This window comes from Tenacibaculum lutimaris (genome assembly GCF_003610735.1).
GTDB lineage: Bacteria > Bacteroidota > Bacteroidia > Flavobacteriales > Flavobacteriaceae > Polaribacter > Polaribacter lutimaris.
This window is the reverse complement of record NZ_RAQM01000009.1, coordinates 57,672-115,342: the sequence shown is the minus strand read 5'-3', so window position 1 is coordinate 115,342 and position 57,671 is coordinate 57,672. Positions and strand designations below refer to the sequence as shown.

60 protein-coding genes (2 of these 60 cut by a window edge) are annotated in these 57,671 nt (G+C 31.3%); 33 read left to right on the top strand and 27 right to left on the bottom strand.

What is annotated here, in order from left to right; all coding sequences use genetic code 11:
• From rlmD to C8N26_RS08945, 3 genes are all read right to left on the bottom strand, one after another.
• Positions 1-1,251, bottom strand: the 5' portion of a protein-coding gene (gene rlmD / locus C8N26_RS08955) for a 23S rRNA (uracil(1939)-C(5))-methyltransferase RlmD (RefSeq protein WP_120186992.1). It extends 201 nt beyond the left edge of the window; the window shows 1,251 of its 1,452 coding nt (coding positions 1-1,251); the start codon lies at positions 1,249-1,251; the stop codon falls past the left edge of the window.
• 107 nt (positions 1,252-1,358) lie between these two features.
• Positions 1,359-2,054, bottom strand: coding sequence for an OmpA family protein (locus C8N26_RS08950; RefSeq protein ID WP_099216081.1), 696 nt, complete (start codon positions 2,052-2,054; stop codon positions 1,359-1,361).
• A 14-nt stretch (positions 2,055-2,068) separates the two neighbouring features.
• Positions 2,069-2,545, bottom strand: coding sequence for a lipocalin family protein (locus tag C8N26_RS08945; RefSeq protein ID WP_099216129.1), 477 nt, complete (start codon positions 2,543-2,545; stop codon positions 2,069-2,071).
• Positions 2,546-2,794: 249 nt separating this feature from the next.
• Here C8N26_RS08945 and rocD point away from each other — a divergent pair, with 249 nt between their 5' ends.
• Positions 2,795-4,039, top strand: a complete 1,245-nt coding sequence (rocD, locus tag C8N26_RS08940; protein ID WP_120186991.1) for an ornithine--oxo-acid transaminase — start codon at positions 2,795-2,797, stop codon at positions 4,037-4,039.
• Between the two features lie 191 nt (positions 4,040-4,230).
• On the opposite strand, the gene C8N26_RS08935 is transcribed toward rocD, so the two are convergent.
• Together C8N26_RS08935 and C8N26_RS08930 are read right to left on the bottom strand one after the other, a co-directional pair.
• Complete coding sequence (locus C8N26_RS08935) at positions 4,231-7,206, bottom strand: DEAD/DEAH box helicase (protein WP_120186990.1); 2,976 nt, start codon at positions 7,204-7,206, stop codon at positions 4,231-4,233.
• Positions 7,207-7,369: 163 nt separating this feature from the next.
• A complete protein-coding gene (locus C8N26_RS08930; RefSeq protein WP_120186989.1) occupies positions 7,370-8,086 on the bottom strand; it encodes an RDD family protein in 717 nt (238 codons plus the stop codon).
• Between the two features lie 118 nt (positions 8,087-8,204).
• Here C8N26_RS08930 and C8N26_RS08925 point away from each other — a divergent pair, with 118 nt between their 5' ends.
• From C8N26_RS08925 to C8N26_RS08900, 6 genes are read left to right on the top strand one after another with little or no spacing between them, the layout of a single operon-like run.
• Positions 8,205-9,170, top strand: a complete 966-nt coding sequence (locus C8N26_RS08925) for a stage II sporulation protein M (RefSeq protein WP_028892553.1) — start codon at positions 8,205-8,207, stop codon at positions 9,168-9,170.
• On the top strand, positions 9,163-10,014 hold the full coding sequence (locus C8N26_RS08920) for a hypothetical protein (protein WP_120186988.1): 852 nt from the start codon (positions 9,163-9,165) through the stop codon (positions 10,012-10,014). The genes C8N26_RS08925 and C8N26_RS08920 overlap by 8 nt, the downstream gene beginning before the upstream one ends.
• Positions 10,015-10,018: 4 nt before the next feature.
• Positions 10,019-10,753, top strand: coding sequence for a DUF4129 domain-containing protein (locus C8N26_RS08915; protein ID WP_120186987.1), 735 nt, complete (start codon positions 10,019-10,021; stop codon positions 10,751-10,753).
• Between the two features lies 1 nt (position 10,754).
• On the top strand, positions 10,755-11,996 hold the full coding sequence (locus tag C8N26_RS08910; RefSeq protein WP_120186986.1) for a DUF4350 domain-containing protein: 1,242 nt from the start codon (positions 10,755-10,757) through the stop codon (positions 11,994-11,996).
• Between the two features lies 1 nt (position 11,997).
• Positions 11,998-13,002 carry an AAA family ATPase gene (locus C8N26_RS08905; RefSeq protein WP_120187205.1) on the top strand — a complete coding sequence of 335 codons (1,005 nt, stop codon included), beginning with the start codon at positions 11,998-12,000 and terminating at the stop codon, positions 13,000-13,002.
• Between the two features lie 2 nt (positions 13,003-13,004).
• On the top strand, positions 13,005-14,336 hold the full coding sequence (locus tag C8N26_RS08900) for a DUF58 domain-containing protein (RefSeq protein WP_120187204.1): 1,332 nt from the start codon (positions 13,005-13,007) through the stop codon (positions 14,334-14,336).
• Positions 14,337-14,383: 47 nt separating this feature from the next.
• Here C8N26_RS08900 and C8N26_RS08895 read toward each other — a convergent pair whose 3' ends face one another.
• The 3 genes from C8N26_RS08895 to C8N26_RS08885 are packed head-to-tail and all read right to left on the bottom strand — an operon-like array spanning position 14,384 to position 15,348.
• Positions 14,384-14,710, bottom strand: coding sequence for a CCC motif membrane protein (locus C8N26_RS08895; protein WP_028892547.1), 327 nt, complete (start codon positions 14,708-14,710; stop codon positions 14,384-14,386).
• 14 nt (positions 14,711-14,724) lie between these two features.
• On the bottom strand, positions 14,725-15,018 hold the full coding sequence (locus tag C8N26_RS08890; protein WP_245962547.1) for a DUF2752 domain-containing protein: 294 nt from the start codon (positions 15,016-15,018) through the stop codon (positions 14,725-14,727).
• 6 nt (positions 15,019-15,024) lie between these two features.
• A complete protein-coding gene (locus C8N26_RS08885; protein ID WP_120186985.1) occupies positions 15,025-15,348 on the bottom strand; it encodes a YbaB/EbfC family nucleoid-associated protein in 324 nt (107 codons plus the stop codon).
• A 138-nt stretch (positions 15,349-15,486) separates the two neighbouring features.
• Between C8N26_RS08885 and C8N26_RS08880 the strand changes: the two genes are divergently transcribed.
• Both C8N26_RS08880 and C8N26_RS08875 read left to right on the top strand, forming a co-directional pair.
• Positions 15,487-17,583 carry a S9 family peptidase gene (locus tag C8N26_RS08880; RefSeq protein ID WP_120187202.1) on the top strand — a complete coding sequence of 699 codons (2,097 nt, stop codon included), beginning with the start codon at positions 15,487-15,489 and terminating at the stop codon, positions 17,581-17,583.
• 114 nt (positions 17,584-17,697) lie between these two features.
• Positions 17,698-18,693, top strand: coding sequence for a PLP-dependent cysteine synthase family protein (locus tag C8N26_RS08875; RefSeq protein WP_120186984.1), 996 nt, complete (start codon positions 17,698-17,700; stop codon positions 18,691-18,693).
• Positions 18,694-18,829: 136 nt separating this feature from the next.
• Here C8N26_RS08875 and C8N26_RS08870 read toward each other — a convergent pair whose 3' ends face one another.
• Positions 18,830-19,765, bottom strand: a complete 936-nt coding sequence (locus C8N26_RS08870; protein ID WP_120187201.1) for a DsbA family protein — start codon at positions 19,763-19,765, stop codon at positions 18,830-18,832.
• A gap of 226 nt (positions 19,766-19,991) precedes the next feature.
• On the opposite strand from C8N26_RS08870, the gene C8N26_RS08865 reads away from it, so the two are divergent.
• Positions 19,992-20,369: a winged helix-turn-helix transcriptional regulator gene (locus C8N26_RS08865; protein WP_245962546.1), complete on the top strand. Its 378-nt coding sequence runs from the start codon at positions 19,992-19,994 to the stop codon at positions 20,367-20,369.
• 163 nt (positions 20,370-20,532) lie between these two features.
• Here the strand turns inward: C8N26_RS08865 and C8N26_RS08860 are convergent, their stop codons facing one another.
• A complete protein-coding gene (locus C8N26_RS08860; RefSeq protein WP_120186982.1) occupies positions 20,533-20,838 on the bottom strand; it encodes a DUF2834 domain-containing protein in 306 nt (101 codons plus the stop codon).
• 25 nt (positions 20,839-20,863) lie between these two features.
• Positions 20,864-22,120, bottom strand: a complete 1,257-nt coding sequence (locus tag C8N26_RS08855) for an exo-beta-N-acetylmuramidase NamZ family protein (RefSeq protein WP_120186981.1) — start codon at positions 22,118-22,120, stop codon at positions 20,864-20,866.
• Between the two features lie 136 nt (positions 22,121-22,256).
• Between C8N26_RS08855 and C8N26_RS08850 the strand changes: the two genes are divergently transcribed.
• Positions 22,257-23,492, top strand: a complete 1,236-nt coding sequence (locus C8N26_RS08850; protein WP_120186980.1) for an ABC transporter permease — start codon at positions 22,257-22,259, stop codon at positions 23,490-23,492.
• Positions 23,493-23,514: 22 nt separating this feature from the next.
• On the top strand, positions 23,515-24,873 hold the full coding sequence (locus tag C8N26_RS08845) for a pyridoxal-phosphate dependent enzyme (RefSeq protein WP_120186979.1): 1,359 nt from the start codon (positions 23,515-23,517) through the stop codon (positions 24,871-24,873).
• Positions 24,874-25,106: 233 nt separating this feature from the next.
• Here the strand turns inward: C8N26_RS08845 and lipA are convergent, their stop codons facing one another.
• Genes lipA through C8N26_RS08820 form a run of 6 tightly spaced genes read right to left on the bottom strand, consistent with a single transcriptional unit; the run spans position 25,107 to position 29,311 of the window.
• Positions 25,107-25,976 (bottom strand): lipoyl synthase, encoded by an 870-nt coding sequence (gene lipA, locus C8N26_RS08840; RefSeq protein ID WP_120186978.1) that lies wholly within the window; start codon positions 25,974-25,976, stop codon positions 25,107-25,109.
• 39 nt (positions 25,977-26,015) lie between these two features.
• A complete protein-coding gene (locus C8N26_RS08835; RefSeq protein ID WP_120186977.1) occupies positions 26,016-27,236 on the bottom strand; it encodes an Nramp family divalent metal transporter in 1,221 nt (406 codons plus the stop codon).
• A gap of 23 nt (positions 27,237-27,259) precedes the next feature.
• Positions 27,260-27,391, bottom strand: coding sequence for a hypothetical protein (locus C8N26_RS13670; RefSeq protein ID WP_262607216.1), 132 nt, complete (start codon positions 27,389-27,391; stop codon positions 27,260-27,262).
• A gap of 28 nt (positions 27,392-27,419) precedes the next feature.
• On the bottom strand, positions 27,420-27,983 hold the full coding sequence (locus C8N26_RS08830) for an RNA polymerase sigma factor (RefSeq protein ID WP_028892534.1): 564 nt from the start codon (positions 27,981-27,983) through the stop codon (positions 27,420-27,422).
• Positions 27,974-29,077: a glycosyltransferase gene (locus tag C8N26_RS08825; RefSeq protein ID WP_120186976.1), complete on the bottom strand. Its 1,104-nt coding sequence runs from the start codon at positions 29,075-29,077 to the stop codon at positions 27,974-27,976. Before C8N26_RS08825 ends, C8N26_RS08830 begins: the two co-directional genes overlap by 10 nt.
• A 30-nt stretch (positions 29,078-29,107) precedes the next feature.
• On the bottom strand, positions 29,108-29,311 hold the full coding sequence (locus C8N26_RS08820) for a hypothetical protein (RefSeq protein ID WP_028892532.1): 204 nt from the start codon (positions 29,309-29,311) through the stop codon (positions 29,108-29,110).
• 134 nt (positions 29,312-29,445) lie between these two features.
• Between C8N26_RS08820 and aqpZ the strand changes: the two genes are divergently transcribed.
• Positions 29,446-30,132: an aquaporin Z gene (aqpZ, locus tag C8N26_RS08815; RefSeq protein WP_120187200.1), complete on the top strand. Its 687-nt coding sequence runs from the start codon at positions 29,446-29,448 to the stop codon at positions 30,130-30,132.
• A gap of 49 nt (positions 30,133-30,181) precedes the next feature.
• Here aqpZ and murB read toward each other — a convergent pair whose 3' ends face one another.
• Both murB and C8N26_RS08805 read right to left on the bottom strand, forming a co-directional pair.
• On the bottom strand, positions 30,182-31,192 hold the full coding sequence (gene murB / locus C8N26_RS08810; RefSeq protein WP_120186975.1) for a UDP-N-acetylmuramate dehydrogenase: 1,011 nt from the start codon (positions 31,190-31,192) through the stop codon (positions 30,182-30,184).
• Positions 31,193-32,383 carry a pyridoxal phosphate-dependent aminotransferase gene (locus C8N26_RS08805; protein WP_028892529.1) on the bottom strand — a complete coding sequence of 397 codons (1,191 nt, stop codon included), beginning with the start codon at positions 32,381-32,383 and terminating at the stop codon, positions 31,193-31,195.
• 158 nt (positions 32,384-32,541) lie between these two features.
• Between C8N26_RS08805 and C8N26_RS08800 the strand changes: the two genes are divergently transcribed.
• Positions 32,542-33,876 (top strand): aspartyl protease family protein, encoded by a 1,335-nt coding sequence (locus C8N26_RS08800; protein WP_120186974.1) that lies wholly within the window; start codon positions 32,542-32,544, stop codon positions 33,874-33,876.
• A 57-nt stretch (positions 33,877-33,933) separates the two neighbouring features.
• Here the strand turns inward: C8N26_RS08800 and C8N26_RS08795 are convergent, their stop codons facing one another.
• Positions 33,934-34,338, bottom strand: coding sequence for a DUF1573 domain-containing protein (locus tag C8N26_RS08795; RefSeq protein ID WP_120186973.1), 405 nt, complete (start codon positions 34,336-34,338; stop codon positions 33,934-33,936).
• Between the two features lie 186 nt (positions 34,339-34,524).
• Between C8N26_RS08795 and C8N26_RS08790 the strand changes: the two genes are divergently transcribed.
• Positions 34,525-37,164: a valine--tRNA ligase gene (locus C8N26_RS08790; protein WP_120186972.1), complete on the top strand. Its 2,640-nt coding sequence runs from the start codon at positions 34,525-34,527 to the stop codon at positions 37,162-37,164.
• Between the two features lie 74 nt (positions 37,165-37,238).
• On the opposite strand, the gene C8N26_RS08785 is transcribed toward C8N26_RS08790, so the two are convergent.
• From C8N26_RS08785 to C8N26_RS08770, 4 genes are read right to left on the bottom strand one after another with little or no spacing between them, the layout of a single operon-like run.
• Positions 37,239-37,967 (bottom strand): head GIN domain-containing protein, encoded by a 729-nt coding sequence (locus tag C8N26_RS08785; RefSeq protein WP_170141642.1) that lies wholly within the window; start codon positions 37,965-37,967, stop codon positions 37,239-37,241.
• 22 nt (positions 37,968-37,989) lie between these two features.
• A complete protein-coding gene (locus tag C8N26_RS08780; protein ID WP_120186970.1) occupies positions 37,990-39,066 on the bottom strand; it encodes a hypothetical protein in 1,077 nt (358 codons plus the stop codon).
• The gene (locus tag C8N26_RS08775) at positions 39,053-39,583 is read right to left on the bottom strand and encodes a hypothetical protein (RefSeq protein ID WP_028892522.1); all 531 of its coding nucleotides are present in this window, start codon (positions 39,581-39,583) and stop codon (positions 39,053-39,055) included. The genes C8N26_RS08780 and C8N26_RS08775 overlap by 14 nt, the downstream gene beginning before the upstream one ends.
• Positions 39,573-40,148: an RNA polymerase sigma factor gene (locus tag C8N26_RS08770; RefSeq protein WP_120186969.1), complete on the bottom strand. Its 576-nt coding sequence runs from the start codon at positions 40,146-40,148 to the stop codon at positions 39,573-39,575. The genes C8N26_RS08775 and C8N26_RS08770 overlap by 11 nt, the downstream gene beginning before the upstream one ends.
• Before the next feature lie 201 nt (positions 40,149-40,349).
• Here C8N26_RS08770 and C8N26_RS08765 point away from each other — a divergent pair, with 201 nt between their 5' ends.
• The 9 genes from C8N26_RS08765 (at position 40,350) to C8N26_RS08725 (ending at position 49,211) form a co-directional block, all read left to right on the top strand.
• Positions 40,350-41,207 carry a hydroxymethylglutaryl-CoA lyase gene (locus C8N26_RS08765; protein ID WP_120186968.1) on the top strand — a complete coding sequence of 286 codons (858 nt, stop codon included), beginning with the start codon at positions 40,350-40,352 and terminating at the stop codon, positions 41,205-41,207.
• A gap of 6 nt (positions 41,208-41,213) precedes the next feature.
• On the top strand, positions 41,214-42,020 hold the full coding sequence (locus tag C8N26_RS08760) for a hypothetical protein (RefSeq protein ID WP_120186967.1): 807 nt from the start codon (positions 41,214-41,216) through the stop codon (positions 42,018-42,020).
• 38 nt (positions 42,021-42,058) lie between these two features.
• A complete protein-coding gene (locus C8N26_RS08755; RefSeq protein WP_120186966.1) occupies positions 42,059-43,609 on the top strand; it encodes a bifunctional metallophosphatase/5'-nucleotidase in 1,551 nt (516 codons plus the stop codon).
• Positions 43,610-43,753: 144 nt separating this feature from the next.
• Positions 43,754-44,956 (top strand): porin, encoded by a 1,203-nt coding sequence (locus C8N26_RS08750; RefSeq protein WP_028892517.1) that lies wholly within the window; start codon positions 43,754-43,756, stop codon positions 44,954-44,956.
• Between the two features lie 99 nt (positions 44,957-45,055).
• The gene (locus C8N26_RS08745) at positions 45,056-45,592 is read left to right on the top strand and encodes an FMN-binding protein (protein ID WP_120186965.1); all 537 of its coding nucleotides are present in this window, start codon (positions 45,056-45,058) and stop codon (positions 45,590-45,592) included.
• Complete coding sequence (locus C8N26_RS08740) at positions 45,593-46,084, top strand: hypothetical protein (protein WP_120186964.1); 492 nt, start codon at positions 45,593-45,595, stop codon at positions 46,082-46,084.
• Positions 46,085-46,227: 143 nt separating this feature from the next.
• The gene (locus tag C8N26_RS08735; protein ID WP_120186963.1) at positions 46,228-46,755 is read left to right on the top strand and encodes a hypothetical protein; all 528 of its coding nucleotides are present in this window, start codon (positions 46,228-46,230) and stop codon (positions 46,753-46,755) included.
• Positions 46,756-46,757: 2 nt separating this feature from the next.
• Complete coding sequence (locus C8N26_RS08730) at positions 46,758-48,464, top strand: tetratricopeptide repeat-containing sensor histidine kinase (protein WP_147418493.1); 1,707 nt, start codon at positions 46,758-46,760, stop codon at positions 48,462-48,464.
• Between the two features lie 3 nt (positions 48,465-48,467).
• Positions 48,468-49,211: a LytR/AlgR family response regulator transcription factor gene (locus tag C8N26_RS08725; RefSeq protein WP_120186961.1), complete on the top strand. Its 744-nt coding sequence runs from the start codon at positions 48,468-48,470 to the stop codon at positions 49,209-49,211.
• Here C8N26_RS08725 and C8N26_RS08720 read toward each other — a convergent pair whose 3' ends face one another.
• Positions 49,212-49,481: a hypothetical protein gene (locus C8N26_RS08720; RefSeq protein ID WP_028892511.1), complete on the bottom strand. Its 270-nt coding sequence runs from the start codon at positions 49,479-49,481 to the stop codon at positions 49,212-49,214.
• Positions 49,482-49,744: 263 nt separating this feature from the next.
• Positions 49,745-50,155 (bottom strand): DUF1842 domain-containing protein, encoded by a 411-nt coding sequence (locus C8N26_RS08715; protein WP_120186960.1) that lies wholly within the window; start codon positions 50,153-50,155, stop codon positions 49,745-49,747.
• A 281-nt stretch (positions 50,156-50,436) separates the two neighbouring features.
• Between C8N26_RS08715 and guaB the strand changes: the two genes are divergently transcribed.
• Positions 50,437-51,912, top strand: coding sequence for an IMP dehydrogenase (gene guaB / locus C8N26_RS08710; protein WP_120187199.1), 1,476 nt, complete (start codon positions 50,437-50,439; stop codon positions 51,910-51,912).
• An 82-nt stretch (positions 51,913-51,994) separates the two neighbouring features.
• Here the strand turns inward: guaB and C8N26_RS08705 are convergent, their stop codons facing one another.
• Complete coding sequence (locus C8N26_RS08705) at positions 51,995-52,762, bottom strand: hypothetical protein (RefSeq protein ID WP_120186959.1); 768 nt, start codon at positions 52,760-52,762, stop codon at positions 51,995-51,997.
• 371 nt (positions 52,763-53,133) lie between these two features.
• On the opposite strand from C8N26_RS08705, the gene C8N26_RS13505 reads away from it, so the two are divergent.
• The 8 genes from C8N26_RS13505 to C8N26_RS08675 form a co-directional block, all read left to right on the top strand.
• A complete protein-coding gene (locus C8N26_RS13505; protein ID WP_156025602.1) occupies positions 53,134-53,310 on the top strand; it encodes a hypothetical protein in 177 nt (58 codons plus the stop codon).
• Between the two features lie 36 nt (positions 53,311-53,346).
• A complete protein-coding gene (locus C8N26_RS08700) occupies positions 53,347-55,089 on the top strand; it encodes a sensor histidine kinase (RefSeq protein WP_120186958.1) in 1,743 nt (580 codons plus the stop codon).
• A 2-nt stretch (positions 55,090-55,091) separates the two neighbouring features.
• A complete protein-coding gene (locus C8N26_RS08695) occupies positions 55,092-55,757 on the top strand; it encodes a response regulator transcription factor (protein ID WP_028892506.1) in 666 nt (221 codons plus the stop codon).
• Between the two features lie 90 nt (positions 55,758-55,847).
• Positions 55,848-55,997: a hypothetical protein gene (locus C8N26_RS13500; protein WP_170141641.1), complete on the top strand. Its 150-nt coding sequence runs from the start codon at positions 55,848-55,850 to the stop codon at positions 55,995-55,997.
• A 24-nt stretch (positions 55,998-56,021) separates the two neighbouring features.
• Positions 56,022-56,246, top strand: a complete 225-nt coding sequence (locus tag C8N26_RS08690; RefSeq protein WP_120186957.1) for a hypothetical protein — start codon at positions 56,022-56,024, stop codon at positions 56,244-56,246.
• Between the two features lie 9 nt (positions 56,247-56,255).
• A complete protein-coding gene (gene yidD / locus C8N26_RS08685) occupies positions 56,256-56,537 on the top strand; it encodes a membrane protein insertion efficiency factor YidD (protein WP_028892504.1) in 282 nt (93 codons plus the stop codon).
• A gap of 81 nt (positions 56,538-56,618) precedes the next feature.
• A complete protein-coding gene (locus tag C8N26_RS08680; protein WP_038005976.1) occupies positions 56,619-57,167 on the top strand; it encodes an SH3 domain-containing protein in 549 nt (182 codons plus the stop codon).
• A 96-nt stretch (positions 57,168-57,263) separates the two neighbouring features.
• On the top strand, positions 57,264-57,671 hold the beginning of the coding sequence (locus C8N26_RS08675; RefSeq protein ID WP_120187198.1) for a type I restriction endonuclease. It continues 669 nt past the right edge of the window; only the first 408 of its 1,077 coding nucleotides appear in the window; its start codon is at positions 57,264-57,266; its stop codon lies off the right edge, out of view.

Sequence of the window (57,671 nt, the reverse complement as noted above, 5' to 3'; positions counted from 1 at the left end):
ACGAGCTGGGTCTAAAATAATGGTTCTTATTTTGTTTTTATATTGTGGGTGTTCATTTAAGAACTTTCCTACATCAGCTGCATAAAATTGTAAACCTTCAATATTGTTTCGTTCTGCATTCTTCTTAGCATCTTCAATAGCAGAGGCTACAATATCTACACCAACAATTTTAGTGTTATTCGACTTTGAAGCAATAATTTGCCCAATGGTTCCAGTACCACAGAATAAATCCATCACTACGGTATTGTCAATTGCATCTTTGTTTTCTAACGCATAATCAACTACTTTGGTATATAGTTTTTCGGCAGATTTTGGATTGGTTTGGAAGAAGCTTTTCATGCTAATTTCAAAATTCAACCCTAATAACTCTTCTACAATTTTATCTTTTCCGTATACCAATTTAACGCTTCCTGAAGTAGCAATAGTTCTATCACCAGTTTCGTCGTTAATAGTGTGTAATAAACCAGCCACTCTATCACCAAATAACTCTACTAGATAGTTGGCGAATTTATCTAAATCAAATTTTGATAAATCGTGAGAAGTGGTTACTAAATTGAATAAAAGTTCGCTGGTTTTATATGATTTTCTTACCACAAAATACCTAAAGAAACCTTCTTTTTTAGGTCCGTGCCAAGGCGCTAAACCAGTTTTCTCACAATACTCTCTAATGTGTTTGATGTTATCTTCAACATGTTTGTCAAATAAACCAGAATCTTTTTCAAGATTATCACCCATCCACCAAACACCACGACGTTTAAAACCTAATGTAAACTCATCTATATCGGTTTTATTTTCACGGTCGTAACCAATGGCAGAAAAGCCATATTCCATTTTATTGCGGTAGTGAAATACATTTGGAGAAGCAATAAACTCATCAAATAGATCTTCAATATTTTCAACTTTACCAATGCGTTTAAATAAAGATAAAGTACTTTCTTGCTTGTATTTGTGTTGTAAATCTATAGGTAATTGAATATAAGGTGCTCCAGGAATATCTTGATATGGAACAGATACTTCATCATCAGAATGTTTTAAAACATCAATTAACTTACACTCTGCATACTTCTTTTTTGATTTATCTACACGTGCTTTTACTAATTGTCCTGGTAAAGTGTTAGGAACAAAAACTACAAAAACACCTTCTTCTGAACGTATTCTTCCAATTCCTTTTCCACCGAAGGCATAGTCTTCAATTAAAATTTCAATGACTTGTCCTCTTTTTACAAACTTATTTCGCTCTCTTCTTGGCATTCTATACTATGATTTATGGTGTGCAAAATTAGGAAAAGATATGGTTTGAAGATAAAAAAAAGACTACTCATTTAGAGTAGTCTTTAATCTTTGTTGTGAAGGCTTTTTTATTGACCTGCTTCTTTTTTAGCTTCTTTTATCATTTGTTCGTTTGCAACAATAGCAAACTCAACACGTCTGTTTTTACTTCTTCCTTCAGCAGTATCGTTAGTAGCAATAGGATCTTTAACACCTAGTCCTTTAGTTTCAAAACGACTGTTGTTTAATCCTTTACCAGCTAAGTAGTTTCTTACTGAATTAGCTCTTTTTTCTGAAAGTTTTTGGTTATAATCAACAGCACCAGTACTATCTGTATAACCGTAAATTACAATATTTGTGTTTTCATAATCTTTAAATACAGGTACTAATTTATCTAAATTGGCCTGCGCTGTAGCTGTTAAGGTAGCTTTATTAGTAGCAAAACGAACAGCATTTTCTCCTAAAGTAAGTTTAATACCTTCACCAACTCTTTCTACTTCTGCACCTGGTAAAGCTTCTTCAATTTCACGAGCTTGCTTATCCATTTGGTTACCAATTACACCACCAGCAACACCACCTACAACACCACCTAAAATGGCACCTAGTTCAGAGTTGTTTTTGCTTCCTACATTGTTACCTATTACAGCACCTATTACAGCACCAGCAGCTGTACCAATAGCAGCACCCTTTTGAGTGTTGTTAGCGTTTTGTATAGACTTACAAGAGGTAAAAATTGTGCCAGCTAAAAATAAAATTGATAAACTATAAATGATTGATTTTTTCATAATATTCTTATTAATTATTGTCTTTGAAATGAATATGTAATGTCTTTTACTTGTCCTGCAACGTTAACTTGATCTATTAAATCAAAACTAGTTTCGGTAACGTTACGTAACCTTAAAATATATCCGGCATTAACGTCTTTAGCTTTGTGATTATTAATAATCTTTAATACAAAGTTTCCATCTTTATTAACATACCATGTAATAGGAGAGCTAAAGTCTTTACAATCTGTACTTGGATTATTTAAGCTCATTTCTCCTTTGTTGTTGTTTGAAACAAAACTCCAGTTACTACCAATAAAGCAGTTAGAGTCTTCTAAATTAAATGAGTTTACTTTTAGGTAGTTTGAACCTGGAAAGTTTACAGCAGTAATAGTCCAGTTACCTTTTAGCATTCGTTCAGTTTTATTGTCAAGTTTAGTGTTAGTTACAGATGTAGATTTACACCCAATTACAGCTATTGAAAGCAGTAATAAAAATAAGATTTTTTTCATAAAATGATATTTAGTTAATTCCTTTAAAGATAAAAAAAACTGATTAACTATGGTTTTATTGTAAACCATAAAAAAAGTTATGTTGTTTGTATTTTTAGACCCTTCAAAGTCTATGAAAGTCACTTAAATTTAATAATTTTGTAGCTAGGGATGATTTCTTTCCCACGCTGAATTTTCGAAACTTCTTTTTCGAAAGGATAAAGGTAGATAAGGAATAGTTATTTTATAAATTTTAAAAAATTAAGAAAAATGGCTGTTTTAGACCAATTAACTTCGCAACAAGCGATTGACTTAGAAAACAAATACGGAGCACATAACTACCATCCATTACCAGTAGTATTGAGTAAAGGAGAAGGAGTATATGTATGGGATGTTGAAGGAAAAAAATATTATGATTTTTTATCAGCTTACTCTGCAGTAAACCAAGGACATTGTCACCCGAAAATTGTTGGGGCAATGGTAAACCAAGCACAAACATTAACATTAACTTCCCGTGCTTTTTATAACGATATGTTAGGAAAGTATGAAAAGTTTGCAACTGAATACTTTGGTTTTGATAAATTATTACCAATGAATACGGGTGCTGAAGCTGTTGAAACTGCTTTGAAAATCTGTAGAAAATGGGCATACGAAGTAAAAGGAATTGAAGAAAATGAAGCGCAAATAGTTGTGTGTAAAAATAACTTCCACGGAAGAACAACTACCATTATTTCATTTTCAAACGATCCAGTAGCTCGTAAGAATTTTGGGCCTTTTACAGAAGGATTTATCAAAGTAGAATACGATAACTTACAAGCTTTAGAAGAAGCTTTAGAGAATAATGATAACATAGCTGGTTTCATGGCTGAACCAATTCAAGGAGAAGCTGGAGTATATGTGCCTTCTGAAGGGTATTTAGCAGCGGCTAAAGCCTTATGTGAAAAGCATAATGTATTATTTATTGCAGATGAAGTACAGACAGGTATTGCACGTACAGGTCAGTTATTAGCAGTAAACCACGAAGATGTTCAACCAGATATTTTAATTTTAGGTAAAGCTTTAAGTGGAGGAGCATATCCAGTATCTGCAGTATTAGCAAACGATGACATTATGAATGTTATTAAACCTGGTAACCACGGTTCTACTTTCGGAGGAAACCCTGTTGCTGCAGCGGTAGCTATTGCAGCTTTAGAGGTGGTTAAAGATGAAAAGTTAGCTGAAAATGCTGAGCGTTTAGGTAAAATATTTAGAGAAGAGTTAGCTGAGTTTGCTAAAGAAAACGAATTAGTAACGTTAGTACGTGGTAAAGGATTGTTAAATGCTGTTGTAATTAACGATACCGAAGAAAGTGAAACAGCTTGGAATATCTGTTTAAAATTACGTGACAACGGATTGTTAGCAAAACCAACACACGGAAACATTATCCGTTTTGCACCACCATTAGTAATGAACGAAGAACAATTAAGAGACTGTATTAATATTATTAAGAAGACTATTACTGAGTTTAAAAAATAAGTTTACAGCATTGTATATAAAAAAAAAGGAACGATTTAAGCGTTCCTTTTTTTGTTGTTATTTTTTAGTTTTAATTACTAAAACATGAAACTAACATTTTTCTAAATGTTATTAAAAATGTTTAATAGCAAGTTAGGTGCTTTCCTGTACACTTTTTAAATTGGTAATTTTTTTGGTGTACAAAAACATAATTAGTTTACCATTTCATAAATATTTAGGTGTCTTTTTAAGATTCCAGAAGGCGTATTTTTGGTTTCATCAAAAATTCGGGTATCACCAAAAAGAATAAAACTTTCTTTAGCTCTAGAAACCGCTACATTTAACATATTAGGCTTGTTGTCTTTTTCAAAAAACAAGGTTCCTTCATCATCATTAGAATATACAGAACTGAACAAAATAATATTTCGTTCTGCACCCTGTAACGCATGTACTGTACCTAGTTTTATATCGCTTACTTTATAACCTGCATCGGTTAAAGCTTTAGATAATTCTCCTTTTTGACTTGCGAAAGGGGTAATGATTCCTAAAACAGGTTCAATGGCTTCTACATTGTAGGCTTCTTGAATGGTTTCTTTGTTTTGCTGTAACCAAGAAATTATGGCTTTTACTTCACTAATGTTTTGACGACTGTTGTATTTGCGTTCACTAACTCCTTCTATATGATATGCCATCATTGATGGAAATGCTTGGTTTTCTTTCGCCCTCCCTTTCATAGGTTTTAAAATTCCATCGTACGCCAATTCGTTACAAAAACTAATAATTTCATCATTACATCGTCTGTGCTCTAACAAAACCAATCCTTGTTCTTTTTTTGCGGGTAGGGGAGTTTCAAATTCGCAGGCATTTTGAGCCATTTTCATAATGCTTCCGCTAGAAGCTAAAAAACCTAACTCATCTAAATGTGCGTCATTCTGATTTTCAATAATATCAAGACTTGTTAAGTTTCCTTGGTCGATTTTTTTAGGAATAGACCAAATAGGTTCTATTTGTTTTAAATCACCTATTACAAAGGCTTTTTGAGTTAATGAAAATACAGGGATACTTACTTCTGGAGTAACCTGACCTGCTTCATCAATAATTAACAAATCTAAAAAGTTGTATAGCGGTAAGTATTCAAAAATAGGTTTTCCGTTTTCGTTTTCTCCTTGAAATTGACTGTATAAAAAGTGACTTGGAGCTGTATAAAAGGTAGCGACAAAGCACGGAGTAAGCATAGCTCTTCGTTTCCATTTTGCTTTGATAGCATATTCACCTGTACCTTTTTCGGTATTTTCCTCCAACATTTCTCTGGTTTCTAGTAACCAACGAGCTTCCCAGTAATGGGTTGCTAATAAAAATGCTTTATGACGTAAATCAATATCTAACTCATCATAAAAGAAACGTTGTGTTGCATCGTTAGAGTTTATTTTTTCATATTCGTATGCCCACATTTGTTCTTCTGAAACAAAAGGAAATCCTTTAATGTTATTTTCATACTTCCAATTTTTTAGGCTTAAATGCGATTGTAATAACAGGTTTACATTATTTGTACATTCTTTTATGTATGCAGCTGCTTTTTTAGCATCTACTAATGTTTCTGCTGTAGTCTTAAAAATATGTTCAGCATTTTTTGTTTCAAAATTAGCTTCATCAATAAAATAGTGTTTTACTTTATCAATAAAATCAGTGTCTTTTGTAGCTGTTTTTAAATCGTTTAAAACAGTTCTCCATTCTTGTAGTTTGGAGATTTTAAACGTACTTTTTTCGATGAAATCTTCTTCGTGTACGAGTATGCTGTTAATATAGTTTACCGCATTAATATAGTTTCTAGAGTAGTCAACACCATCTGCTAAAATATTTTGAATCCCAATAATTTCTTCTTGTAGATGATTGCAAACATCGTCAAGTGAATTTGTTTGGGTATTAAAGTAATTACAGTAATTGGTTAAGAAATAGTACTCAGCTTCTGAAATGTATTTTTCGTTTTCTAGATTACATAAGGTTCCTTCATGACCAAATAGGTTTCCTTTTAAATAATTGATATTGGCCAGTTTTTTCTCACTTTTTGAACTGGAAGGAAGATAGGTAGCATATCCGTTAAAATCAGGAACCCAACGGTTGGCTAATTCTTCCATAGTGCTTTCAGAATTGATAAAACTATCAATAATATTGGTTACTGCTTGGTTGTTGTTTGAACAAGCTAAGATAATCGGTGCTTCTTCTCCGTTAATAGCAGCTTTTACAAATTCGGTAGCAACTAAACTTTGTAATAGGGTAGTTTTCCCAGTTCCTGGAGGTCCGTTTACAGCGGTAACTGCATTTTCTTCGGCTACTAAATAGGATAGTAATGTTTTACGTTGACTAACAGAAAGTGGAAATTTATTTGACATTTGCCCTAAATGCAAATGGTTATACACTAAAAATCCGTTATCGGTAATGGCTTCTTGTCGTTTTCTAGTATATGGGTTGATGATTTTAGAAAGTACGGGTAACTCATCCGTATTTTTAAGTAGGTTTTCGTACAGAAATAAAATACTTTTTGCTGTAGAAATTTTAGAACTTAAAGCAAAGTAAGTAAGCTCATATTGCGTGGTATAGCGTTCTACTTGATAACGGTATAGGTTACTAAAAGTTATCGCAGAAAATACTTCATTAATATAGTTCCAGTATTCATCCCAAGGTACAAGGTCTTCGCTATTTTCAAAATCAGGAGAAGCTAATTCTTTAGCATCTAAAACGGTATCGATAGAAGAGAAGATAAAATCGTTCTTAATATCTGCCATAGGAGTTAGATAGTTACGAACAATTAAAGGAAATCCATCTTTTGGAGCTGATAATTGTCCTGAACGATTTACAATAGCACTAATCCAAAATGGATGAATAGTGCGTTGTTTGAATTTAGTGTTGTCGGTTTGATATACTAAATGAAAGGGTGCAATTAATATTTTAGTTTCTTCTACTTTATGCCACTTAGGATTGTCTTTTTTAGTAATTCCTTTTAATCGATTAATTCTACGTTCTTCAACATCTAATAATTGATTTGCTTGTTTAGAATTGATGAGCGCATTGCTTAAATCGGATGATTTTTGATGAAAAAGGTTTTTTATTTTACTAATGTCGATAGCTAAGTTTTCACTATCAGATAAGCTGTTTTTATAATATTGTAACCAGTTTTTTTCGTTGTTCATAGTTGTTCTCGTGCCCTTGAAATGTGATTTTTTTCCTGTAAGAAAGGGTGCGAAAATACTATATTCAGCGTCTGTAAAAAGGGTTTTTAAAACCTTTTTATTAACGATGAAAAAGACTGAATAGATAGTGATTTAATTATCAGTAAAATAAAATGTGAAAAAATTACTGCCTTGCATAATAATGATAATCTTTAATCACAGTATCTATAAATTGAGCAGGTTTTTGCTCGGTGGTAATTCCTGTTAACTCAATAACTTTTGTATGTAGTTTTAAAATTACTTTGTGATTTCTTTTTCTCAAGGCGTCCCTATATACATTTGAGATAGTGTGAATATCGCTATCAGTCAACAAAGTTACTTGCGAATAGGTAGGAGTGTAATTGTCTACTACATCATTAGCAATGGTATCTTTTAAAGTAATTCTTTTCTTTTCAGATATTACAGTAGTTCCCGCAGCAATATCTCCTAAGCGTTGCCCTTTTCCGTTTAATAAAATCGTAAGAACAGCAACAGAACCACTAGCTAAGGTAAAATCTACAACTCGTAATAACCAACGAATTAAATAGCTTCCAAAAGTAGGTTTAGATCCGTCTAACTTTACCACTCTAGTTTGGTTAAAGTATTTTCCAGGAGTTTGTCCGTTCATTAAAACTTCAAAAATCAAGCTGTAAAAAAATATTGGCAATCCAAGCAGCATGTACAAGCTCAGGTATTCCATACTAAAAGGAATATCTAACATTCCTATTATAATGGCAATAATGATATAATATCCGAAGATAAATAAAGCATCAATTAAGTATGATCCTATGCGAGTAGTAACATGTGCGACATTTTGGCTAATAGCGATGTTCTGAGCTGTTTCTATTTGAAATTTATCCATGTATTAGTTTTTCAATTTTTTTATTGATATTTCTACAACTTTTTTTAGTTTAGCGAAGATAAAAATATTCTATGATTAAGGAAACTTCTCAACAAATACACTTTAATTTTTTGAGTAAATGAGAGAAGCTGCTTTTGTAAATAAAAATAAAGAAAAGTGGCAGCTTTTTGAAGATGCTTTGTATCAAAAAACAATTATCTCTCCAGATAAATTATCAGATTTATATGTAGAGTTAACTGATGATTTGAGTTATGCTAAAACCTTTTACCCTAATGGGAATACGGTTGTGTACCTTAACTCTATAGCTTCTGCTGCGCATCAAAAAATTTATAAAACCAAAAAAGAAAGTAAGAATAGATTTACCAGTTTTTTTAAAACAGAGTTTCCTTTACTTTTTTACAGTTATCAAAAAGAACTGTTTGTTGCTTTTATCGTTTTTGCTTTTTTTACAATATGCGGTGTTTTTTCAGCAGCGACTGATACTGATTTTGTACGTCTTATTTTAGGTGATACTTATGTGAATATGACCCTAGAAAACATAGAGAAGGGAGATCCTATGGCTGTATACAAAGATGCAAATGAAATTAACATGTTTGTTGGAATTACTATGAACAACATACGAGTTGCTATGTATGCTTTTGTATTAGGAATACTGTTTTCCGTAGGAACCCTATACATAATGATGCAAAACGGAATTATGTTAGGCTCATTTTTGTATTTCTTTTACGAAAAAGGTTTGTTTTGGGAATCTTCAAGAACTATTTGGATTCACGGAACCATAGAAATATCAGTAATTGTAATTGCAGGTTGTGCAGGTTTGGTATTGGGGAATAGTATATTATTTCCTAAAACCTATTCACGATTAGAATCGTTTAAAAGAGGTATGAAAGACGGATTGAAAATTATGGTAAGTACCATTCCGTTTTTTATTGTTGCAGGTTTTTTAGAAGGTTTTGTAACCCGTCATACCGAAATGCCCGATTGGTTAGCTATTTTAATTATAGGTACTTCATTAGTATTAATTATATTTTATTACGTCATTTATCCAGTTAAAGTTTATAAAAATCAACTAACACATGAATAAAGAATATATCGAGTTTAAAAGAGAGAGAGATTTAGGAAGTATTATTTCAGATGCTTTTAAGTTTATTAGGTTAGAAGGAAAACAATTCTTTTTATCTATTTTAAAAGTAGCTGCAATACCAATAGTTGTAGCTGTAGCTTCTATGATTTACTATATGATATCTATGTCATCAATAATTACTGAAGATGCAAGTGCTGTTATTGGTATGATAGGATCTGTGTTTATTATGATGATAGCTTATTTAGTAGCCATTGTTTTTATAAACCTAGCAGGTATGTACTACATTAAATCTTATATAGATAATAAAGGTGTGGTGATTCAAGAAGAAGTTGTGGCTAACACAAAAGCAAAGTTTTGGTCGTTTACAGGTTTTGGTATTTTAGCAGGATTGATATTGTTTGCAAGTGCTATGTTATGTGTATTACCAGTATTTTATACTTGGCCAGCATTATCTTTAGGGGCTTCAATCTTAGTGTTTCAAAATGAAACAGCTTCAGGAGCAGTGGGTAAATGTTTTAACTTTATAAGTGGGTATTTCTGGGAAGTTTTTGGAGTAGTTTTCGTGGTGTCTATTTTGGTAAGTGTTCTAGGATATGTATTCCAAATCCCAGCAATGATTTATCAATTTGCAAAAATGGGATTAAGTATGGGGAGTGATGATCCAGCAGAAGTTTTTGGGTTTTTTAGTGATCCTATTTATTTGATTTTAAATGTTGTTTCAATAGCAGGTCAGCTAATGTTTTATTCAATAACGTTAATCACCAATGTGTTTTTATATTTTGATGTTAATGAGAAGAAAAATTTAACAGGAACTATTGAAAGAATTGATAGTTTAGGACAGTAATCTTTTGAAACAGTTTCTTTTTTACATAGCGTTTTTTATTTGCTCAATAACTCTTTTCTCTCAAGAAGAAAAAAGAGAAGTTAGGTATGATGATACTATTATTGAACAAAAAAAGTTTGATGCTCAAAAAATTGAAGAGTATAAACAAAAAGAAGAGTTTATATACATCGTAGAAAAGAGAGAACCTACTATTTTAGAGAAAATATGGGATTGGTTAAAACGAACAGTTATTAAAATACTTTCATACGTTTTTGATGATATTACACCAGCAGTAGGATTTTTACGTGTTGTTTTAAAGATTTTACCATATGTAATTGCAGGGCTCGTACTTTTCTTTATTATAAAATTCTTCCTAAAAGTAAACGCTAGTAATATTATTGATGGTAAAAGAGTAAAACCTATCGTGCATCTTTCGGAAGAAGAAGAATTGATAAAAGACAAAGATTTGCCTAAGCTAATAGAACAAGCTATTACAGAAGGAAACTATCAATTAGCTGTGCGTTATTACTATTTATTATTACTGAAAAATTTATCAGATAAAGAATTTATTTCTTGGCAACAAGAAAAAACAAATGAAGATTACATAAAGGAATTGGTATCTAAACAACAATTACATAGCGATTTCAAAAAGCTAACCTATTTGTATGATTATGTATGGTATGGAGAGTTTTCAATCGATAAAGAAAAATTCATGCAAGCAGAAAGTGAGTTTAAAAATACACTAGCTAAAATTTACTAATTTGGATAAGAAACTTAAAATATACATTGGTTTATTGGTGTTTGTATTGCTTGGTATTATTTATATCGAGTCAGTAAAACCGAAAGAAATCAATTGGTATCCAAGTTATGCAGCTAAGCATAAGATTCCGTATGGTACGTATGTATTGCATAAAGAAATGCCAAGTTTATTTCCGAAGAAAAAAGTAAAAGATATACATCAAAATCCGTATACTTTTTTAAAAGATTCAACCAATAACGGAACTTATTTTTTTGTTGATAATGCACTGAATTTTGGTGAAGATGAGTTTTCTGAACTGCTCAAGTTTGTAAAAAGAGGAAATAATGTTTTTATAGCTACTAACGGAGTACATATTGATACATTAAAAACAGAAACAAGTATTTTAACAACATCGGCTTTTGAAGAAAAAGCGTATCAAAAAATGAGTAATCCAATTTTTGGTGAAATAGAATATCATTTTGATAGAGATTTTTCTAAATTCTATTTTTCTGAAGTAGATACCTTAAACACAACTGTTTTAGGTGAGTTAGTAGTAAGAAATGAAAAAGATTCTATTATCAGCAAAAAGCCAAATTACATTAAAGTAAAACACGGAAAAGGAAATTTCTATTTGCATACTTTTCCGCAGGCTTTTACCAATTACAATATGTTGTTAAACAACAATTACGAGTATGTAGCAAATGTATTATCGTATATAAGTACTCCTCAAAAAAATGAAACGGGGGCTACGGGAGGGTCTAATAGTAGAAGTACTATTTTATGGGATGCCTATTATAAAACGGGAAAGAGTGGCATTGCTTCACCCATGCACTATATTTTATCAACCCCACCGTTAAAATGGGCATATTACATCGCTTTAATAGGTGTATTATTTTTCATTATTTTTAAAGGAAAACGAAATCAGCGATTAATTCCTGTAATTACACCGTTAAAAAATCAAACGTTGGCTTTTACACGTACCATAGCAAATATGTATTATGAAAAGTCAGATCATAAAAATATAGCAGAGCATAAAATTAACTATTTTTTAGAGTACATAAGAGTTAAATACCGATTATCAACTCTAAAAATAGATGAGAATTTTTATAAAAATGTAGCTAGTAGAAGTGGAAATTCTGAAGAAAAAATCAAAGATTTATTTCAGAAAATAAAACAAATACAATCAAAATCAAATATAACCGAAGAGGATTTGATAGCCTTAAATAAAGCTATTGAAGATTTTAAAGCATATAAAAATAGTTAATATGGATACAGAAAATAATTCAGTAGAAACAACAAACGAGTTGTTTACAAGCAGAGTTGACTTGTCAAAATTAAAAGAAGCTGTTATTAAGATTAAAGAACAGTTAGGAAAAGTAATTGTTGGGCAAGAGGAGTTTATGGAGCTGTTATTAGTTTCTTTATTGGCTGATGGTCATGTGCTAATTGAAGGAGTTCCTGGAGTTGCTAAAACAGTAACCGCAAAACTATTAGCTAAAACCATTGCAACGGATTTTAGCCGAATTCAATTTACACCAGATTTAATGCCTTCAGATGTGTTAGGAACTTCGGTACTAAATATGAAAACGTCTGATTTTGAATTTAAAAAAGGACCGATTTTCTCAAACATAGTGTTGATTGATGAAATTAACAGAGCGCCTGCAAAAACACAAGCAGCGTTGTTTGAGGTGATGGAAGAAAAGCAAATTACTATGGATGGTGAGCAATACATAATGAATCCACCATTTATGGTATTGGCAACTCAAAACCCAATAGAGCAGGAGGGAACTTATGCTTTACCAGAAGCCCAATTAGACCGTTTCTTGTTTAAAATAAATGTAGGGTATCCTAATTTAGATGAAGAAATACAAATTATCACTGCTCATAACGATCGTAAAGGGGCGTTACCACAAACTCAAGTAGAAGCTGTATTAACAGAGTCAGAATTACTAGAATATAGAAGTAAGGTTTTTGATGTATTAGTAGAGGAAAAGATTATCAAATACATTGCCCAGTTAATTTCTAATACACGTAACAATGCGCATTTATTTTTAGGAGGTTCGCCAAGAGCAAGTATTGCAGTATTGATGGCTTCTAAAGCTTTTGCAGCAATTAACGGACGCGATTTTGTAATTCCAGAAGATGTAAAAAAGAGTATTTATCCGGTATTGCGTCACAGAATCATGTTAACTCCAGAACGTGAAATGGAAGGAATGACTTCAGACAAAGTAATTGAAATGATTGTGCAATCCGTTGAAGTTCCAAGATAGTGATTCAATTCTTTAAATCGTTATACGTACACAATCGCTTTTTTATCTATATAAGCGTAATTTCAGCATTGTTTTTAGTGTCGTTTTGGATTCCTGTGCTGTATTCTGCAACATGGATGCTAGTATGGTTTTTTGTTATAGCGATGTGTATTGATCTAATCATTTTATATCGATTTAAAAACGGATTTTCAGCAAAAAGAATTGCATCAGAAAAGCTGTCGAACTCTGATGATAATGAAATAGCGATTACACTTGAAAACAATTATCCATTTCAAGTTTTTATTTCGTTGATTGATGAATTGCCAGCACAATTTCAAAAAAGAGATTTTGAGCATGCAATGTCTTTGAAACCTGGAGAAAAATCAACATATACTTATACCGTTCGACCTGTTGAAAGAGGTGAATATGCTTTTGGAAAAGTAAACGTATTTGTGTCATCTATTTTACAGATGTTTTCAAAACGTTATTCTTTTTCTGCGGAAGAAAGTGTGAAAGTATATCCATCGTATATACAAATGAAAAAGTACGAGTTTTTAGCAATGCACAATAACCTAACGGAATTTGGTATGAAGAAAATTCGACGAATAGGGCATACAATGGAGTTTGAGCAGATAAAAAACTATATTCCAGGAGATGATATTCGTACCATAAACTGGAAGGCTACAGCCAAAAGAGCAGAGTTAATGGTGAATCAATATCAAGATGAAAAGTCACAACCTATTTATTCGATGATTGATTTGGGTCGCGTGATGAAAATGCCTTTTGAAGGTTTGAAATTATTAGACTATGCGATAAACTCAACGTTAGCTTTTTCAAACATAGCTTTATTAAAAAATGACAAAGCAGGAATGCTTACCTTTTCCAAAAAGGTTGAAAAGATAGTAGCAGCAAGTAATAAGAAAACTAATTTATCGGTCATCAACGAAGAGTTGTATAATATAACTACAGATTTTTCGGACGCGAATTTTGCATTGTTATATGCAAATATTAAACGAAAAATAAATCAACGTAGTTTGTTGATTTTATATACTAATTTTGAACATATTTCAGCTTTAAAACGTCAATTATCTTATTTAAAGGCTATTGCTAAAAAGCATTTATTGGTAACTGTTTTCTTTGAAAACACAGAGTTGGATACGTTAATTAAAGAAAATGCAGAAGACTTGCAAAGTGTTTATCACAAAACAATTGCAGAGAAATATGCTTACGAAAAACGTTTGATGATAAAAGAACTAGAGAAAAATGCTGTACATGCTATTTTAACCAAGCCGCAACACTTATCGGTCAATGTTATAAATAAATACCTAGAGTTTAAAGCAAAAGGAATGATATAAAAAAAGCGACCATTTGGTCGCTTTTTTATTTTTTTATTGATGTAGAATTATTGTAGTTCTTGTAATCTTTCTTGTAATAATTCTGGATTTCCTAATGCATCCATTCCTATCATTGAAATAATCCAAACAATGTAAGCTATAAAAATAACGTTTAATATAATACCAACAATACCAAGTATTTTCCCTGTATTAGCATTTTTTACTCCTTCGTACATATCAGGGTTTTCGTTATTCAATTTAATAGCTTTGTTACCTAAAACTAAAGCAATAATTCCTAAAGGTAGCCCAATAACTCCATAACAACAGCAAGTTACAATAGAGCATATACCTAAAACTAATGCAGTAGTTGAATTTGGTAGTTTTTGTTTTTCCATAGTTTTTCTAAAGTTTAAATTATTTGATTCATTTTTATTACATAGCTAATCACAATAATGGCTATGTTAACGATAGCCAATATACTGATTATTTTTTGGGCGTATTTTACTTTATAAAAGAAGTTAATAGCAACCACAAAAGCTAACGTTAGTAAGGTATATATAGCAGGGTACATTTTAAAAGCCGCTATAAATTCCCCATGAAAAACTAAGCTTAACGCACGTTGTATACCGCAACCTAAACAATCCATTCCAAAGAATTGTTTGTTTAAGCAGGGTAGCATATAATCTTCTAATTGTAAAAACATGGCTTATTATTTAAACATATCCATTCCAGGGATGTTAGGCATCCCACTTTTTGCAGCAATAGCTAATTCTTGTTCGTTAATTTCACCAGCACGTTTTAAAGCTTTGTTTAAAGCTAAAATTAAGTAATCTTCTAGCTCTTCTTTATCTTCTAATAAAGATTCGTCAACAGTAATAGCCTTTATTTCTCTGTTGGCAGTTACGGTAACTTTTACATTTCCATCAGCAACGCTTTCGTCAATTAAAACGGTATCTAAACGCTTTTTTGTTTCTTCTACTTTTTGTTGGGCTTCTTTTAATTTACCCATCATTCCAGAAATATCTCCGAACATAATCCTTCTATTTTATGATTTACTTAACAACAAAAATAGTATTTTCACAAGAAATATAAACCAACTTTAAAAATGAAAAAATTAATGCTACCAGCTTTGGCATTTAGTCTTATTTTTGCGTCTTGTAAAAAGCAAGAAATGAAGAAAGATATCAAAGCTCCAGTTGCTGAAAAACAGCCGACAAAGTTAGAGAAACATGGAGATGTACGTACCGATGATTATTTTTGGATGCGTTTAACCGATGAGCAAAAAAATGCTGAGGTTAAAGATGAGCAAACCCAAAAAGTATATGATTACCTAAATGCAGAGAATACCTATTATGATGAAATGACGAAAGAAACGAAAGAGTTTCAAGAAGAGTTATTTCAAGAAATGAAGGGACGTATAAAAGAAGATGATGAGTCTGTTCCGTATAAACAAGATGGGTACTTTTATATTACGCGTTATGAAAAAGGGCAACAGTACCCAATTCATAGCCGTAAAAAAGAAACTTTAGAGGCTGAAGAAGAAATCATGTTTAATGTGAATGATGAAGCTAAAGGATATGATTATTTTCAGTTAGGAGGATTAACGGTATCGACAGATAATAAATTAGTTGCATTTGCTACTGATACAGTAAGTCGTCGTCAGTATTTTATCAGAATAAAAAATCTTGAAACAGGTGATATTTATAAGGATGTTATTGAAAATACTACAGGAGGTTCTGTATGGGCAAATGATAATAAAACATTGTTTTATGCTAAAAAAGATCCTGTAACGTTACGTTCTTCAAAAATATACAAACATACGTTGGGTTCTGATGCGTCTTTAGATGAATTAGTGTATGAAGAAAAAGACGATACGTTCGGAGCTTTTGTTACCAAATCAAAATCTAAGGATTATATCATAATAGGTTCGTATAGTACAGTTTCTACAGAGTACCATGTATTAGATGCTAACAATCCTGATGGAGAGTTACGCATTATTCAACCTCGTGAGCGTGATTTAGAGTACGATGTAGCACACTACGGAGATCATTTTTATATCAAAACGAATAAAGACGGAGCGACTAACTTTAAGTTGATGAAAACTCCTGTAGATAAGCCTGGAAAAGAAAACTGGGTAGATGTAATTCCTCATAGAGAAGATACGTTATTTGAAGACTTCTCAATTTTTAAAGATTATTTAGTTTTAGAAGAAAGAAATGAAGGATTAAATAAAATCCGTATCAAGCGCTGGGATGGAGCAGAAGATTATTACTTGCCTTTCGATGAAGAAACATATTCAGCAGGTGTATACGGAAATCCTGAGTTTGATACAGAGGTAATTCGTTATTCGTATAACTCAATGACAACTCCAAGTTCTGTGATTGATTTCAACATGAAAGACAAATCAAAAGAAATTAAAAAAGAACAAGAAGTTTTAGGAGGAAAGTTTGATAAAAACAATTATGTAAGCAAACGTATTTGGGTACCTGCTCGTGATGGTAAAAAAGTAGCGTTGTCAATTGTGCATCATAAAGATACTAAGCTTGATAAAAACACACCAATTTTACAATATGCGTATGGTTCTTACGGATATACAATTAACGACGGATTTTCAACAACACGTTTAAGTTTATTAGATCGCGGATTTGTTTATGCATTAGCGCATATTAGAGGAAGCCAGTATTTAGGACGTGAGTGGTACGAAGATGGTAAAATGTTGAATAAGAAAAACACATTTACTGATTTTATTGACTGTTCTAAATATTTAATAGATAATGGTTATACATCTCCAGAGCATTTATATGCTATGGGAGGTTCTGCTGGAGGTTTATTAATGGGAGCTGTAATTAATATGAATCCAGAGTTATATAATGGAATAATTGCTGCGGTACCATTTGTAGATGTAATTTCTACGATGTTAGACGATAGTATTCCATTAACAACAGGTGAGTATGATGAGTGGGGTAATCCTAATAATAAAGAATATTACGATTATATCAAGTCGTATTCTCCTTATGATCAAGTTGAAGCTAAAGCATATCCAAATATGTTGGTAACTACAGGACTACATGATAGTCAAGTACAATATTGGGAACCAGCAAAATGGGTGGCTAAACTACGTGAGTTAAAAACAGATAATAATTTATTATTCTTACATACAAACATGGAAGCAGGTCATGGAGGAGCATCAGGAAGGTTTGATGCTTTAAAAGAAACTGCAGAAGAATACACGTTCTTTTTAATGTTAGAAGGTAAGTTAAAAAAATAATTATATTTTTGCGCTCGATTGAGTGTAAGTGTCATTGCGAAAGCAACGAACAATCTCAACAGATTTTTCGTGTCTAATTTTCGTAATGACACTTTTTCTTATTTATAAAACATAATGAAAAGACATCAAGGTATAACCAATTCAATAATAGATTTAGTAGGTCAAACCCCCATGATTCAACTGCATCGTATTACCCAAGATTTACCGGGTACATATTATGCGAAAGTTGAAGCTTTTAATCCGGGGCACTCTGCTAAAGATAGAATTGCGTTGCATATCATAGAAACGGCAGAACAAAAAGGAATAGTAAAAGAAGGAGATATTATTGTAGAAACAACCTCTGGTAACACAGGTTTTTCATTGGCAATGATAAGTATCGTAAAAGGTTATCGTTGTATTTTAGCAGTAAGCGATAAGTCTTCTCAAGATAAAATTGACATGTTAAAGTCAATGGGAGCAGAAGTGCATGTTTGTCCTGCAAATGTTACTCCAGACGATCCTCGTTCTTATTACGAAGTAGCTAAAAGATTACATAGAGAAAATCCAGGGTCTATTTATATCAACCAGTATTTTAATGAGTTGAATATTGAGGCACATTACAAGAGTACAGGACCAGAAATTTGGGAACAAACCGATGGAAAAGTAACACATGTAGTCGCAGCAAGCGGAACAGGAGGTACAATTTCTGGAACTGCACGATATTTAAAAGAGCAAAATCCAGATATACAGATTCTTGGAGTAGATGCAATGGGGTCTGTAATTAAAAAATATCACGAAACTGGTGAGTTTGATGCAAATGAAATAAGTCCGTACAAGATAGAAGGTTTAGGTAAAAACTTAATTCCTACTTCTACCGATTTTGATGTGGTAGATGTGTATGAAAAAGTATCGGATAAAGAAGCAGCTTTAAAAGCTAGAGAGTTAGTAAAAGCAGAAGGAATTTTTGCCGGATATACTTCTGGCGCAGCTTTACAAGCTACGCAACAATATGCAGATAACGGATTTTTTGATGAAAATAGTGTAGTAGTGGTGATTTTACCAGATCACGGTTCTCGTTATATGAATAAAATCTATTCTAACAATTGGATGAAAGAACAAGGTTTCTTATAAAAAACCTTGTGTAATAAAACTAAAAAGTTTCGTTTTTGTTTTTTAGCATAAGCAATAGCGGAATTAATGACGTTGTTTTAGAATAAATGTCATCTGATGGGGGGATAGGGGTAAATGCTATTGCCTATGCTTAGAGTTATATGTTAGATTTTTTAATCGTCCACATAGCTCCATTTTTAGTAGCAATTTTTTCTAAATACTCCTTTTTCACGAGGTCATTTAATAATTGTTCACTTTGTATTCTAGGAATTCCAGATAATTCTGAATACTCTCTAACAGTAAGTGAATTGTATTTAGCGAATAAAGTTTTCCAGTCCTTAGCATATTCACTTTTAGAAATTGTAGGTTGAATTTTTAAAATAGCCATTTCGTAGAAAGCATACGCTTTAGAACCATATACGATTTCTTGGTTACCTGATTTGTCTTCAAAATACATTGTAGGAAAACCTCTTACTCTATAAGCTCTCGCTAATTTTAAATCTTCTTCAAATAATAGTTTAGCTTTTCCTTCATAATCAGTTTTTAATAAATCAACATCAAGCCCTACATTTTTTGCTGCGGTTGCCATGTGCTCCCATTTAGCAATATTTTTCTTTTTTAAGAATACCATTTCTCGCATTTCTCTTAAAAACAATAGCGCTTTATCTTGGTCTTGCAACTGAGCAGCTTTAAATGCTATTGAAGGAGGGTAAGATGAATCTAAAGGGTCTTCTAACCACACATCACCATCTATAGGCATATCGTAATAAACGCTAACTTCGTCCCAATGATGCGCAACGTCTGAAGGTTTGCTTATTCCACCGCTGTTATAGCTCCAATCAGGTAATAAACCACCCATTCTATAATCAATTTCAATATTATCTCCGTATTCTAACTTTAATTTTCGTAGTTGAGGTTCAATCCCCCAACAAGAAGAACAAATAGGATCGGTAAAGTAAACTACCTTTATTTTCTTTTCTTTTGGTTGCTCTTTTTTTATAGTAGCGTTTTCGGTACTATCATTTGCTACTTCGCACATTCCTGTTTGCGGATCGCATAAAAGCGGATTTGAGTTCGATGTTTGTTCATTCATGTTGTTTGTTTTTGACTGTCCTTTGCAAGCTGCAAGATTCAACAAGGCAATAAATACTATTAGTACATTAATATTTTTAACCATGTTCTTATTTGTTTTACAATTGATTTATAAAGCAAAACTATGATAGATAACTAGTATATTTGGCATGAGTTTCCTAAAGGAAAGTACTTTCCTCTAGGAAACTACCTTAGTGTTTAAAGAATAAATTATAGAGTTTACATCAGTGAAAAAATCAGTAATAAACAATACAACTGTTTGTCAAGTTAGAATGCAAGCTATAAGTGATGCAATGAGTATCTTATCAGGAAAATGGAAGTTCCATATTTTAGGAACGCTGATAGAAGGCAATAAACTAGGGTTTATGGATTTATTGCGAGAAATTAACGGAATTGGATCGAAAATGCTATCGAAAGAATTGCAAGATTTAGAAATGAATCGTTTGGTTAACAGAACGGTTAAAAATACGAAACCAATTACGGTTGAATATACCATTACTGAATACGGCAAAACACTAGCTCCTTTAATTGACAATTTAGCAAAATGGGGAATTGAATATAGGCAATTGGTGTGTGAGGAAGAGGAAATTAAAAAAGTGGAATAACGTTTATCAGGCTGTGGTTTTTGTTATGTGAATAAGGTTTATTAGGGTGGTGTAAATAGACTGATTTTTTTATTTGTCAATGGAATAGGGGGATTAAGTGTTATGAAAAAAATGCATAGCCTTTTGTAGAAGAAGGGAGAGAGATACTTAAAATTTAAAGAAACTATTTTTTTAATTCACGTTGATAGAGAAATAAAGGTAACCCCGCAGAAATACCTATAGTAAAAGTAGCCAAAATAGGAACCCAGTAGTTTTTAACACCAGTTTTTTCATTTAAAATAAAAACTAATAAAACGACAGCTGAAATTATTATATCGTAAGCAAAAAACCTACTTATTCGAGTTGCAATCAATTGATCAAAAAGCAGCTTGAAATCAAATCCATTTTCAAAAATAAAACTTATAAATTCATAGTATGGAACAACCACACCTATTATAAAAAGTAAAAAGTATATATTTTTTATTTTCATAAAAACAATAAATTACAGTGTTTCATTACTCGTACAACAAATACTGTTCACGTATTTTTTTAAAGTTTTCTAAGCCCTGTTGCCAACTCGCTTTAATTTCTTCTTCCGAAAGCCCTTCTTCAATTTGTTGTTGTAGCTTTTTAGTACCTGCTAATTTGATAAAAAAAGAATTGAAAAAATCTTTTTTAGGAGACTGTTGATACGCTTTTAGTAACCAACTAAGGTCTAAGTTAGCTAAACGTTTTGAAGTGCTTAAATCTTCTCCAAAACATAGTTCTCCTTTATATTTTGGGTGTTTTGCTCCCTCATTCGGTTGCGGAGTAAAACTAAAACCAGTTTTTTCTAAAAAAGGTGAACCATACACTTGAAACTGTTTGTCAGTTCCTCTTCCTGCTGATACGTTAGTTCCTTCAAAAAAACACAAACTAGGGTATAAGTTTATTGAGACATCGTTTGGTAAGTTAGGCGATGGTTTTATAGGTAAACTATAGGTTGACTGATGTGTGTAATTTTCTAACGGAATAATAGTTAAATTACATTTTAAGTCGTTAGCTAACCATTGTTCACCGTTAATCATTTGTCCGTATTCCCCAATCGTCATTCCATATACAACAGGTACAGGATGCATCCCTACAAAACTTGTATGTTCGGGTTCTAAAACAGGTCCGTCAATATAATGCCCGTTAGGATTGGGTCTATCTAATAAAATTACAGGAATATTTGCCTCGGCACAAGCTTCCATCACATAATGTAATGTAGAAATATAGGTGTAAAAACGAGCGCCTACATCTTGAATATCAAAAAGAACTACATCAATTCCTTTAAGTTGCTCAGGAGAAGGTTTTTTATTTTTTCCGTATAAAGAAATAATTGAAACCCCCGTTTTTACATCTTTTCCATCAGCTATCGCTTCACCAGCATCCGCTTTTCCTCTAAAGCCATGTTCAGGAGCAAAAACTTTTTGTACATTAATCTCTTCGTAGTTATGGAGGTAATCTACCAAATGATGTGTTACTTGTTTAGATCCCATAATATTGGGTGAAACTTCAGCTCGTTGTAATACTTGTAAAACGGAAGTCTGATTTGCAACAATGGCTATGTTTTTATTTTTTAAAAGAGGAAGGTATTGGTCTGTTCTATCAGCACCCGTTTTAATTGTTTTTGGTTTTTCTGGTATTGCTACTTCTTTAGTGGTAGATTTTTTTTGCTCTTGAGCACAAGAAGAAAGTTGAAAACTAAATACTAAAAAAAATAAAAAAATGGAATTAAAAGAAAACTTCATCTATAAAAAATTAAAAGATAAAGGTACAGATTTCTGTTTTTTAAGAATAATAAAAGTTAAAGAATTAAAACCTAGCTATTCTTCTCTTTCTTTACATAAGAATTAGTTACTTTTGGTTTTGTAAAAAAGAAAACATTTGAACTTCGAACTATTCATAGCAAAACGAATCATTGCTGGAAAACAGTATAAAAGCAGTATTTCATCACCTATCATAACCATTGCTACCATTGCCATTGCTCTTGGGGTAGCTATTATGTTGATAGCGGTATCAATTACCTCAGGATTTCAGAAGAAAGTACGTGATAAAATGACAGGTTTTAAAGGGCATATTCAAATTGTAAATTATGATAATAATAATTCAGATGTTTCCACAGTTCCTATTGATATTAACCAAGAGTTTTATCCTGAATTTAAAAATATTGACGGCATAAAAAAAGTGCAACCGTTTGCCAATGTGGGAGGGATAATTAGAACTCCAACCGATTTTGAAGGAATTATTCTAAAAGGAGTTTCAGCTGATTATGATTTTACATTTTTTAACGAATGTTTGGTAGAAGGTCGTTTACCAAATTTTACACAAGATAGAAATAGAGAAATTCTAATTTCAGAATCCATAGCAAACCGATTACATTTTAAAGTTAACGATACAATTCAAACATGGTTTGGTGCAGAAAATAGTAGTTTGAAATTTAAAATGAGAAAACCTGTAGTTGTAGGAATTTACAATACAGGGTTTGAGCAGTTTGATAAAATCATGGTGTTGGGTGATTTAAGAGAAGTACAACAGATTAATCGTTGGGAAGAAAATCAAGTAGGGGGTTTTGAAGTACTGATAGATGATAACGATGAGTTAAAACAAAAAGGTGATGAAGTGTATACAAGCATTGGTGCAACCCTAAATAGTATTACAATTGTAAGTAATTATCCTGCTATTTTTGAGTGGTTAAAACTACTAGATAATAACGTGTGGTTTATTATCGGAATCATGGTCTTAGTTGCAGGAATAAATATGGTAACAGCTTTGTTAGTGCTTATTTTAGAGCGTGTACAAATGGTCGGTATTTTAAAAGCATTAGGAAGTGTAAATTGGAGTATCCGAAAAATATTTTTATACAATGCTTCTTACTTAATTTTAAAAGGATTGTTCTGGGGAAATCTTATTGGACTTAGCATTCTTTTAATTCAGAAATATACGAAGCTAATAAGTCTAGATCCTGAAACTTATTATGTATCAACAATGCCTGTAGATATTAATTTATTAGCTATTTTGTTGTTAAATATTGGTACGTTAGCATTATGTTTTTTAATGCTGATTGTTCCTTCATACATCATCACAAAAATCCGCCCTTCAAAATCCATTCGATTTGCTTAGTTTTGCATAACATTAATAAGATATGAAGTACGCAAAAAATATATTAGAAACTATTGGTAACACACCTTTAGTTCAGTTAAACTCAGTAACAAAAGAAGTAGATGCTTTAGTATTAGCTAAGGTAGAAACGTTTAATCCAGGAAACTCTGTAAAAGACCGTATGGCATTGAAGATGATTGAAGATGCCGAGGCAGATGGTCGTTTAAAGCCAGGAGGTACTATTATTGAAGGTACTTCAGGAAATACAGGGATGGGATTAGCATTAGCAGCTATTGTAAAAGGGTACAAATGTATTTTTGTAATCTCAGATAAGCAATCTAAAGAGAAAATGGATATTCTACGTGCAGTAGGAGCAGAGGTAGTTGTTTGTCCGACGAATGTAGAACCAGATGATCCTCGTTCATACTATTCTGTTTCTAAACGTTTAGGTGAAGAAACACCAAACTCTTGGTATGTAAATCAATATGACAATCCGTCAAATGCACAAGCACATTACGAGCAAACTGGACCAGAAATTTGGGAACAAACAGATGGTAAAATCACACATTTTGTAGTTGGAGTAGGAACAGGAGGAACTGTTTCAGGTACAGCTAAGTTTTTAAAAGAAAAGAATCCGAATATTAAAATTTGGGGAGTAGATACGTACGGATCTGTATTCAAAAAATACCACGAAACAGGTATTTTTGATGAGAATGAAATCTACCCATATATCACTGAAGGTATTGGTGAAGATATTTTACCTAAGAATGTTGATTTTTCTTTAATTGATGGATTTACAAAGGTAACCGATAAAGATGCTGCTATTTACACCCGTAGAATAGCTAAGGAAGAAGGTATTTTTGTAGGTAATTCTGCTGGGTCAGCAATTAAAGGATTGTTACAATTAAAAGATGAGTTTAAACCAGATGATGTGGTAGTAGTGTTATTCCACGATCATGGAAGTCGTTATGTAGGAAAAATGTTTAATGACGATTGGATGCGTGATAGAGGCTTTTTAGAAGAAGAAATTACTACTGCGGGAGATTTAATTAAAGATCATATAGATAAACCATTAGTAACTGTTCAAACAGAAGAATTAGTGTCTCATGCTATTGAAAGAATGCGTGCATTTAAAATATCACAAATTCCTGTAAGAGACGCAAATGGATTTGTAGGTTCTGTAGATGAATCAGCATTATTACATAGCTATTTAGAAGATAAAAACATAGCAGAAAAACCTATTAAAGATGTAATGGGTAAAGCATATCCTACAGTTAAAAAATCAGCTTCCATTGATGAAGTATCTAAATTAATTAATAAAGAGAACCAAGCTGTATTAGTTGATTTAGAAAATGGGAAGTATCATATCGTTACTAAATACGACATTATCAGAGCAATATAAGTTGTAAAACATTATAAAATCAAAAAGCCCACTCAATAGAGTGGGCTTTTTTGTTAATCAACTAATTCAAATAATTTACACAATGAAAACAATGTTACTTGTTTACATAAATACTGTTTCCAATATCTGTGCCAAAATTAAAAAGAAAAAACGCACGTTAGTGCGTTTTTTAAATATTTGACATTTTTTTAACGTTGAAACGTTAAAAAGTTAAGGATTTTTTAAAGTGAAAATTAGCTAGCATGTTTGTGTGCTTTGTATGAAGAACGTACTAAAGCCCCACTTTCTACATACATAAAGCCCATTTCTAATCCTAAAGTTTCGTATTTCTTAAACTGTTCTGGTGTTATGAATTCCTTAACAGGCAAGTGTTTTTTGCTAGGTTGTAAATATTGTCCGATAGTGATAACATCTAATCCAACACCACGTAAATCTTTCATAGTTTGAATTACTTCTTCTTCCGTTTCTCCTAAACCAAGCATGATTCCAGATTTAGTACGCATACCATTATCTTTTAAGTATTTTAAAACTCCCAAACTACGATCGTATTTTGCTTGAATACGAACTTCACGTGTTAAACGACGTACCGTTTCCATATTGTGAGAAACTACTTCAGGAGCAACTTCAATAATACGGTCTATTAATTTTTCATCTCCTTGAAAATCAGGGATCAAAGTTTCTAAAGTAGTGTTCGGGTTCGCTCTACGAATTGCTTGTACAGTTTCAGCCCAAATAATAGAACCTCCATCTTTCAAGTCATCACGGTCAACAGAAGTAATAACTGCGTGTTTAATATTCATTAATTTGATAGAGCGCGCAACTTTTTCTGGTTCGTCCCATTCAACAGTTTCTGGTCTACCTGTTTTTACACCACAAAACCCGCAAGAACGTGTACATATATTTCCTAAAATCATAAAGGTAGCAGTACCTTCTCCCCAGCATTCACCCATGTTAGGGCAGCTTCCGCTAGTACAAATTGTATTCAGTTTATACTTATCAACTAGTCCTCTTAGTTCGGTATATTTTTTACCAACAGGTAATTTTACACGTAACCATTTTGGTTTTTTTGTTCTTTCTGGTGCTACTGTAGATTCGTTTGCCATTCCATAAAAAATTGAACTGCAAATTTACAAAGAAAAGATTTATAAACTAAGTAAAAACCAAATACTAAAACCAATCAGAAAAACGATGCCAACTAAGCTTAAAACACGCAAGCCTATTTCTGGTCTGTGTTTTTTAGGTGTATGTTTTCCTGTTATTAAAATATAGTTTAAAATAGCGTAAAAAGGTGCTGTTAAAAACGATAAAATAGTAGCAATTCTTACAAGAAAAACCATATCACTTAAAAAGTAACGAAGAATTATATACGTACCAATTGTTAAAAGTATAATCCAAAACCAGTAGTTTAATTTTATCTTTTTAGAAAAGAGTAAAGAAGACGATTTTTCCATTGCTCTTGGTGAAGCATCTAAGGTGGTAATCGTTGTGCTAAACATAGTTGTAAATGCTGCAGCACCTATAAATATTCCGGAGAATTCACCAAGGTTTTCAGTATATAAATTTATAAGTTGTGAGGCAAAAGTAGCTCCTTTGCTAGAAAAAGACTCTCCTGATTGATACATAACTAAAGCCCCTAACATTACAAAACATACTCCTAAAAATAAGGCTCCAATGTATCCTACATTAAAATCAAAAATAGCTTGTTTAGGTTTAATCTTTTCAAAAGTAACTTTATCTTTTTCAACCGACCATAATGAATGCCAGATAGAAATGTCTAACGGAGCAGGCATCCACCCTAAAAAAGCAATTAAAAAAGTAACTTGTGCTGTTCCACTAGGAATTATTTGTTGAAAGCTGAATCCTTTTTCAGTTTTAAATAAGGCAATAGCAACAGCAATAATAGTACTTACAGTTAAAATAGCTATAATGTACTTCATTAAGTTGTCTAAAAGAGTATACTTACCAAGACCTAAAAAAAGAATGCTAACTAGCATAATAGCTAAAGACCATGCAACTAAATCGTGTGAAAAACCAAAGAGGTTTGCAGCCAAACTAGCAGTAACAATTGTTACAGCAGCTTGAATGGTAAACATGGTAGCAAAATTTAAAATATAGTAACTTATTAAAACGCCTTTGCCTAATTTTTTGTAGCCATCTAACAGCGTTTCTCCTGTTGCAGCCGCATAGCGTGGTCCGAATTGAAAGAAAGGATATTTAAAAATATGTACTAATAGAAGCGCCCAAAGTAAACCAAAACCAAAATCGGCACCAGCTCTGGTAGACTGTACTAAGTGTGAAACACCAATAGCAGCACCAGCAAATAAAATTCCAGGACCTAATAAATTTAAGAGGGATTTTTTCATGAAAGAAGAGAAAGTTTAAAAGATTAGATAATCGCTGTTTTTAGTTTTTTTAAAATAGCGTTTACGTGTTCTTTTCTTCCTCTTTTTAACCGAAGCTCTTTATATAATTCTTTTTTGTATACGTTTTTTACGTTTGCATGAAACTGTAAAATCATAAGTTTTTGATTTTTATGTTCTTGCAATTTATGATTTCTTTATTATTTCAGCTAATAATTTTTTTGCACGCAATAATTTAACTTTAACATTGTTGATTGGTTCGTTAATTTGCTCAGAAATTTCCTTATAACTCAATTCCTGAAAGTAACGAAGATTAATAACTTCTTGATATTTTGGTTTTAGTTTTTTGATATCTTTTAGAAGCTTAGCTAAGTTTTGTTCTGTAATAATTTTATCTTCTGGCGAAGGTGCATCATCAACAACAGCATATACTTCTTTTTCTTGTTCTTCGGTAGTTTGAGTATAAATGGAAGACTTTTTCTTTCGAAGAAAATCGATATATACATTTTTAGAAATGGTAATCAACCAAGTTTTAAATTGATAATCTTCATCAAAAGTTTCAATTCTATCAAAAGCTTTAGAAAAAGTTTGAATAGTAATATCTTCAGCATCATTATCATTCTGAGTTTGTTTTAATTGAAAAGCATATACATTTCCCCAAAAAGTGTCTAACAAATAATTAAAAGCTATTTGATTCCCTTTTTTTGCTTGCTGAATATTGTGAAGAACTTTCTCTTGATTTATTTCCAATGTTTTGGTTTCGAAATTTGGTTTGATATAAATATACTAATTTGTAATAATACTAAACAAATATCTAAGAAAGGTAGTAATATAATTACATTTTTTTCTTGAAATTTTGAAGCAGCTTTTCCTAAAACTGTATATAGTAAAGTAAAGTAGCCTATAATGAAAGGCAAGGCAATTGCCCAGTTAATTACTGCTATATAAATAGCCAAAATGTAGAATACTAGTTTTGAAACTTTGAATAAGCGTAGTAAAAATTGATGCTTCTTTTTGTATAATGAAATTAAAATAGTTTCTTTTTTTTGTAGAGAAAACCATTCTTTGAAAGTTGTTTTTTTTCTAGAGGAAACAAAGCTATTAATGTCAGTAGAGTAGGTAGTGTTAATTTTGGTAGCAGCATCTTTTATGAATAAATCGGCTTCGCCAATAAAAAGATTTACATGATTAATATATCCGTTAACTTTAAAAAACTCACTTTTTGTATAGGCTAGATTATGATTTGTAGCTCTATACGGACTTCCAAATTTAGTATAAGTAAAAATCTGAATACTGTTTAATAAATGGTGAAATCGTATAAATACATTATTTAACGAATTCTTTTTACGTTTTAACTTTTGATAACCAATAATTATTGATTTTTCTTGTGAAAAGTTACAAGCCATTTCACTAATCCAGTCTTCATTTAAAATCTTGCTGCCTATTTCGGTAAATAATAAGTGTTCGTGTGTAGCAGCTTTAACACCAAGAGTAAGTGCATATTTTTTATTTCCCCAAAAGGCCTCCGTGTTTTTTACATCTACAATTTTTAAGTTAGTGTATTGTTTTTGTAGTTCTTCTAAGATATCTATAGTATTATCTATTGAAGCGTTATTAACAAGAACAATTTCAAAACTATGGTATTTCTGTTTAACCAAATGTTGAATATATTCAGTTAAAACATCAGCATTATTTTTTATATATACAATTACTGAAATAGGGATATTCACGTCTTCATTTTTTTCTTTTTTCTTCTCAAAGACAAAAGAACAGAAGAACAAATAATACACTACTTGTATAGCCGTAGCTACAACAAAAGTGTAGAACAGTATAGTAAATACCATAAAAATAAAAAGGTTAGTTGAGTAAGACCGTTAGTTGTGTTGAGGTTCGCTACAAGTATCGAATTGATCTGGGGTTTTACCACAAAATCCGCAAGCTTCACCACTTTCGTTTAACATTGGGTTTTGACTAGCACAAGTACCAGCAAACTCTCCGTCTTTTTTTGCCCAAATTTTAATGGCAATTCCAGCAAATGCTAAAGCTAATAATCCTATGGTAACAAAAATTAATTTCATGATGTATTGTTTTGTATTGCAAAGATACGAACTTCCCATTTTTTATGGAGTTAAAATGTAGTAGATTTATAACAATGTGACTTTTATTTAAATAAGGGTCATATTTAAGAATCAATTAATTTAAAAACATGGATATGAAAAAATATTTTGCTGAATTCTTCGGAACATTTTGGTTAGTTTTTGGAGGTTGTGGTAGTGCAATTTTTGCAGCTGGTTTTCCTGAGTTAGGAATTGGTTTTGCAGGAGTAGCCTTAGCATTTGGTTTAACAGTATTAACAATGGCGTATGCTGTAGGGCATATTTCTGGGGGTCATTTTAACCCTGCAGTTACTATTGGGCTTTGGGTTGGTGGAAATCATACAGCTAAAGAAGTAGTACCATATATTATATCACAATTAGTAGGTGCTGTATTAGCAGCTACTTTTTTATATTTAATAGTAACAGATAACGACGGATTTGAAACACTTGGAGGCTTTGCAGCTAATGGTTATGGAGAGTTATCTCCTGGTGGTTATAATTTAACAGCCGCTTTTATAGCAGAGTTTTTGTTAACTATGTTTTTCTTACTAATTATTTTAGGAAGTATTCATAAAAACGCTCCTAAAGGTTTTGCACCAATTGCAATTGGTTTAGGGCTAACTTTAATTCATTTAATTAGCATTCCTATAACCAATACTTCTGTTAATCCAGCACGTTCTATGAGTCAAGCATTATTTGCTGGCGGAGGTTATTTGTCGCAGGTATGGTTGTTTTGGGTAGCGCCTATTGCAGGAGCAATTGTAGGAGGTTTAATTTATAAAGCTTTGTTAGAAAAAGAATAGAAAAAAGAGGTGTATAAATATAAAGGAGCGTAACTACTACGCTCCTTTTTTATTGAATAATATTGACTTCTATTTCAAGGTTAATATCAAATGTATCTTTAATAGTATGTTGAATTTTTTGTGCCAATTCATAAATTTCTTTCCCTGAGGCATCCCCATAATTTACTAAAACTAAGGCTTGTTTTTCATGAACTCCGTAGTTACCGAAACGCTTTCCTTTAAAGCCACTTTGTTCAATTAGCCAACCTGCAGGAACTTTAATCTCTGTATCTGAAATTACATAACTTGGAATATTAGAGAAGTCACTTTGTAATTTTTCAAAATGCTCTTTTGAAATCACAGGATTTTTAAAGAAACTACCACTATTACCAATTTCTTTTGGATCGGGTAGTTTTGACTGACGAATAGCAATAACAGCATCAGAAATATCTTTAATGGTTGGATTTGTTATTCCTTTTGAAGATAATTCAGATTCTATTGCTCCGTAAGAAGTATTAAGCTTATGATTGTTTTTAGTTAATTTAAAACTAACAGAAGTTAATATATACTTTCCTTTAGCTTTATTTTTAAAAATGGAATTTCGATATCCAAACTGGCATTCTTCAGCAGAAAAAGAAACGAGTTTTCCTGTTTTTATTTCAATAGCTTCTACTTTAGTTATAGTATCTTTTACTTCAACTCCGTAAGCTCCAATATTTTGAATTGGGCAAGTGCCTACATTTCCAGGAATAAGCGATAAGTTTTCTAAGCCGCCATAATTTAGTGAAACACACCATAATACAAACTCGTGCCAATTCTCACCAGCATTTACAGTTATGTAGACATCGTTATGGTTTTGTTGATCTATTGAAATTCCTTTAAAATTAATATGTACAACTAAGGTTTCAATATCTTTGGTAAGTAACATGTTACTACCGCCAGAAATTAAAAAAATGTCTTTTTCCTCTTTTATAAGTTGTTGTAATTGGTATACTGAAGTAATAGAAACAAAACGTTTGGCATTTACATCAATACCAAACGTGTTGTATTCTTTTAAAGATATGTTTTCTTGAATATTCAATTAACTATTATATTTTTCTAAGGCGATTTTTAATATTTCAACAGAACGTTTTAAATCAGTTTTATTCAAAACGTAAGCAATACGCACTTGGTTTTTTCCTTCACCTTCGGTAGAGTAGAATCCACTTGCAGGAGCGACCATTACTGTTTCGTTATTATCATTGAATTTTTCTAAAATCCATTGCGCAAAATCATCAGTATCCTTAACTGGCAATTCAACAACACAGTAAAAAGCACCTTTAGGATTAGCAACTTTTACACCGTCTATTTTTTGTAATTCAGTAATTAACGTATTTCTACGATCTTCATACTCTTCAATAACTTCATCAAAATAACTTTGAGGTGTATCTAAAGCAGCTTCACTGGCAATTAAAGCATACGTTGGTGGGCTTAAACGCGCTTGTGCAAACTTAAGAGCTGTATTTATAAACTCTTCGTTTTTAGAAACTATACAACCAATTCTTGCACCACACATACTATAACGTTTCGATACAGAATCAATCATAATAGCATTTTGTTCTAATCCTTCAAAAGCCATAACTGAGTTATGTTTTTCACCATCGTAAGTAAACTCACGATACACTTCATCAGCAATTAAAAATAAATCGTGTTTTAACACAATTTGTTTTAGCTTTTCAATTTCCTCTTTACTGTATAAGTATCCAGTTGGATTTCCAGGGTTACAAATTAAGATAGCCTTTGTTTTAGGAGTAATTAACTTCTCAAAATCTTCAATTGCAGGTAAGGCAAAATTATTTTCAATTTTAGAAATAACAGGAACTACTTTCACACCTGAAGCAGTAGAAAAACCATTATAGTTCGCATAAAAAGGCTCAGGGATAATGATCTCATCTCCCGGGTCTGTAATACTACCAATTGTAAATAGTAAAGCTTCTGAACCTCCTGTAGTAGCAATAATGTTGTTTGCTGTTACATGAATGTCGTTTTTAGCATAGTAATTTGCTAATTTAGTTCTGTATTCTTCAGAACCTTCAGATCTAGCATATGATAATACTTCGATAGTATTATTTTTTACAGCATCTAAAGCAACTTGTGGAGTTTTTATGTCTGGTTGACCAATGTTTAAATGATAAACTTTTGTTCCGTTCTTTTTAGCAGCCTCAGCAAAAGGAACCAATTTACGTATTGGTGATTGAGGCATTGCATTTCCTTTACTAGAAATTGATGGCATTTTTATATTAATTAGTTGTTTGAGTGGCAAATTTGCGAAATATATTTGATAAACTAAGGTAGTTTTTAAGGAAAAAGGGGGTTAAAAAAATCATAAAAAGTAAAAAAAAACGAGTAGAAGATTGTATCTTTAAGTACAGAACCATAAAACAAGTTTTTTTGACTAGACTACTACTATACACGTTAACACTATTTTTTAGTGTGTCTGTTTTTGCACAGCAAAATTTTAATTTTTTTGGAAACAATACAGATAAACAATCGGTTAATTTTCAATTAATAAACAATCTTATTGTTATTCCTTTAGAAATTAACGGACATCAATTGTCGTTTATTTTGGATACAGGGGTGAGTAAAACAATTTTATTCAATCTCACGTCAAAAGACAGTGTTGGTTTAAATGATATAGAACGTGTATTGATTCGAGGGTTAGGTACAGGTGAGCCTGTTGAAGCATTGAAGTCTAAAAATAATAGTTTTAGAATAAAGAATATTAAGAGCACAAATGAAGAATTATACGTTATATTAAAGGATGCTTTTGATATTTCTGCTAAAATGGGAACAACTATTCATGGTATTATAGGGTACGATTTGTTAAAAGATGTCATTGTAAAAATTAATTACAACAATAAAAGGATTGACTTTTATAATCCAAGAACTTATAAAAAATCTATCTGTAGGAACTGTGAAAGCTTTCCTTTACAGTTTTATAGGAACAAACCTTATATAGATACTCACATACAACTAGATTCTGATGTGAGTACTATAATACCTGTAAAATTATTAATAGATACTGGGGGAAGTGATGCGATTTGGTTGTTTGAAGGAACGAAAGAACAAATACAAACACCTAAAAAGTTTTTTAAAGATATTATAGGTGAAGGTTTTAGCGGAACGATTTATGGAAATAGAAGTAGGATACAAAACATAACAATAGGAAAATTTGAAATTAAAGAGCCGACAGCTTCTTTTTTGGACTCTTCTTCAACATTTAACGCAAGACAATTTAAAGAGCGAAATGGAAGTATTGGTGGAGCCATTTTAAAACGTTTTAAAGTTTGGATCGATTATCCTAATAAAAGGATTGTGCTAAAAAAGAATAGTTCTTTAAGCGCAGGATTTTACTACAATATGAGTGGTATACATGTTGTGCATGCAGGACAAGAGTTAGTTCGAGAAAAATCAATGACCAAAGTAGTTGATAGTTATAATAACGATGCGCAACAAAAAAATGTTATTTCATTTATTGATAGTTATTTTTATCGTTTTAAGCCTAAATATAAAATAGATAAAATTGTAGAAAATTCTCCTGCTTTTAAAGCAGGGCTTAAAGTAGATGATGTTATAAAAAAGATTAACGGTAAAGCGGCACACGAATATCAACTTAGTGGAATTACTGAAATATTTCATACTAAACCAGGTAAAAAAATAAGAATAGAAGTTGAAAGAGCAGGAGTGAGATTAAAATTTGAATTTAAATTAGAACAACGGATATAAATAAAAAGCTCAACTAAATTTAGTTGAGCTTTTTTATATCTTATTAAAGTGTAGTTTTTAACTATCACTTACAGTGCTTTTTTCTTTGGTTGGGGTTGCGTCTTTTACGATAAAACCTTTAATCTTAACCATTTTTCTACTCTTCTTAGCATTAGAAATAATAGTAATGGCTTTAGAGAAACCACCAGGTTTTTTTGTGTCATAAGAAACCTCAATTTCTCCTTTTTCACCTGGCATAATTGGTTTTTCAGGTTTAGATGGAACTGTACATCCACAAGTAGATATAATATCTTTTATAATTAAAGGAGCATCTCCTACGTTAGTGAATTCAAATACACGTTTTCCTTCAGATCCAAGAGCTATTTTTCCGTAATCGATTGTTTCAGTTTCAAATTTAAATTCTTGGGCGCTTACTGTTAACGTAATAAAGAAAACAGCGACAAATGATAAAATTGTTTTCATAATGTTAAAATTAATTTTAAGGTGTAAACCAATACAAATTTAGTATTATTTATTTAAGATCTTAAAAAAACAACTTCTAATTTTCTGTACCTCATAGATAGTTGTATTTTTGCTAATCAATTTTCAAAAACAATGCCAAAAGCTAATTTTAATTAGTAATAAGCAAAACAAGATATTTTAATACATATGAATATTCCATCAAAATACAATTCTAAAGAAGTAGAAGGTAAGTGGTACGATTACTGGATGAAACATAATTATTTTCATTCTGAAGTAGATGAAAGAGAACCATACACGATAGTAATACCTCCACCAAACGTCACAGGAGTATTACATATGGGACATATGTTGAACAATACTATTCAAGATGTATTAATCCGTAGAGCTCGTTTACAAGGAAAAAATGCGTGTTGGGTTCCAGGTACTGATCATGCTTCGATTGCCACTGAAGCAAAAGTTGTAGCGAAGTTGAAAGAACAAGGAATCGATAAAAATGATTTAACTCGTGAAGAATTCTTGGAACATGCTTGGGAATGGAAACATGAGTATGGAGGAATTATTCTCGATCAATTAAAAAAGTTAGGAGCTTCTTGTGATTGGGAGCGTACTGCGTTTACGATGGATCCTGCGTTGTCAGAATCAGTAATTAAAGTATTTGTAGACTTATATAATAAAGGCTTAATTTACCGTGGATATCGTATGGTAAATTGGGATCCAGAAGCAAAGACAACTCTTTCTGATGAAGAAGTAATTTATGAAGAGCGTCAAGGAAATTTATACTATTTACAGTACGATATTGTAGGTTCTGATGAAAAAGTGACCATTGCAACTACGCGTCCTGAAACTATTTTAGGAGATACTGCTATTTGTATCAATCCTAATGATGAGCGTTTTACACATTTAAAAGGAAAGAAAGCAATTGTACCTTTATGCAATCGTGAAATTCCAATTATAGAAGATGAATATGTTGATGTTGAGTTTGGTACAGGTTGTTTAAAAGTAACACCTGCTCATGATGAAAATGATAAGGTTTTAGGTGATAAGCACAATTTAGAAGTAATTGATATTTTTAATGAAGATGCTAGTTTAAATTCATTCGGATTACACTACGAAGGAAAAGATCGTTTTGTTGTTCGTAAAGAAATTACTAAAGAATTAGAGGAAAAGGGATTCTTAGTAAAAACAGAAGTTCATACTAACAAAGTTGGAACTTCAGAAAGAACTAAGGCGGTAATAGAGCCAAGATTATCAGATCAATGGTTCTTAAAAATGGAAGAATTGGTAAAGCCAGCTATAGAAGCTGTTTTAGGTGAAGATAGAGAGGTGAAGCTATTCCCAAGAAAGTTTGAAAATACATATCGTCATTGGATGGAAAATATCCGTGATTGGAATATTTCTCGTCAGTTATGGTGGGGACAACAAATACCTGCTTTCTATTTTGGAGATGGTAAAGAAGATTTTGTAGTTGCAGAGAATATTGAAGATGCAGTAAAATTAGTTCAAGAAAAAACAGGGAATACATCATTAACTGCTTCAGATTTAAAACAAGATCCAGATGCGTTAGATACGTGGTTCTCTTCTTGGTTATGGCCAATGAGTGTTTTTGACGGAATTCGTAACCCTGAAAATGAAGAAATCAAGTATTATTATCCAACCAACGATTTAGTTACTGGGCCGGATATTTTATTCTTCTGGGTAGCTCGTATGATTATTGCTGGATATGAGTATAAGGGAGAGCGTCCGTTTGAAAATGTGTACTTAACAGGTTTAGTACGTGACAAGCAACGCAGAAAAATGTCAAAATCCTTAGGAAACTCACCAGATGCTTTAAAATTAATAGAGGATTTTGGTGCTGATGGAGTTCGTGTAGGATTATTATTGAGTTCTGCAGCTGGAAACGATTTATTATTTGATGAAGATTTATGTCAGCAAGGAAAAGGATTTGCAAATAAAATTTGGAATACCTTCCGTTTAATTAAAGGATGGGAGATTGATGAAAACTTAGCGCAACCAGAAACAGCTAAAATAGGATTAGCTTGGTACGAAGCGAAATTTAATAAAGTGTTATTAGAAATAGAAGATCACTTTAGTAAATATCGTTTATCTGATGCGTTAATGGCTATTTACAAGTTAATCACTGATGATTTTTCGTCTTGGTTATTAGAAATAGTAAAACCAGGATATCAACAACCAATTGATACAACAACATACAACGCTGTAATAGAAATATTAGAGAATAACTTAAAAGTATTGCATCCATTTATGCCTTTCTTAACAGAAGAAATTTGGCAACATATTACTGAAAGAACACCAGAGGATGCGTTAATTATTGCTAAATACCCAATAATTGGTAAAATAAATGAAGAGTTGATTACCAACTTTGAGTTTATGACTGATGTGGTTTCCGGAATTAGAACGATTAGGAAAAATAAAAATATTTCGTTTAAAGATGCTATCGAGTTATCAGTAGTAAATAATGAAAACTACACTAAAGATTTTGATGCGGTAATTCAAAAGTTAACAAATGCTGCTCAAATTACTTATGCATCAGAAAAAGTAGAAGGAGCTGCTTCATTCCGTGTAAAATCAAATGAATACTTTGTTCCAATTTCATTAGATACGATTGATGTTGAAGCAGAAATTACAAAACTAAATGCTGAGTTAAAACGTGCAGAAGGTTTCTTAACAGGAATTCAAAAGAAATTGTCTAACGAACGATTTGTGAGTAATGCACCAGAGCAGGTAATTACTTTAGAACGTAAAAAAGAATCGGATACGTTGGCAAAAATCGAAACGATTAAGGCTAGTTTAGCTTCGTTACAATAAGTTAGTCGTTTTTAATAAATAAAAAGTCCGCTGTTCGTGAACAGCGGACTTTTTTGTAGTAGTTAATCTTGAATTTAGTTTTTGTCAACAACATCTCCAGAACCTAAAGAGTTACTATCAATTTGAGATGGATTTCCTTTGTAGTAAACGCTTCCAGATCCAACTACAGTTGCTTTGATTTTATTTTTAACTGAAATTTGTACATCACCAGATCCAGCAATACTAGCTTTTAAAGAATTGGCATCTAATTCGTAGGCTTTTACATCTCCAGAACCTCCAATAGAACATTTTAAATAGTCAGTTTTCCCTTTTAGTTTAATATTTCCTGAGCCTCCAATTGAAGTCTTAACAGTATTAGCATCTACATTAGCTACAATATTTCCAGAACCTCCTAAAGCAAAAGATACTTCATCTGCTTTAATACGTTTTTTAGCAATTATGTTACCCGATCCTCCTAGCGAAACAGATTCTAGATTTTCAAAAGGAACAGTAATTGTTAATTTTTTAGTCATACTAATGTTAGTGTTGTCTTTAAAGCCAAGGTGTAATTTTCCGTTTTTAACTTCAGTTTCAACATATTTTAAAACATTTTCTTCTCCTTCAATTGTTAATTTTCCTTCGTTACCCTCAACTAAGTACACATCGAAAGATCCTCCTAAGCTTACTTTATCAAAAGAACCGACATTACGTGTTTCAGTAGTAACATTTCCGTTTCCTCTTACTTTTTTAGAATTCCACCAACTTTGTGCCTGCGTTTGTAAGCTGAAAGTAAGTGTAAGTAATATAATTGCTAATTTTTTCATAATAATATAATTTATAAGTTGGTTAATCATTTAATTTTAAGGAAACACCACCGTAGTTAGATTTAATGGTAATGTTTGAGTTTGAATTTTCTTTACCAAAAGTACCTTCGTAATACTTTTTAGTTGTTTTTTTGATACTCTTGTATAGTTTAACATCATTTTCAGGATAACCAAAACTAGCATAAGATAAATCGATTGTAAAGTTGAAATTATTACTGCTACTAGTTCCTAATTTAATACTAGCATGGTTTCCATCAATAACGATTTTATCAAAGCCTTTAACGATGTTTTGAACTCTAATTCCACCATAATCACTATTAATTTTTAAGCCTTTTTTAAGTGTACCTATTTTAACACTAGCGTAATCAGAATTCCCTATTACGTTTGTTGCTTCATCAGCAGAAATACTTCCGTAGTCACTATTAAATGTAATGTCATTGGCTTCTCCAATTTTTATGGTTGAATAGTCAGCACTTACTTTTAAGTTGTTAGATTTTCTAATAGTTAATTTAGAATAATCAACATTAAGATTTCCTGATTTCATATAGCTGATTTCAGAAGAACCACAATAATCTAAGCTAATATTGTTGTTATTATTTAGTAATTGATCAATTTGAATTTTACCGTAATCACAGTTAATATTCGATTTTCCTTCAAGTTTATCTAATAAGTATATATTTCCATACTTATTGTGTAAGTCAGCATTGTTGGTAATAGGCATCCTTACCGAATAATTAATTTTATAATTCGTATTGTTGCTACCTCCCCACCAAGACCAAGAAGATTTACTTTTTTCTATGATAGTTCTTGCCTCAACTAAACTAGGAGTGGATTCAAATTGAATATCAATATCTTTTAATTTACGTTCAACACTTGAAAGATCATCACCTTTTACAGTTATTTTAACATTGATTTCTATACGGTTTTCATTCCATGTAGTTACGTTTACATTTCCGTATTTGTTGTTAATGTATAAGGTAGCGTTTTTGTTAACGTTAAACGTTTTGCTAATATTCTTGCTTTTTTCGTGTTTTCTATCGTTAGCGATAAGAATGGTAGGAATAAATAAGAATAAGAAAAGTAGTTTATATAATTTCATCGTCTAATAATTCTAATTTTGCTGGGTTTTGTAATTGCTCTAATTGTAAAAGAAGCCTTTCTAACACATCTAACCGTTGCTGATAATTTTGTATCATTTCTCGTATGATTTGACGTTTGTTTTCTTTTTTAGAAAGCTCTTTTTCAAGAGAGTTATATTGGTCTTCTAGTTCTTCAATTTCATTTAATGAATCTTCAATAATTGTTTCGGTTTCTAAACTTCTAAACTGTTCAACTTCTTTTAATTCTTGGTTTAGAGTTGTAACAAAAAAGTTTTGAGCTTCAGCCATTTTGGGTGAAACATCGGCTAGAGTATATGTTTTTTGTTGCTGGTAGTTACCAAGATAAAAACCTAACATTAATACAATTGATGCAGCTATACTCATCCAGAAAATTGAAGGTTTTTTATTTCTCTTCGGATTTTCTAGTTTACGCTGAAAACGTTCTAAATGTCCTTGATGAGGTTCAAAAACATCGAAATCATTTTCTTTAAAAAATTGATGTAGTTTATCCTCCATATCCTTGTGTTTTATTAGTATCGTTTACCAATACTTGTTTTAATTTCTTTTTAGCTCTTGATATTGTTGTGCGCACATTTTCGTTAGTATAATCCAATATCTGAGCTATTTCTTCATAATCATAGCCTTCAATTAAGTTCAAAGTCAATACAATTCTGTAATTATCTTTTAAACTTTGCAAACAGCTTAGTACTCTTTGTACTTCAAGAGAGCTATAATCTATCTCAACTTCTTCTATTTCATAATTCGGAATCACATCCATTTTAACTTCATCATATCGGGTTACCTTTTTTAGTTGCGTTAAACTTTTATTAATAACTATTCGTTTTAACCAAGCACCAAAAGTAACTTCGCCTTTAAAAGAGTTTAATTTTGTGAAAGCAGTTAAAAAAGCTTCTTGAATTAAATCTTCTGCTTCGAATTCATCTTTTAAAATACGATAGGATGTATTATACATAGCTTTATAGTAGCTTTTGTACACCTGCATTTGTGCAGTGCTATCGTTTTTCTTACAGCGTTCGATTAGTTGGTTGATATGTGTTTTTTGCGACTCCAATGAAATCATTCTATACTAGAGACAATTCAACTTTTAAATTGTTACAGTTTGTTTCAATAAAAGTAACTTTTTTTGATAAAAGAGACTGTTTTTTTATGGGGTTTGATTATAAGTTGCTGGAATTTAAATATTTGTGAGATTCTTTTTTGTAAGGGTTTGAAGCAACCTTAAATTAGATGAAGTGAGCCAAAATTATGTATATTTGACACAATGGTTAACAGTGTTAAAATTATTGAATGCCCAAGAGATGCAATGCAAGGAATTAAAAGTCATTTTATTCCTACAGAAGCTAAGGCAAAATACATCAACTCACTGTTAAAGGTGGGGTTTGATACTATAGATTTTGGAAGTTTTGTGTCACCAAAGGCAATACCTCAAATGAGAGATACCGCAGAGGTTTTGTCAAAATTAGATTTATCGTCTACTACAAGTAAACTTTTAGCAATTATAGCTAACGTACGTGGGGCAAATGATGCATCACAGTTTGAAGAAATTGATTATTTAGGATATCCTTTCTCAATTTCTGAAAATTTTCAAATGCGTAATACACACAAAACAATAGAACAATCTATTGATACGTTAAAAGAAGTTTTAACGATAGCTAATAGAACAAATAAAGAGGTGGTAGCTTATTTATCAATGGGGTTTGGAAATCCTTATGGTGATCCTTGGAATGTGGAGATTGTGGGTGAATGGACAGAGAAACTTTCTAACTTAGGTGTTAAGATATTATCTTTGTCAGACACTATTGGAAGTTCAACACCTGAAGATATAAATTATTTATTTTCAAACTTAATACCTAGCTATCCTCAAATTGAATTCGGAGCGCATCTTCATACAACACCAACCAAATGGCACGAAAAAGTAGATAGTGCTTTCAAAGCAGGCTGTAGACGTTTTGATGGGGCTATAAAAGGATATGGAGGTTGCCCAATGGCAAAAGATGAGTTGACAGGTAATATGCCTACAGAGAAATTACTGTCATATTTTACAGCAAATAAAGTTGAAACTAATATAAAACCAATGAGTTTTGAAAGTGCCTATAATAAAGCACTTGAAGTTTTTTAAAAGATTATGAAATTAATACATATTATTTTTCTTTTTTTCTTTTTTTCAGCCTTTTCTCAAGCTACAGATAGTGAGAGAATAGGGACATGGAGTGTGAAAAATGGTGAAATAATACGAAATAGATCTAAAAACGATCAACTGGCCATTTATTATTGGAATGAATTCAATAGAATTTTCCCTCAAGAGTTGACCAAAAAATATATCAAGAGAATTGTTTTAATGACTGACGGACTTGATGAAAAAACAGGTGCTTTGGTGGCTTTGAGTTCAAAAAATGACAAATGGCAACTAGAAATAGATGTTAATGATGTTAACTTTTATTCTAAAGATAAAAAAAGACTTCATGAGTCTGTTTACACTTTAGTACACGAGTTTGGACATTTACTTACCTTAAACAGAACACAAATACGTCCTACCGATAAAAAACTACAAGATGAAGGAGAGTTGTATTTAACTTTAGAAGGAGAGGCGTATAAAAATAGTTACATCAATAGGTTTGTTAATTTGTTTTGGAAAGGAGCATTGTTAAATCGTTGGGATGTAATTCAGCGTAAATACTGCTATACTGAAGCGAATTGTGTTGAAAAATTATATGACTTGTATTTAAATAATAGAACAGAGTTCCTTACAGATTACGCTGCTGAAAGTCCAGAAGAAGATATTGTTGAAAGCTGGACAGCCTTTGTACTAAGACCTAAGATTAAAAAACCTAGAACGATTGCGCATAAGAAAATCAATTTCTTTTACCAATTTCCAGAATTGGTAGAATATAGAAGAATGATTCGACAAAACACACGCCAATATCTTCATTAGAATTTGTAAATTTGGTTTCTTTTTTAAAGTAAAATCAAATGAAACAGATTAGAATTCTTTTAGTACTTTTTATAACCTTATTTATAGTTAGTTGTAACTCCAATAAAAAAACAGCTAACACTTCTACAAACAAATATCAGTTTACAAAAGATGCTGATAAAACGTATTTTACAATTCTTCAGCTAAACGATGTATATGAAATAGCTCCAATACAAGGAGGTAAATATGGAGGAATGGCAAGGGTAGAAACAGTACATCAAAATTTACTTAAAGAACACGAGCAAACAATGCTAGTTTTAGCAGGAGACTTTTTATCGCCATCTTTAATAGGAACTATGAGACATAATGGAGAACGTGTTAGAGGTAAGCAAATGGTAGAAGTAATGAATGCAATGAACTTTGATGTAGTTGCTTTTGGTAATCATGAATTCGATTTAAGTTATACAAACTTACAAGCGAGATTAAATGAAAGTAAATTTGAATGGATTTCTGCTAATGTTTTACATAATAGAGATGGTGAGCATTCATATTTTTATAAATCTATTGATGGAGAAAAACATAGCTTAAAAGATTCTTACATAAAAGAATTTACAAATCCAGATGGTACAAAATTAAAGGTAGGTTTTATAAGTGTTTGTATTCCTTCTAATCCTAAGAGTTATGTATATTATGGTGATATGTACGAAGAGATAAAGCGAGCATATAATGAGATTAAAGACAATGTAGATATAGTTATTGGCTTAACTCACGCTTCGCTAACGCAAGACAAAGAAATAGCAAAATTACTACCTAATGTACCATTAATAATGGGAGGGCACGAACACACAAATAGCTACGATAAAGTAGGAGAGGTAGTAATAGCAAAAGCAGATGCAAATGCCAAAACAGCTTATATTCATAGATTTGAATATGATCCAGCAACAAAGAAAACTCAATTTAAATCTGAGTTAAAAGAAATTAATGATTTAATTGTTTCAAATGAAAAAGTACAAGCTGTAGTTGATAAATGGCAGGTTGTTTTACAAAATAAAATTCAAGAAGTAGTTTCTAATCCTTACGAAGTTTTATATACAGCTAAAGAGCCACTTGATGCAAGAGAAAGCACAATTAGAACTGTACAAACAAACATGGGGAAGATTATTGCAGAATCTATGAGCTTAGCCTATAACAATGAGGTTGATTGTGCATTAGTAAATGGAGGTTCTGTTAGAATAGACGATATACTAGCAGGAAATGTTAATGCCGTTGATATTTTTAGAGTTTTACCTTATGGGGGAGAAGTTTTAAAAGTAGAGATCAAAGGAAGTCTGTTAAAAGAAGTGTTAGATTTTGGAGAAGCAGCTTCTGGAACAGGAGCTTATTTACAACGATTTAATGCTAAGAAAGAAAATGAAGAATGGATACTTAAAAATGGTAAGCTTCAAGAAGACAAAACTTATACAGTTGCCTTTTCAGATTATTTATTAAGAGGACTTGATATACCTATGCTTTCGGATAAAAGTGAAGGAGTTATTAATATATATACACCTCAAAAAGAAGAAATAGCATACGATATACGTAAAGCCATTGTTAATTTTTTTAAAGGATAGAAATTTTAAAGTACTGTTTATTAATTAAATACTAAAAACTGTTAATTTTATTTAAAATAAATCTTAATAAAATTTGTTAGATTGATTATCTCTACTAATTTTGCGGTCGTAAAATAAAAATAGTTTAAAATTAATCTAAATAAAATGAAAAAAGTATTTTTCGGTTTATTAGCAGGAGCATCATTATTTGCGTCAGCGCAAACAGCTCCAAAAGATAGTATCCCAACTAACCCACAAACACAGCAAAATGCTGCGCAACGCCTTTTATCTTCAAATTTAAGTCAACAAGGATTAACAGTAGGTGGTTATGGTGAGGTTCATTACAATAGAGCAACAGGAAAAAATGCAAATTTAGATGTGCATAGAGTTGTAATGTTATTTGGTTACAAGTTTAATGAAAGAACTCAATTTGTTACAGAAATTGAATTTGAACACGTAAAAGAAGTTTACATTGAACAAGCATTTTTACAGTATAGTTTAACAGATAATTTAAATGTAAATGCAGGTTTAATGTTAGTACCAATGGGTATTGTAAATGAGTATCACGAACCAACTACATTTAATGGAGTTGAAAGACCAAGTATGGATAAAGCAATTGTACCAACTACTTGGAGAGAAATTGGTTTAGGGTTATCTGGTAAATGGGATGAAGCTTCTTTACGTTACCAAGCTTATATGTTTAACGGATTTAATACAGGGTCGTATGATGCTGCTACAGGAGAATATACAGGTAAATTAGGAGGAGAAAACGGTTTACGTGGTGGTCGCCAAAAAGGAGCTGAATCTAAAATGAACAATATTAACTTCTCTGGAAAAGTAGATTACTATGGGTTACCAGGTTTACGTTTAGGATTATCAGGATATTTTGGTAGAACACAATCTGATAGAGCAATTGAAGATATTGACGGTGCTGATGTAGGAATTGCCATGTTAGGTTTAGACGCTCGTTACGCATATCAACGTTTTACTGCACGTGGTCAGTTTATTCATGCTAGTTTATCGGATACTGAAGCATACAATAACTTATATGAAACGAATAATACTGATGATGCCTTAGGAAGTGAGTTACAGGGTTGGTATTTAGAAGCTGCTTATAACTTATTACCTATGACTAAAAAGCAACAATTATATGCTTTTGCTCGTTATGAAGACTATAACACACATGCAGCAGTAGACGGTGGTATTAGCAAAAACTTAGCTTATGACCGTGATGAGTGGACGTTTGGTTTAACTTATAAAGTAGCGCCAGGAGCTGCGTTTAAGGCAGATTACCAATTAAAGAATAATGCAGTAGCAGGTAGCCAAACAATAAAACAATTAAACTTAGGTTTCGGAGTTTGGTTCTAATGTAACCTGAAACATACTTAAATAAAAAGACGAATCAAATTATGTTAATTTGGTTCGTTTTTTGTTTTTTATTTAGACTAATTCTAATATTTTTGTAACATGAGAAAACAACTATTATTTCCTTTTGTACTGTTTATAGCTTCTTTTAGCTTGTTATCACTTGTCATTCCTAAAAATGTACAAAAGAAAGTAACAAAAGAAATTAGTAAAACTTTTGAGGTAGAAACTTTTGATTTAGAGGAAATAAAAATTTCAAAAGATGTAAACGATTTGTTAGTTCGTAAAATTGAAGGAGAAAAGCTTTTTAAGATTGTTGTAAAAAACGAATTAATAGGGTATGCCTACGTAGATAAAGCTCCGAGTAAAACTGATGAGTTCGATTATTTAATTCTGTTAGATAAAGACTTAATTATAGTAAAAACTAAAGTGTTAATTTACCGTGAAGATTATGGTGGAGAGATAGGTAGTAAGCGCTGGTTAAAACAATTTAACGGTAAAACATCAAAAGATAAATTGAAGTATCAAAAAGATATTATGGCAATTTCAGGGGCAACTATATCAGCTTCTTCAATGACAATTGCTGTAAATACCTTTCTTCAAAACTTAGCAATTCTTCATCAAAATAAAGTATTATAAATGCAGGTTCACGGAGTTATTCATCAGTTTCCTAAAGAAATAAAACATTTAATAGTTGTTTTTGTAGCCACATTAAGTATAGGCTATTTTGGAGGTCTTTCATTTGTAAATGACACAACCAATGCGAGTTCTAAAGGAATACAAGAACGTTATTTAGGAAATGAAGATGATGAAGAAGCTACCAAAATGATGTTTAAAAAATCTTCAGGAGAAATAAAAACATTGGTGCATAACCATATTTTATCACTTTCAGTAATTTTCTTTTTATTGGCTATTATCTTATCTACTACAAGTATTGGTATGAAACTTAAATTATTTTTAATGATAGAACCTTTCGTTTCTGTAGTATGTACCTTTGGTGGTATTTATGTAATGTGGACAGGTATTACTTGGATGAAATACGTAGTTATGGCTTCAGGTTTTTTAATGACAGTTGTGTATACAACTTCAATAATTGTTATTCTACAACAATTGTATTTTAAAAAGAAATAATAATTTTTTTCTATCTAAACTTCCTTTTTGAGAAAATAGTAATTTAATTTATAAAATATTACTTAAAAATTATTTTAAGTAGGTTTTCTATATAGTCTTTTTATTGTAATTTTAGCCAATAACCAAACTTAAATTATAAAAACATGGGAAACCAAGTAAACGTTAATGGAGTTACATTGACATTAAAAGATTTTAGAAAATTTGATACTAATATTAGTTCAGAAAATGTACCGAAAGGACCTTTAGTTAACATGTCTGGGTTTGAAGGTAGTAATGGAACTCCTTTTACCGTAACAGTTTTAGCGTATTTACCAGACAACCCTTTACAACCAATAGAAAAGAAAGATGGTTTACAGCTTCAAGGAAACGAAATCTATTTAAACTATTATGGGATTACACCAATCAAAATACTAAATAAAGATGGTGGATACACTACAGTAAGTGGTAGAGATTTTAGAGTGGATTTTAATTGTAAAAAAGAAGCTAGCCATTTTGATTTGTATTACTTACAATTTACGTATCAGTTAGAAGAAGGGGCTGAATTAGCAGACATGATTTATGTTAGAGATAATAATACGAATCCAATTTTAGGTGATGTAAACGATGATCCTGTAACAGAAAGAGGTACGGTAACCACGCCTGCAGAAATGGAACCCCCAACACAGTATTAATTTTGAGTAAATTATATTCTATTATTTATGGAATAACTTTACTGTTGTTTCAAACCGGCCTTCCTGAAAAAAACAAGACCTTTATTGGAAGAGGTAACTCTATTTGTGAAAAATATAAAAATAAAGCTTTTTGTAAAGCTTTAGATTTTTATAAGAGTAAGGAGTATGATTCATGTTATGCCTATAGTGCTAAGGTTCTTTTGCAAGTAAAAAGTAAAGAAGAGCTAGATTATGTTAAATTTATGCAAGCCTATAGTGCATATAAAAAAGGATTATATAAAAAAACCCTTCAAAACCTAAATCTTATAGCAGATAATAAAGATTATACTCTTGAAAAACAAATTTTAAGAGGAAATATCTATTTAAAATTAAAAAAATATGATGAATCAATTTTTTTTTATCAAAAAGCTTTAGATGAAAAGCCAGAAACACTAAGAAAAAAAAATATTTATCATAATTTAGGTATAAACTTTTTACAAAAAAAAGATTTTTTCAAGGCTAACGAATATTTTAATAAAGAATTAGATTTAATTCAGGCTATAGATACAGCAGCTTTAATTAGTGCTAAAATGGATCTAGCAAATGTATATTACAATCAATATTTAGATGATAAAGCAATTCCATTATTTAAAGAAGCTTATGATTTGTCAAAATTTTATTCTGATATAAGATTGAAGCAGAATTCAGCAAGAAATATGGCGGTTGTGGAGAAGAATCGAAAAAATTACCAGAAAAGTATAGAGTATTACATGGAATATGGTAATTGGAAAGACTCTATTTGGAACCGTGATAAAATTTGGGAGCTTACAGAAAAAGACAAACAATTAGCCGTAGCTCAGAAACAACAAGAAATCGTTTTACAAGAAGAAGAATTAAAGCGTCAAGCACTTGTACAAAAGAGTTTAGTTGTAGGAGCTTCTGGTTTATTAGTGTTTTTGGGTTTTTTAGGCTATTTTTATAGAGAGTTAAAAAGTAAAAATAAGTTTATAACTCAGCAAAAAGAAGAGTTAAACGTAGCTAATAAAACGAAAGATTATTTGTTTTCTGTGGTATCTCACGATTTACGTTCACCAATAAATACAATTAAGCGACAACACGAAAAGCTAAAATTACAGTTAAAAAACAAAGAATACGATGCGGTAAGTGAAACTACTAACAATGCTATTGCGTTAACTGAAAGCACAAGTCACTTATTAAACAATGTGTTGCATTGGTCGTTAGAGCAAAACAACCAGTTATCATTTAAAGCAGAAGAGTATCCTTTAAAGCCCTTGGTAGAACAGGCTGTTTATAACTTTGAAGAAATCGCTGAAGCTAAAAACATTGCACTGACTACAAATTTAGAAGCTACTATTTTGGTAAAAGCTGACAAAGAGTCCTTAAAAATAGTATTGAGAAATTTGTTAGATAATGCTCTAAAATACACAGGAGAAAACGGTAAAATTGAAGTGAAAACCTATAAAGACTCTGAAGAATTTAGTACAATTGAAATTAAAGACACAGGTTTTGGAATTTCAGAAGAAAAACTAGCAAAAATTAAAGAATTAGAAGACTTGAGTATTGACAAAATTAACAGATCCGAAGGGGTAGGTTTGGGTATGTTACTCTGTCAAACACTTATTAAAAAGAATAACGGAAAATTACTCATAGATAGTGAGTTGAATGTGGGGACTACTATACGGATTTTGTTACCCAATGCAAGTGCATAAATTATGAAAAAACTACAATTATTATTGTTAGAAGATTCAGAAGAAGAAGCCTTAGAGCTTTCTTCTTTTTTAGAAGATAATGACTATGAAATATCATTAGCAAAAAATGATGTAGAAGCAGAAAAGCTAATTAGAAACCGTTTTTTTGATGTTATCATATTAGATATAATGATTAATGGAAAACCAGATGGAATTTCATTAGCACACCGTTTGAATAAAGAAGGAATCAATGTACCTTTTTTATTCTTAACCAGTATGCAAGGAAGAGAAATTTTTGATGAAGCAAAACTAACCAATCCGTTAGTATATCTTTTAAAACCATACAACAAGTTAGAGTTACTATTTTCTTTAGAGTTAGCTATCGAATCATGCTATCAGCAAAGTAATAGTATAAGCTTAACATCAGATAATGCGGTTTTAAGTCCTGCTTTTTTGTTTATCAAGAAAAAAAGAAGTGTGGTAAAAGTAGATGTTTCCTCTATTAATTATGTAGAGGTAAAGGAAAAGTACTGTAGTTTAATTTGTGATTCAGGAAACTATCTTATAAAATTATCATTAACTAAGTTGAAAGACATGCTTTCTAATCCAGATTTTAAGCAAGTACATAGAAATTACTTAGTAAATGTTAAGAGAATTAAAGAGATTTATTTTGAAGACAATCTTATTGTTTTAGATAGTGGCGAAAAAATTCTTTTTAGTGAACGATATAAAAATGCGTTTATAAAAGATAATACAATTTTTAGATAGCTATATAACTTTAGAAGCTAAACTTATTAAAAAGCCAAAGCCATTTTCGATATTAGAAATTGCTTTGGCTTTTTCATTGGTACTCATAGTAGCGTCATCAACTAGTTTAAGTGTTTTAACAATATTTGTATTGGTGATTTTACATTCCTTAGTTATATCGTTAATTTTAGTAGGGTTTAAATTAGTAAGAATAGCCAATTGCTGATTAAACTCTTTATCAGTTTGTAACGTAGCTTGTTGTGCTAAATCATTCCAGTTTATAGTGTTCATATATGTTTTTTATTAATTACTTTTTCAATTTGTAATAGCTTGTTTACGGTGAAAAGACTTACTCATAGCAGAGAGTAGTTAAAAGTAAAAAGGTTATGCGCTTGTATGATAGGATTTTCCCTGAACGTAAAAAAGTTGATTATCAACGTGCAAATTTTTAGATAAAAAAGACAATGAAAAACTAAAAAAAGAAACAAAGTCGCCCTTATAAAGAACGACTTTGCAAAGTTAGTGGTTAGTATACTAAGTTTGGTTAGAGGATACTAATTGTTTGATTTTACAGGTACATCATTAACTTCATTATTCCCATAAGTAAATCCACCTGTACCATTCCAATCATTATCAATATCCATATAGGCAGAAAATTTTTCTAAATAACTTCCTATTGCAGGAGGTGGAACTGAAACTACGTATTCACCGGTTAAGTTTACAATTTTTGTTACTTTACCATAACCTGTTGCACGAATACTACCTGTAACGTGTACGCTTATAGGTTTTGCATTGATTGCTTGAGTTATTTCTACCATTCCAGAAACAGAATTTGATACGGGAGAAACTACTAATGAAAAATGTGCAATAGGTGCTCCTGGCATACCAACGTTTCCAATAGTTCCTTTAGTTAAATATGCACCAACTAAAGTTGATTTAGCTGTGTCTTGTGTTGCTGTACTCATAATTATTTTGTTTTAAGGTTTCTTATTCTTTTTTTGATGTTAATTAATTTTTTAAGTAGCTACAGTTAAGAAATTTCATTACCGAAATTACAAATCAATTATAATCATCAAGAAAAAATATCCTTAAGCGTAAAGAATAGAAGAATGAATGTTAGTTATTATATGGCGGAAACTATTTTGAAATTAAATTTAACGACTTAACCTAAACTTAAAGGTTATATTTACATAATTTGTAGTATATTTGCATGCAATTAATTAACAACACACTAAATTGATTGCATATGCAAGCTCATCAATCTAAAATACTAGGTGAAGGATTAACGTATGATGACGTTTTATTAGTTCCTGCCTACTCAGAAGTACTTCCAAGAGAAGTTTCAATCCAAACAAAATTTACAAGAAACATAACAATCAATGTTCCTATAGTGTCTGCAGCAATGGATACTGTAACCGAATCTGCTATGGCAATTGCTATAGCAAGAGAAGGAGGGATAGGAGTGTTGCATAAGAACATGACGATTGAGAAGCAAGCTCTTGAAGTTCGTAAGGTTAAACGTGCAGAAAGCGGTATGATCATCGATCCTATAACCTTATCATTAACTTCAATTGTGTTAGATGCAAAGCAAGCAATGCGTGAACATAAAATTGGAGGAATTCCAATTGTTGACGAAGCGGGAAAATTAGTAGGAATTGTTACAAATCGTGACTTACGTTTCGAAAAAAATAACGAGCGTCCTATTGTAGAGGTAATGACATCTGAAAATTTAGTAACTGTTGCTGAAGGAACGTCGTTAAAAGACGCAGAGGTAATTTTACAAGAAAATAAAATTGAAAAATTACCAGTTGTTAATGATGATGATAAATTAGTAGGGTTAATCACTTTTAGAGATATTACCAAGTTAACACAAAAACCAATTGCCAATAAAGATTCTTACGGACGTTTACGAGTAGCTGCTGCATTAGGAGTAACTCATGATGCTGTTGATAGAGCTGAAGCATTGGTAAATGCAGGAGTAGATGCTGTAATTATTGATACAGCACATGGACATACTCAAGGTGTAGTTTCAGTATTAAAGAAAGTAAAAGAGAAATTCCCAACGTTAGATGTAGTAGTTGGTAATATTGCAACACCAGACGCAGCTAAATATTTAGTTGAAGCTGGAGCAGATGCTGTAAAAGTAGGAATCGGACCAGGATCAATTTGTACTACTCGTGTAGTAGCAGGTGTTGGATTTCCTCAATTTTCTGCAGTGTTAGAAGTTGCCGCAGCTATTAAAGGAAGTGGAGTTCCAGTAATTGCAGATGGTGGTATTCGTTATACAGGAGATATACCAAAAGCGATTGCAGCTGGAGCAGATTGTGTGATGTTAGGATCGTTATTAGCGGGAACTAAAGAGTCTCCAGGAGAAACGATTATTTATGACGGAAGAAAATTCAAGTCTTATCGTGGAATGGGGTCTGTTGAGGCGATGAAACAAGGATCGAAAGACCGTTATTTCCAAGATGTAGAAGATGATATCAAGAAGTTAGTTCCTGAAGGAATTGTAGGACGTGTGCCTTACAAAGGAGAGTTACAAGAAAGTATTCATCAATTTGTTGGAGGTTTACGTGCAGGAATGGGGTATTGTGGAGCAAAAGATGTTGAAACCTTGAAAGAAACAGGAAAATTCATTCGTATTACTGCAAGTGGAATTAACGAAAGTCATCCACACGATGTAGCTATTACAAAGGAGGCACCAAATTACAGTAGAAGATAAACTAGTTGTTTATAAAATCATTCTTGCTATGAGCAGGAATCTAAAAAACAAAAACGCCGTTAATATTTATTAACGGCGTTTTTTATTCGTCTAATAAACCTTCACTATGTAAAATATCTCTAGTTATTGGGGCTAATTCTTTTAGTGTTTCAGGATGCACCCCTCTGGCTGTAAAAAACTCTCGCTTTTTATCTTTATTACTTCCATACCAATAATTTGGTTTTCCTTCAGTAAAAAATACCATATCCTTTATAAGAACTACTTTTTTAAAACGCTTAATATCTATGTTATATAGCTTGTTTTTAATAGCTCCTTTAGTTATACATGCTGTAGTTTCATAGTGGTTTTCTTTCCAAATAATACAATTATTGTTCTCAAATAAAGTATACTTATAAGTAAAAAGTAATATAAGAAAGAAAACAGAGGAGACTAAAAAATGTTTTTTAAATTTTAAAATAAAAGGCAGGATTTTTTCAGAAGTCTTTTTAATGTTGGTTTTTAACTCTTCTTCTGTTGTTGGTTTTTCTTTAATAATTGTTTTGATATAATCTTTTGTTTCTGAATTTTCTTCAAATGATTTTTTCTTGAAATCTTCAAAATTTTCAAATCCTAAATATTCAGCTATGAAATTCCGTTGATAACTATTAGGAGGTTTAACACTAACATCTTTTTTTTCTTCTATATATTTTTCATAGTAGCGTTTCGCTTTTCTTTCACCTATATAATTCTCATCGTTATAATCTGCTTCTTGTAGTTCGTTTACCCAAAAGAGAGCTTTAGCATTTTTATTAGTTTTAAACTCTCTTTCTTCAATTGTGTTAAAAAAATCGATAAAAAGTTGTTTAATCATGATAGTTTGGTGTTTGGACAAATGTATTCAAAGTGGTCACTTTTTGGTTACGGATATCCATAAAATAGACAATGCTGTTTGGTTAAAAATTGACCAGATTTTGTCTAATAATAACCTGAAAAACCTTTCAATATTTGCATCAGAATTAATCGAGAAATAAAAAGAAAACAAATTGATTGGTTCTAATTAAAAGATAAAATATCGGTAAAGTTTCTTAGAAGGGAAGCTACTAAACAATACTGATACCAATCTTCACTTCCCGCGAAAGAGGCGCGCGACTCTTTTAAAAATTCTACACCCAATATGGTGTAACTGTAGCTAAGCAAAGTGCTTGGACAGGATAAATTTTATCAATTTTTAAAAGAAACAAAATGAACAAGGTTTTATTTATCATAACATTTTTAGTAAGCAATGGATTATATACATTAAACACAGATTCATCTACTGTAGTCCCACAAACAAATTCTACAGAAACAACGACAGATGATACAGGAGGGGGAAATAGCGGAGGAAACGATCATGATCCAGATCCAGAACCAGAAGATTAATTATTTTATTATAAGTTAATTTAATAATTTAGGAGAATGAAAACAAGAAAAGTAGTTCTCCTATTTTATTTATTATTTAGTAGTATTTTAGGTAATAGTCAAGAAAAAGAATTAAAAGAGAAAATATTAAATATCAGACAAGAGATATTAAATCTAGAAAAAGAAAAATTAGCAAAAAAATACTATCAATTAGGGTATTATTATAAAAAGGATAATAATATAGATAGTGCTTATAAATATTTTGATGCTTCAAAAAAAGAGTATGAAGCATTGGGAGATAGCATAAAAATAGCAGAAAAATTATTCAGTTTATCAAAAATAGAATCTGAAATAGAACTATTTTTTAAAAGTGATTCTACGGCTATAAAAGCTCTTAAGTATTTAGGCAACAATAAAGGTAAATACTCTTTAACCACTTCTTTATACAACACATTAGGAATTAACGCAAATTCAAAAGAAAATTATAAGAACGCTATTTATTGGTATACTAAGGCAATGGAATTTGCAAAAGACTCAATAAAAAAATATCGTTACGAAAGTAATATAGCAAACAATTATATTTCTTTAAAAGAGTATAAATCAGCTATAAAAATATATGAAAATTTATTGTTATCGTTAGAACCTTATACAGATAATAGTATTGGACTTAACTTAAAAGCAAAAGCACTTGATAATTATAATTATGCTAGATTATTAAATGGAGATGAAGTAAACGAGGATGATTTTTTAAAAACGCAAAAACTTAAAAAACAAACTAAAGATTTTAGAGCATTGGCGAGTAACTATTTTTATTTATATGTTTATTATGAAAAAATGAATATACCCGACACAGCTCAAAAATATGCATACCTAATGTATGATTTAGCTTCAAAATATGAAATGCCAAAGTATATCATTTTAGGTATAGATAAGATTTTATTGTCATCAAAACCAACAAAACTCCAGAAACTAGCTTTAGAAAGAATAAAACTACAAGACAGTATTACTGTATCAAAAAGAAAATTAAGAAATAAGTTTGTAACCTATATGTATAGCTATGAAGAAGAAAAAAAACAAAAACTTGAAGCTAGAGCAAAGTTAGCAGAGTCAAATCTTAGTTTAGAACAACAAAAATCTCAAAAGCAATTATTATGGTTTGCAGTAATTTTTACAATTCTATCTTCAATAGTCTATTTCTTCTACAAAAGAGAAAAGAATAAAAAAGAAAAAGCCATAGAAGTATACAATACAGAAACCCGTTTAGCTAAAAAAATACATGATGAATTAGCAAACGATGTATACGCGGTAATGAATACATTGTATAATACATCAACAACAGATGCTAGGTTGCTTACAAGAATAGAGGAAATATATGCTCAAACCAGAAATATTTCTCACGAAAACAGCCCTATACTAATAGGAGAACACTTTGAGGATTTCTTAAAACAATTATTTTTAGATTTTACAAGCGATCACTGTAAAGTAATTCATAAAGGATTATTAGAGGTAAATATAAACCAGTTAGCCAAAGAAAAACAAATAGTAGTGTATAGGGTATTGCAAGAGCTCTTAGTAAACATGAAAAAATACAGCGAAGCAACGTTGGTGCTTATCACTTTTTCAGTAGAAAAAAACAAACTATCAGTAGCGTATCAAGACAACGGAAAGGGAGTTGAAAATCTCTCTGTAAAAAATGGTTTGCAAAATATGGAAATCCGTATTAAATCAGTAGGAGGGTTTATTACTTTTGAATCGAAGCAAGAAAAAGGATTTAAAGCAAAGTTTCAATTTAAAAGGTAGTTATGTTCAAAAAAGTATTGATAGCCGAAGATGCCGATTTTATGTCAAGCGGAATAAAAGTAGCGTTAAAAGATATACAAATTCCAATTGTAGAGTATGCTCAATATTGTGACGAAGCTTTTTTAAAACTAAAGAAAGCGTGTTTAGATAATGAACCGTTCGATTTGTTAGTAAGCGATTTATCATTTAAAGACAATATAAACCCTCAGCGATTACAATCAGGAGAAGAATTAATTGCTGAAGCCAAAAAATTACAACCAACTTTAAAAACGGTAGTATTTTCAGTAGAAGACAAACCTTACCGAATTAAACAATTATGTAACGAGTTAGAAGTGGATGCTTATGTATGGAAATCCAATCACGGACAAAAAGAGTTGAAGAAAGCAGTACAGTTAGCTTATAACAATGAGTTTTTTATTACACCACAACTGGCACATGCCTTACGAGATAAAGAAGCCTTTGAAGTTACGGATTACGATGTGTTTTTATTACAACATTTAGCTGAAGGCTTAGATCAGAAAGAGATAAGTGAAGAATTAAAAAACAATAAAATTAAGCCAAGTAGTATAAGTTCAGTAGAAAAACGCTTAAAGCTACTAAAAGAAAGTTTCAATGCAAATAACCTCACTCAACTTATAGCTATTACTAAAGACTTTGGACTTATTTAAAAGTAAAAACACAAAATCCTACGGAAACCCGTAGGGTTTTGTGTTTTTATAAAGGTAGGTTTGTAATGATATTAACAAAAAAATATAGATATGGCTGTAAAACACACACCAACAAATGAGGTTCATAAAGGAAGTAAGGGAGGAACGACAGGATGCGGTTTTGATACAACAGAGCACCCAGAACATTGGGTAAGTACTAGTGATAGAATTACTTGTGATAAAAATGGTTGTAAAAACTAAGAATCAAATTTTAAAGAGAGAGTTATGCAATATAAAGTAATACCCTTTACACCGTCTATTGATAGAAATAAAGGAAACTCAGCAAAAGTAGCACAACAATTAGAAGCTATTATTAGTAATTACAACGATCAAGGTTGGCGATATGTTCGACTTGAGAGTGTGGAAACTCATGTTCTCCCTGATTCAGGTTGTTTTGGAATAGGTTCTCAACCAGGATATACAGCATACAGACAAATGATTGTTTTTTAGTAAAGAATAATGAAACATTTGTTACTTCTTTCTATAAAGGCGTATTGGAAGTTTAAACCAAAGGATAAGCCAGCACGCTGTATATTTAGAAAATCCTGTTCACATTATGTATATGAAGAAACAAAAAGAAAAGGACTGTTAGCAGGAATAAAAGCATTAAAATATCGGTTTAACAATTGTACTTATGGTTATGAACTGTATTTAAACCCGATTAGTGAGAATAAACAGATGTTGCTAAAGAATGGAGAAGTACTAGAAGAAGAGGAAATAGCAAAACGACTATTATATTGATTAAACCCTACGGATTTTCGTAGGGTTTAATGTTTTACAATAATTAGATTTGAGACTATAGAAACATAAACAAAAATATGAATGAAAATAAAACATCAATTATTCGGAGTAGGAATGATATCAGTAGTTATTCTTACATTAGGATTTGCTAAATATCCCACAACCAAAGAATCTTTAAAGAACGTAAGTATTTTAGGGTGTTATGTAGATACAGAAGCGAGATGTACGGGGTCTGCATACTGTAGGGCATGTAAAAATTGCAGTAGGTGCAAGCATTGTAGTGGAGGTGGGTCATGCGGGGTTTGTGCTCGAGGGAAACAAACAAGAAGTTATACCAATTCATATAAGAGTGATAGAAAAACTCAACAAACTAAGAAAACTGTTTTTAATGGAAGCACTAGTATTACATCATTAGAAAAGCCTAATAACTTAAAAACATTGCTAGTAAATAAAAAAAATCTTAATGTAAGGAGTGGTCCAGATATATCATATTATATAATTCAACAACTGGAATTTGGAGAAAAATTAAGTCTAATATCTACGCATGGTAAATGGATCAAAATTAAAGTAAAGAAAACTAAGGTAGTTGGATTTGTACATCAGAGTGAAGTTCTTTTGCTGGAAGATTAAAAGAATATTTAGATCTAATTCTTAACCTTACGGAAATCCGTAAGGTTTTGTTTTTTAGGGGGTTTAGATTTGATGTGTTTAACTAAAACTTGTAAAATGGAACTAGCCAACAAACTAAAAGCACTTTCACAAAAAATTACAACATTAAGAGATCAGATAGAAACGGAAGAAGCAACTAAAACAGCCTTTGTATTGCCTTTTATAGACTTATTGGGATATGATATTTTTAATCCTACCGAAGTAATACCTGAGTTTACAGCTGATATTGGATTAAAAAAAGGAGAGAAAGTAGATTATGCAATTATGGAAAACAGTGTTCCTATTTTAATAATAGAGTGTAAACATTGGAAAGAAGATTTAAATACACATAACTCTCAGTTGTTTAGATATTTTCATACGTCAAAATCAAGATTTGCACTATTGACAAATGGAATAGAATATAAGTTTTTTACTGACTTAGAAGCTACTAATAAGATGGATGAAAAACCATTCTTAGAATTTGAT

Bases quoted from the DNA above. Each gene is read 5' to 3' on its own strand.
- C8N26_RS08950 (WP_099216081.1), bottom strand. From the start codon at position 2,054: ATGAAAAAATCAATCATTTATAGTTTATCAATTTTATTTTTAGCTGGC.
- C8N26_RS08945 (WP_099216129.1), bottom strand. From the start codon at position 2,545: ATGAAAAAAATCTTATTTTTATTACTGCTTTCAATAGCTGTAATTGGG.
- rocD (WP_120186991.1), top strand. From the start codon at position 2,795: ATGGCTGTTTTAGACCAATTAACTTCGCAACAAGCGATTGACTTAGAA.
- C8N26_RS08935 (WP_120186990.1), bottom strand. From the start codon at position 7,206: ATGAACAACGAAAAAAACTGGTTACAATATTATAAAAACAGCTTATCT.
- C8N26_RS08930 (WP_120186989.1), bottom strand. From the start codon at position 8,086: ATGGATAAATTTCAAATAGAAACAGCTCAGAACATCGCTATTAGCCAA.
- C8N26_RS08925 (WP_028892553.1), top strand. From the start codon at position 8,205: ATGAGAGAAGCTGCTTTTGTAAATAAAAATAAAGAAAAGTGGCAGCTT.
- C8N26_RS08920 (WP_120186988.1), top strand. From the start codon at position 9,163: ATGAATAAAGAATATATCGAGTTTAAAAGAGAGAGAGATTTAGGAAGT.
- C8N26_RS08905 (WP_120187205.1), top strand. From the start codon at position 11,998: ATGGATACAGAAAATAATTCAGTAGAAACAACAAACGAGTTGTTTACA.
- C8N26_RS08895 (WP_028892547.1), bottom strand. From the start codon at position 14,710: ATGGAAAAACAAAAACTACCAAATTCAACTACTGCATTAGTTTTAGGT.
- C8N26_RS08890 (WP_245962547.1), bottom strand. From the start codon at position 15,018: ATGTTTTTACAATTAGAAGATTATATGCTACCCTGCTTAAACAAACAA.
- C8N26_RS08885 (WP_120186985.1), bottom strand. From the start codon at position 15,348: ATGTTCGGAGATATTTCTGGAATGATGGGTAAATTAAAAGAAGCCCAA.
- C8N26_RS08880 (WP_120187202.1), top strand. From the start codon at position 15,487: ATGAAGAAAGATATCAAAGCTCCAGTTGCTGAAAAACAGCCGACAAAG.
- C8N26_RS08875 (WP_120186984.1), top strand. From the start codon at position 17,698: ATGAAAAGACATCAAGGTATAACCAATTCAATAATAGATTTAGTAGGT.
- C8N26_RS08870 (WP_120187201.1), bottom strand. From the start codon at position 19,765: ATGAATGAACAAACATCGAACTCAAATCCGCTTTTATGCGATCCGCAA.
- C8N26_RS08860 (WP_120186982.1), bottom strand. From the start codon at position 20,838: ATGAAAATAAAAAATATATACTTTTTACTTTTTATAATAGGTGTGGTT.
- C8N26_RS08855 (WP_120186981.1), bottom strand. From the start codon at position 22,120: ATGAAGTTTTCTTTTAATTCCATTTTTTTATTTTTTTTAGTATTTAGT.
- C8N26_RS08845 (WP_120186979.1), top strand. From the start codon at position 23,515: ATGAAGTACGCAAAAAATATATTAGAAACTATTGGTAACACACCTTTA.
- lipA (WP_120186978.1), bottom strand. From the start codon at position 25,976: ATGGCAAACGAATCTACAGTAGCACCAGAAAGAACAAAAAAACCAAAA.
- C8N26_RS08835 (WP_120186977.1), bottom strand. From the start codon at position 27,236: ATGAAAAAATCCCTCTTAAATTTATTAGGTCCTGGAATTTTATTTGCT.
- C8N26_RS13670 (WP_262607216.1), bottom strand. From the start codon at position 27,391: ATGATTTTACAGTTTCATGCAAACGTAAAAAACGTATACAAAAAAGAA.
- C8N26_RS08825 (WP_120186976.1), bottom strand. From the start codon at position 29,077: ATGGTATTTACTATACTGTTCTACACTTTTGTTGTAGCTACGGCTATA.
- C8N26_RS08820 (WP_028892532.1), bottom strand. From the start codon at position 29,311: ATGAAATTAATTTTTGTTACCATAGGATTATTAGCTTTAGCATTTGCT.
- aqpZ (WP_120187200.1), top strand. From the start codon at position 29,446: ATGAAAAAATATTTTGCTGAATTCTTCGGAACATTTTGGTTAGTTTTT.
- C8N26_RS08805 (WP_028892529.1), bottom strand. From the start codon at position 32,383: ATGCCATCAATTTCTAGTAAAGGAAATGCAATGCCTCAATCACCAATA.
- C8N26_RS08795 (WP_120186973.1), bottom strand. From the start codon at position 34,338: ATGAAAACAATTTTATCATTTGTCGCTGTTTTCTTTATTACGTTAACA.
- C8N26_RS08790 (WP_120186972.1), top strand. From the start codon at position 34,525: ATGAATATTCCATCAAAATACAATTCTAAAGAAGTAGAAGGTAAGTGG.
- C8N26_RS08785 (WP_170141642.1), bottom strand. From the start codon at position 37,967: ATGAAAAAATTAGCAATTATATTACTTACACTTACTTTCAGCTTACAA.
- C8N26_RS08780 (WP_120186970.1), bottom strand. From the start codon at position 39,066: ATGAAATTATATAAACTACTTTTCTTATTCTTATTTATTCCTACCATT.
- C8N26_RS08775 (WP_028892522.1), bottom strand. From the start codon at position 39,583: ATGGAGGATAAACTACATCAATTTTTTAAAGAAAATGATTTCGATGTT.
- C8N26_RS08770 (WP_120186969.1), bottom strand. From the start codon at position 40,148: ATGATTTCATTGGAGTCGCAAAAAACACATATCAACCAACTAATCGAA.
- C8N26_RS08765 (WP_120186968.1), top strand. From the start codon at position 40,350: ATGGTTAACAGTGTTAAAATTATTGAATGCCCAAGAGATGCAATGCAA.
- C8N26_RS08760 (WP_120186967.1), top strand. From the start codon at position 41,214: ATGAAATTAATACATATTATTTTTCTTTTTTTCTTTTTTTCAGCCTTT.
- C8N26_RS08755 (WP_120186966.1), top strand. From the start codon at position 42,059: ATGAAACAGATTAGAATTCTTTTAGTACTTTTTATAACCTTATTTATA.
- C8N26_RS08750 (WP_028892517.1), top strand. From the start codon at position 43,754: ATGAAAAAAGTATTTTTCGGTTTATTAGCAGGAGCATCATTATTTGCG.
- C8N26_RS08745 (WP_120186965.1), top strand. From the start codon at position 45,056: ATGAGAAAACAACTATTATTTCCTTTTGTACTGTTTATAGCTTCTTTT.
- C8N26_RS08740 (WP_120186964.1), top strand. From the start codon at position 45,593: ATGCAGGTTCACGGAGTTATTCATCAGTTTCCTAAAGAAATAAAACAT.
- C8N26_RS08735 (WP_120186963.1), top strand. From the start codon at position 46,228: ATGGGAAACCAAGTAAACGTTAATGGAGTTACATTGACATTAAAAGAT.
- C8N26_RS08725 (WP_120186961.1), top strand. From the start codon at position 48,468: ATGAAAAAACTACAATTATTATTGTTAGAAGATTCAGAAGAAGAAGCC.
- C8N26_RS08720 (WP_028892511.1), bottom strand. From the start codon at position 49,481: ATGAACACTATAAACTGGAATGATTTAGCACAACAAGCTACGTTACAA.
- C8N26_RS08715 (WP_120186960.1), bottom strand. From the start codon at position 50,155: ATGAGTACAGCAACACAAGACACAGCTAAATCAACTTTAGTTGGTGCA.
- guaB (WP_120187199.1), top strand. From the start codon at position 50,437: ATGCAAGCTCATCAATCTAAAATACTAGGTGAAGGATTAACGTATGAT.
- C8N26_RS08705 (WP_120186959.1), bottom strand. From the start codon at position 52,762: ATGATTAAACAACTTTTTATCGATTTTTTTAACACAATTGAAGAAAGA.
- C8N26_RS13505 (WP_156025602.1), top strand. From the start codon at position 53,134: ATGAACAAGGTTTTATTTATCATAACATTTTTAGTAAGCAATGGATTA.
- C8N26_RS08700 (WP_120186958.1), top strand. From the start codon at position 53,347: ATGAAAACAAGAAAAGTAGTTCTCCTATTTTATTTATTATTTAGTAGT.
- C8N26_RS08695 (WP_028892506.1), top strand. From the start codon at position 55,092: ATGTTCAAAAAAGTATTGATAGCCGAAGATGCCGATTTTATGTCAAGC.
- C8N26_RS13500 (WP_170141641.1), top strand. From the start codon at position 55,848: ATGGCTGTAAAACACACACCAACAAATGAGGTTCATAAAGGAAGTAAG.
- C8N26_RS08690 (WP_120186957.1), top strand. From the start codon at position 56,022: ATGCAATATAAAGTAATACCCTTTACACCGTCTATTGATAGAAATAAA.
- yidD (WP_028892504.1), top strand. From the start codon at position 56,256: ATGAAACATTTGTTACTTCTTTCTATAAAGGCGTATTGGAAGTTTAAA.
- C8N26_RS08680 (WP_038005976.1), top strand. From the start codon at position 56,619: ATGAAAATAAAACATCAATTATTCGGAGTAGGAATGATATCAGTAGTT.